Origin of the sequence: Acinetobacter sp. YH12120 (genome assembly GCF_013418795.1) — a bacterium.
Lineage (GTDB): Bacteria > Pseudomonadota > Gammaproteobacteria > Pseudomonadales > Moraxellaceae > Acinetobacter > Acinetobacter towneri.
On the sequence record NZ_VPBI01000004.1, the window covers coordinates 173,015 to 230,685 of the forward strand.

Below are 57,671 nucleotides of genomic sequence, written 5' to 3' on the forward strand. Positions count from 1 at the left end.
GAGTCTTTAATGGATTTGGCAATCGCTGAAATGACTTCATCTCCCTTTTGATGCCCATAATGATCGTTATATTTTTTAAAAAAATCGACATCGATAAAGAGTAAAGACAATGGCACTTCATCATGCCGTGCCTGTTCGAAATAGCTGTCCAGCATTTCATCAAAAGTACGTCTGTTGGATACTTTAGTCAGCGCGTCATGCTGACTTAAATGCAACAATTCTTCAGCATGAATACGGTTAATTTTTTCACTAAGTCGGGCTTGGTGCATGACCAAAAAAATCATCCGCTCACGGGTACACAGCATTTTACTGATTAAAAAACCCACTACCGTACTGCCAACCAACACCCGCCCCATCACCATCACATCAATTGGAATATACAAGGTTAATAGTATAATCATGGCAACCACAGCCGCCATTAACCCAGTCAGCAGCATGTGAAACGGCTTCACCCCCGTCAGTACAAAACCCATAATATAAATCATGCTGATGATCATCATGGCTTGGTGTCTAAACACTTCGGTATGCACCGTCATGGTCAGCCAGGTCATCGACACAATGGCCCAAAAAATCATAGCCATGGCGGCATAGGCATAATACGGGCGCAAAATTTTATAATGGGCAAAAAAGAACAGGGTCAGTAAGCAAAACGCGCCATTGACCAAGCCTAGTAAAGAGTGGATAAAATCGTGTTTAAAAAAATTACGATCAATAATCCAATAATCCCCAGTAATCATCAGCACGGTGATAATAAAGTAGATGAGTACGCCCGACCAAAAATATTGGTTAATGTTGTGCCGAGCTTGTTCAAGATGCTGTTGCCAAAACTCAACTTCCAGTTGTTTCGGAAAAACCTGCCCCGCACGTTTACGTTGACGTTTAATCAACTCTTCATTTTTTTCTTTGTCGTACTGTAGCTTGGCTAACTTATATTTGTATTCCATGGATGCTTTAAATTCCATTTAATCACGATTGTTGCACAGCAAAACTGTAACAACCTGAATATAATTTTTTTAGTGGTTTAAAAATAACACAATGTCGAAACAATTAATTCAGGCATTTCTATTTTTTATGGCTTTCGACGTTACCATTTTAACATTTATAGATTATCATCTGTTTTATTTTTCAGACTGGCAGCGCCTTGAATACGATTACTCTTATCCAGCCAGATGACTGGCATGCTCATTTACGTGATGGTTTAGCACTACAACGTACTGTTCCCGATCTTGCCAAGCAATTTTCACGCGCAATTTGTATGCCTAACCTTGTTCCACCAGTAAAAACGGTAGAAGAAGCGGAAGCGTATCGTGAACGCATCATGGCACACGTCCCTGAAGGTGTAAATTTTGATCCGCGTATGGTGTTGTATTTTACCGATCAAACCTCTCCCGAAGAAGTCAAGAAAATTAAAGCCTCTGCGCATGTGAATGCCATTAAACTTTACCCTGCTGGCGCGACCACCAATTCAGACAATGGGGTGAGCGACATTCGTAAAGTATATGCGGTGATTGAGCAACTTGAAGAACAACAAGTGCCATTATTACTGCACGGCGAAGTCACGCACAATCATGTCGATATTTTTGACCGTGAAAAACGTTTCTTAGATGAAGTGCTTTCACCATTATTACAACAATTTCCAAACTTAAAATTGGTGCTTGAACACATTACGACCTCTGAAGCAGCGCAATTTGTTTTAGAACAAGGCCGTAATGTCGCAGCAACCATTACCCCACAACATTTATTATTTAACCGTAATGATATGTTAGTAGGTGGCGTAAAACCGCATTTCTATTGTTTGCCTATTTTAAAGCGTCAAACCCATCAACAAACCTTATTAGAAGTCGCAACTAGCGGAAATCCTAAATTTTTCTTAGGGACAGATAGCGCACCGCACTCAAAAAATGCCAAAGAAAATGCATGTGGCTGTGCAGGCTGCTATAGTGCGCCTACGGCAATTGAGCTTTATGCACAAGCTTTTGATCAAGTTGGACGTATTGACCGCTTAGAAGGCTTTGCAAGCTTCTTTGGTGCAGATTTTTATGGTTTGCCGCGTAATACCAACACCATTACTTTGGTGAAAGAAGAGCAAATCATTCCAACCAGTTTAGACTACTTGGATGGTGAACAAATTATTCCGTTATATGCGGGTAAAACCATTCAATGGAGAAAAGTGTGACAGATACAACTTTGCCCGTGATGGGGCAACGTTTTCGTGGTTTTTTGCCTGTGGTGGTCGATGTGGAAACCGCAGGCTTTAATGCCCAAACCGATGCTTTGTTGGAAATTGCTGCCATTCCAATTATTTATGATGCGGATGGCAAATTTGTACCAGGTGAAGCGTATCATGCGCATATCAACCCGTTTGAAGGGGCAAATTTAGACCGTCGTTCGTTGGACTTTATTGGGATTGATCCTTTCAACCCTATGCGTATGGCTATGGCTGAAGATGAAAAAACCGCATTAAAACGGATTTTCAAATCAGTCAATGAAGTGCGTCGCCAACAGAATTGTACCCATGCCATTTTGGTCGGTCACAATGCGCATTTCGATTTAGGCTTTGTACAAGCAGCCATTGCCCGCACAGGCACGAAAAACCAAAACCCATTCCACAGCTTTTCAGTGTTTGATACAGTGACTTTAAGTGCGGTGATGTTTGGTCAAACGGTGCTGGCAAAATCATGCATTCAGGCAGGTATTGAGTTTGATGGCAAAGAAGCTCATTCAGCTTTATACGATACGCAAAAAACTGCAGAGCTGTTTTGTTTTATTCTAAATAAACTTGCGCCGCACATGGTAGAGAACTTACTCAACCCAGATCAATAATACGATTTGTACTCGAACATTGAGATGTTTACAGGATGACAGACTGCGTTTGTCGTCCTGTTTTCTTTTTAGTGTTGTGGTTTTGATTCGTGCTTTTCAACCACAAGACTGAGCATCAAAATGATTTTTACTGCGAATCAGCTTTTATGCATGCAGTCTTTTGAGCTGGCTTTGGTTATAATGGCAATATTCCAATTTGTGTTATTGATTCTGCCATGTTGAAAAAAATTGTCTTGGTTTTGGTCATTCTCGCGCCTTCTGCGTTGTATCTTTATATTGTGAATCGTGAGCCTGCTCAACCTAAACCAAGCACTCAACCCGCAGCCACACAAACAACAACCACTGAAAAGCAATATCAAACCCCTGATCATTAAAATGATGCACCGTATTCAAATTTACATGCACTGATTTATTTTTAAAGATGTATTATTTTTTAAGCAAATAACAAATAGTGCGGCAGTTTTTTTAGATTCAGGTTTGACACTGTCGCTAAAAATTCATAATATACGCATCACCTCGCAACGTCCCTATCGTCTAGAGGCCTAGGACATCGCCCTTTCACGGCGGTAACCGGGGTTCGAATCCCCGTAGGGACGCCATTTATCGTGCTATACGATCATTTCTAATCCAAATTTATTATTTCAAGATTGCAGATTTGTAGTTTTTCTCTACAATACTTCGCTTCATTTCATTTTTTCTCCTATCACTTATGCCGTCATCGAATCATCAAAATGATGCTGTGCATCAAGGCAATACTATGCCTTTAAAACGTGCGATGAGCACTCGACATTTGGTTATGATTTCACTGGGCGGTGCTATTGGCACAGGTCTATTTTTAGGCTCAGGTGAAGTCATTGCACAAACAGGCCCCGTTGGCGCCATCATCGCTTATATTTTTGGTGGTTTAATTGCCTATATGGTGATGCTGTGTTTGGGCGAGCTTGCCGTACACATGCCTGTTTCAGGTTCATTTGGGGCATACGCCAAACAATATATTGGACCTGGCACGGGCTATACCATCACTTGGTTATATTGGCTCACGTGGTCGGTCACTTTAGGCACAGAATTTACCGCCGCTGCGTTGCTAATGCAGGAATGGTTCCCGCATATTTCCATGTGGATTTGGACACTGATTTTTGGTGGCGTTGTATTTGGTTTGAATATGATTTCCACGCGCTTGTTTGCAGAATCTGAGTTTTGGCTATCTTTGGTCAAAGTCGTGACTGTCATTGCCTTTATCGTTTTGGGTTTAATGGCAATTTTAGGTGCTGTGTCTTATCAAGGTTATACCTCTGCACCTTTATTTAGCAATTTAACCGCACAAGGTTGGTTTCCTGAAGGGCTATTCCCTATTTTTGCCACCATGTTAATTGTTAATTTCGCCTTTTCAGGTACAGAGTTGATTGGTGTTGCCGCAGGTGAAACCAAAGACCCTGCCAAAAACGTGCCTAAAGCAATCAATACCGCAATTTTCCGTCTGTTGATTTTCTTTGTAGGTACCATTGTGGTGATTAGTGCCTTGCTACCACATCAGGCTGCAGGTTTGGCTGCAGAAGGTGTAAGCAGCAGTCCTTTTGTAACGGTGTTTAATCAGATTGGTATTCCTTATGCGGAAGATATTATTCGTTTTGTGATTATCACAGCGTTACTCTCTGCAGCGAACTCAGGTTTATTTGCAGCTTCACGAATGATGTGGTCGCTCTCACACCAAAAGCAATTACCACAGATTTTTTCTAAGGTGAATGCGCGTGGTATTCCTTATATTGCAGTCATGGTCACCATGCTCGGTGCAATGCCAGGTTTATTGTCTGAACAATTTGCGCCTGAAACCATCTTTAAAAACCTCTTGGGTGTGGCTGCATTTACCATGGTCGTGGTCTGGATGAGCATTTGTTTAAGCCAGTTTAACTTCCGTCGCCAATGGTATAAACAAGGTAAAACCGTGCAGGACTTAGGTTTTGCTGCACCGCTATTTCCAATAGTGCCTATTTTAGGTTTTGTGTTCTGTTTTATTACTTGCTTAAGTATGGTGTTTGACCCTGAAATGCTGGCAGGTTTTATTGGCTGTATGATTTTTATTGTGTTGTGCTATCTCAGTTATTACATGATTTATCACAAAAAATCATAATGCTTTTTTAGCGATGATGTAAAACAATAGGGGCGATCTTCGGATTGCCTTGTTTTTTGAGTTGTGTTGATTAGCAATGAATACTGCAAAATACAAAGAAAATCATGCTGCTCTAATAAATGTGTCCATTTAAAAATAACTTGAAAAGCATGATTTTTACCGCTTCAAACGTATCACGACAGCAGAATAGTTTTAATTTTATTCAGTTGAACATTTTTTTCAGAATTATTGCAGAAAAGCGTTTGACACCCCCCCTTATACGCCCTATTATACGCCCACCTCTGAAACGTCCCTATCGTCTAGAGGCCTAGGACATCGCCCTTTCACGGCGGTAACCGGGGTTCGAATCCCCGTAGGGACGCCAATTTCAGAAGTAGATATTTTTTTAAGTCCCTATCGTCTAGAGGCCTAGGACATCGCCCTTTCACGGCGGTAACCGGGGTTCGAATCCCCGTAGGGACGCCATATTCTCAACAACTGCATTGGTTGTTACATGGTTTAAAAATATAAACTTCTATTTGTCCCTATCGTCTAGAGGCCTAGGACATCGCCCTTTCACGGCGGTAACCGGGGTTCGAATCCCCGTAGGGACGCCATATTCGAGATGTTTACATCTCAACAAAAAGCCCAATCAATATGACTTGGGCTTTTTGCTATCTAACGCATTAGTTTTATATTTCAATCTGTGCGGACTGATTCAAAAACCATAGTTTAAGCTTTGAATCCGTCCACTGAGGTTTGAAAAATACGAATCAAGCTGATTTACGTGAGTTGACCTGTCCTTTAATCACCGCAGTTAAATTGCCTTTTAAATATTTGAAAAAGACTTTTAAAGGCGAGAGTTTTGGGTTTGGACGCTTGCCTTGTGCAATTGCTTTGAACTGCGCGGCATACCAAATAATTTCCATAATTGCCATTTTATCAATCATCGGGATACCAGTTTTAATTTTATCGACCCCGTAACGTACATCTTGACCCGCCAACAAACGGTTGGCTAAATCGGTTTCTACCGCAAATGGTCGGGCGATCCCAATAAAGTCACATGCACCACTGTCCAAAGCAGCATTCATGGCAACTACCGTTCTAAAACCACCTGTCACCATTAAGTGGCATTTCACCTGACTGCGAATCAATTCCGCAAAAGATAAAAAATAGGCTTCACGGGCAATGGTACTTGGTTTACGTTTATCAGCTTTAGAGCCTGCCATCGCGGGTGCTTCATAAGTACCACCTGAAATTTCAATCATATCTATACCTGCTTCATCCATGGCTGTAAACACGCTAATCACTTCTTCTTCAGTGATGCCGCCACGTTGAAAATCTGCAGAGTTTAGTTTGACTGATACAATAAAATTGTCTGAGGTCGCTGCACGTACCGCTTGATAAATTTGCATCAAAAAGCGCATACGGTTTTCAATATTGCCGCCCCATTGGTCTTGGCGTTTATTGGTCAGTGGCGATAAAAACTGGCTGATCAAATAGCCATGCGCACCATGCAGTTGAATCCCTTCAAAGCCCGCTTGCTCACAAATCTGTGCAGCTTTGGCAAAACGCTGAATAATATCGAGGATTTCATCTTCATGTAGTTCACGTGGTGTACCAAAACTCAAAGCTAAACTTGGACTAAAAGGCACAGCCGAAGGTGCAACCGTTTCTTTATTCAAACCTTTCGGACATTGCCGCCCAGGATGTGACAACTGTACCAATTGCACCATGCCATAACGTTTACCAACTTCTGCCCACTGTTTGAGCTTTTCTATATCTCGGTCTGATTCAATTCCCACAACACCCGGTTCATTTTTGGCACGTAAATCGACCATTACGTTGCCAGTGATGGCACAGCCCAAACCACCTTTTGCCCATGCTTCATATAGACCTAAATGCAGGCTATTCGGCTGCCCTGCCGTGTTGGCAAGCGCCTCACTCATCGCGCCTTTAATGATGCGATTTTTAAACATGGTATTACGAATCTGAATTGTTTCGGCAAGATGGCTCATACACTGTTCCGTATTGTGTTTTATTGGTCTTTTTTACTCTAAAGATTTTTCGGAACAGGTCAATGCCATTTTGACAAATCTTATTGTCAAAATGGTAAAACAAGTCAGCCAGCCGAAATAGCTGTTTAAAAATATTGAAGGTTTAATACTCACTGGCAGCAATCAATTGACGGGTATATTCTGTTTGCGGATGGCTAAATAACTGTACAGTATCTTGAAATTCCATGACTTTCGCTTGATGCAGCACCAACACTTTTTGACACAGTGCTTTCACCACTTGCAAATCGTGGCTAATAAACAAATAGCTCATCTGTTCTTGCTGCTGCAAACGGCGTAACAGCTGCACGACAGCACGTTGCGTGGTACGGTCTAAGGCAGAAGTCGGCTCATCCATAATTAACAGTTTAGGACGCAGCACCAACGCGCGTGCTAATGCAATCCGTTGACGTTGCCCACCCGACAATTCATGCGGATAGCGTTGTTTAAAACTCACAGGCAATTCCACTTTGCTTAGAGCTTCATCAATGCGCTGGATGATTTCAGGCTTGGACAATTGTTGCAATGCCAAACCCTCACCAATGGTTTGCTCCACATTTAAACGTGGATTTAAGCTGCTAAACGGGTCTTGAAATACAATTTGAAACTGCTGACGTAAGGGACGCAATTGGCGTTCATTCAGTTGATTCAGATCTTGCCCAAGTAGTTCAATTTTTCCCTCACTTTCAATCAATCGTGCAATTGCAAGTGCCAATGAACTTTTACCCGAACCACTTTCACCGACAATACCAATAGATTGACCTTGCGGAAGTTGCAAGCTTAACGGCTCAACCGCAACCACATAATCTTTAACCCGATTCAGCAAGCCTTGTTTAATCGGGAATTTCACAGCAACCTGCTCCAACTCCAAAATGGTCGGCAACTCATCAACCTGCAAAGCTTCACCAAAATCATGATTCAACAAGTTTTGGGTATAGGCTTGCTGCGGTCTATTAAAAATATCTGCCACACTGCCCTGTTCTTCGACCCGCCCCTGATTCATTACAATTACCCGATCTGCATAGTGTTTGACTAAATTCAAATCGTGGCTGATCAAAATCATGGCCATATTACGACGCACTTGCAGGCTTTTTAATAAATCCAAAATCTGCGCCTGCAAAGTCACATCTAAAGCCGTAGTTGGTTCATCAGCAATTAAAATATCGGGATCGAGTGCCAACGCCATTGCGATCATCACTCGCTGACGTTGCCCCCCAGATAATTCATGTGGATAACGCTTTAGTTTTTCTTCAGGCTGTGGAATGCCGACATCTGCAAGTAATTGCAGCACCCGAGCACGCGTTTTTTCTTTGCTCCAACCTTGGAGTAATAAACTTTCACCAATAATTTTTTCCACTCGATGCAACGGATTTAAAGCCGTCATTGGTTCCTGAAAAATCATGGCAATTTTTTGACCACGAACTTGTCGCAATTGTTGCGGTTTAAGGCGAAGTAAATCTTGTTCTGCAAAGACTGCCTGACCTTGCACCTGTAAATGTTCGGGCAATAAACCCAGCAATGCCAAACTACTAATAGATTTTCCAGAACCACTTTCACCAACCAAAGCAATGGTTTCGCCTGCATGCAGCTCAAAGTTTAAATCGTGCAATAAAACCTGTTGCTGCTGAATACGCAGATGACTGACTGTTAGCAATACTGCAGGCTGTGATGCAGTTGAAGAATTAACGTCTTGGATCGAATGCATCACGGGTCGCCTCCCCAATATAAATTAACAAGGACAGCACAATTGCTAAGGTAAAAAAGCCTGACAATGCCAACCACGGTGCATTTAAATTATTTTTACCTTGTAACAACAACTCCCCTAAAGATGCTGCATCGGGCGATAAGCCGTAACCTAAAAAATCCAGTGCGGTTAAAGCTGTAATATTGGCGGTTAGCATAAATGGCAACTGCGACAAACTCGAACTCATGGCATTGGGTAAAATATGCCGAAACATAATGGTACGATCGGTTACGCCTAAACTTCGCGCTGCACGGACATAGTCAAAATTTCGGGCGCGTAAAAATTCTGCTCGAACCAAGCCGACCAGTGTCGTCCAGCCAAATAACAGCATAATCACAAATAGCCAATACACACTTGGGGTAAACATGCTGACCAAAATCATCACCATGAACAGCATCGGTAAACCACCCCACACCTCTAAAACGCGCTGACCAATTAAATCGACCCAGCCGCCATAGTAGCCCTGAATTGCCCCGACCAAAATGCCCAAAGCTGCCGATGCAAAAGTCAATGCAAAGCCAAATAACAACGATACACGCAAGCCATATAAAATTCGCGCCAACACATCGCGCCCTTGGTCATCTGTACCTAGCCAATTTTGTGCAGTTGGTGCAGAAGGTACAGGAACGGCCAAATCTAAATTCGGGGTCTGGTAAGAAAACTCAATGAGCGGCCAAACTGCCCATCCTCGGTCTGCAATCAGTTGTTGCACCACTGGGTCTTTATAATCTGCTTCGGTTTCAAATACACCGCCAAAGGTCGTTTCAGGATAAGCCTTGAACACTGGCAGATATAAAGATTGCTCATATTTGACCAATAACGGTTTATCATTGGCAATCAGTTCTGCCGCCAAAGACAACACAAAAATAATGATAAAGACAATGAAACAACCCAAACCCAATTTATTCTGTTTAAAACGCTGCACACGCGCCTGCATGATCGGTGACATTATTTTGCCCCTCGCGATTCAAAACTAATACGTGGGTCAATCACCTGATATAACACATCGCTGATTAAGCGTAGAATTAAGCCCAATAAGGTAAAAATAAACAAAGTGCCAAAAATTACAGGATAATCACGCTGTACAATCGCCTCAAAACCAAGCAGGCCTAATCCATCTAAATTAAAAATAATTTCGATGAATAAGTTCCCGACAAAGAAAATACCCACCAACGCTTCGGGCAAACCTGCAATTACAATTAGCATGGCATTACGAAACACATGCCCATATAACACACGCGATTCGGTTAGACCTTTAGAACGTGCCGCCAACACATACTGCTTGTTTAATTCTTCCATAAACGAGTATTTGGTGAGATAAGTCAGCCCTGCAAAACCACCAATCACCATCGCCAATAAAGGCAAAGTTATGTGCCAAAAATAATCGGTAATTTTTCCCCACAGACTTAATTGTGCAAAGTTCTCAGACACCAAACCCTGTAAGGGGAACCACTGAAAATATGAACCACCCGCAAAAAATACAATCAGCAAAATAGCAAAGGCAAACGCAGGAATGGCATAACCGACTGCCAACAAAATAGAAGTGGCTTTATCAAACAACAAGCCATGCTGACGGGCTTTTTTAATGCCTAAAGGAATAGAAATTAAATAAATCAGCAAGGTGCTCCATAAACCTAAAGATAGCGATACAGGTAATTTTTCCCATAACAATTGGGTCACAGGTTTATCTTTAAAAAAGCTGGTGCCAAAATCGAACTGCACATAGCTGGTGAGCATTTGCCAAAAGCGTTCATGTGCAGGTTTATCGAATCCATATTGCGCTTCGATTTTTGCAACCATTTCATCACTTAAACCTTTAGCACCTTGATAATTGCTGCTATTGGAGGTTGCAGCAGTTTCACCGCCTGTCGCCCCCATGCCCTGAAAGGCTTCGGCTTGCTGAATCGCCTGTTCGACTGGACCGCCCGGTGCAATTTGAATCACCACAAAGTTAATCAATAAAATGAAAAACAAGGTTGGAATAATCAGGAGCAATCTTTTGAGTATGTATGTGCCCATGTACTTACCTTTTGGCAATGTTCTGGTTTATCGCAAACACTGTCATGCTTGAGTTTTAAAATCGTTATTGTTGACGTAAATAATGTGCAACTTTCTTGGCTTGGGCAGCATCACTCCACCAATAATCAATTCCTGCCGATAGTTTAGGTTTGATGGCGGGCTGACGATACATATTCCAATAGGCATACCAGTTTTCACCTTTGCCATAGGTTGGAATTTGATAATACCCCGCACGCAATAAACGATCCAAAACTTTGGTACGCACAATCAATTGTTCACGATTAGGCGCACGAATCAACTGTTGTACCACTTCATCAATTACTGGGTTTTTAATGCCTGCGTAATTATAGTTTCCTGGTTGATCTGCGGCAGCACTACTCCAAAGCTGTGCTTGCTCATTGCCTGGACTTAAAGATTGCGGCATGACACTGGTGGTCATATCAAAATCGGCACGGCGCATGCGTTCAATATATTGCGGCACATCGACATGCCGAATATTTACCGTAACGCCCAGACGTTTCATATTGCGCACAAAAGGCACTAATGTGCGTTGCAAACCATCCTGATGAATTAAAAATTCAATTTGAATGGCTTTGCCTTTGGCATCGACCAATTTACCTTGCTGAAAACGATAACCCGCTTTCAAAAGCAATTCACGGGCTTTAAGCAAGCCGTTACGGTTAAAGCCACTGGCATCAGTCACAGGATACTGCCAATTTTGCAATACGCCTTGGCGTTGAATAGGATGCAGCTTGGCCAAATAGGGTTTTAAAACAGACAATTCTGCGGCTGAAGGTGTGCCTTTGGCTTCTAATTCACTGTTAGAAAAATAACTTTGCAAACGGCGATATTGCCCATAAAACAAGGCTTTGTTTTGCCATTCAAAATCATAAGCGTAGGTTAAAGCCTGCCTAAAACGAATATCCTGAAACGCATGTCTGCGGGTATTAAAAACAAAACTTTGGGTCGGAATTGGGTTTTGGTGCTGAAATTTATGCTTGACCACCATGCCCGCATTCACAGCAGGAAAACGATATTCAGTGACCCATTTTCGTGCGGTATATTCTTCATGCAACGTGTATTGCCCCGACTTAAACCCTTCGAAGGCAATATCCAGATTGCGATAATAAACATACTTCAGGCGGTCAAAATTATAGCGCCCTTTATTTACGGGTAAATCTTTGCCCCAATAATTTGGATTACGCTTATAAGTAATGCTGCGCCCTGCATCAATCCGCTCAATAAGATACGGCCCTGAACCTAAAATCGGTTCTAGTGTGATGCGGGTAAAGTCACGCTTTTGCCAGTCTTTTTTAGAATAGATTGGCATTTGCGACAAAATCAGCGGCATTTCTGCATTGTTAGTGGATTTAAAACTGACTTTAACCTGATGCTTAGACAAGACCGTGGTTTTATCTAAATCGGATAAATACATTTGCAAACCTGGATTAGACTTGGTCTGAAAAGCATCAAAACTGAATTTCACATCATCTGCTGTAACTGGGCTGCCATCACTAAATTTAGCTTTAGGATTTAAATGAAAAATGACAAATGCAGTTTGCTTGGGGTCATAGCTGACTTTTTCTGCCAATAAGGGATACATCACCCCCGGCTCATCTAAAGAACTGCTCATGAGTGAATCGAATATAAAACTCACCCCATCGGTTGAGCTGCCCTTGCCATTCATGTCATTTAAATTATCAAAAGTGCCATTACTGGCACAAATTAAATCGCCACCTTTGGGCGCTTGCGGGTTGGCATAAGGCATAGCCGAGCGCCCCACATACTGAGGCTGGCTATGTACGGCAATATAGGGCGTGGTTTGTAACGCAGCCCATCCAAACTGCGGCAAGACCACACAACCTAAAATACAGCCCAGATATTGATGTGTCTTTTTTATGGCAAATGACATGCACACAGCTCCTTGTGCAGTATTCCTGAGGATGCCGTCAAAACATGACATCCTCAGGATTAAACTTTACAGATTCGGGACTTTAATCACATCGCCAATACGCAATTGAGTATTTGGCTGCATATCATTTAAATCTGCCAATGCTTTGGTGTCGATGCCATAACGACTGGATAAGCCAATCAGCGTATCCCCACGTTTCACTTTATATTCAGTTACGGTTTTGGGAACTTGAATATTTTGTCCAATGCGTAAACCTGAACGTGGCGTTAAGTTATTTAAACTCGCCAATTCTGCAACCGACACACCCACACGGCTGGCAATCGAATTTAAAGACTCACCACTTTTAACGGTATAAGTTTCGGTGGCTTTACTACTGCTGCTTTTCGCAGCACTTACGACCTCTGTTTTTACTTCATTTTTTGCAGCGCTGGCATCGACTTTTAAGCGTTGTCCAATGCGGACATTGGCAGTACGTGAAAGATCATTCAGCTCTGCCAAATAATTCAATTGCAATTTATATTGGCGCGCAATACTGCTTAAAGTTTCCCCTGCTTTGACCACGTGAATATCATTGGTGGTTTCAGCCACCGCTTCAACTTGGGCTTTTTTCTCAGGAACATCCCCCGTGAGTTTAAGAATTTGTCCTGCTCTTAAACCACTGTTACGGCTTAGATTGTTTAAGTCTGCAATATAGTCTTGGCTGAGATTATATTTTGTCGAAATCGCCGATAAGGTATCGCCACGTTGTACCGTATAACGCTCAGGCACATTGACACCTGCAGGCACTTTGAGGGTTTGACCAATGCGCACACCGCTTTGCGTGCTTATATTATTTAAACTGGCGAGCTCTGCCAAAGAAATTTTGGCTTGGTTGGCAATGCTCGATAAAGTATCACCACGCTGTACTTGGTAGTTTTCAGTCGGATAGTTTGGCTCTGCTGCTTTTGTTTCTGACTTACTGGCTTCAGCTTTGCTCGCTTCCGTTTTTTGTGCAGTCACTTCATTTACAGGCACATTAATGCGTTGCCCAACCAATAAGCTACTGTTCGCGTTTAAACCTGGAGTTAAATCAGCCAATTCCTGATTTGACAAGGCATAACGGTCTGCAATCAGTTTTAAGTATTCGCCACGCTTCACTACGTAAGTTTTGGTTGCGATTTTTGCAGCCTGTTCTGCGGCTTTTTTGTCGGCTTCTGCTTTGGCTTTAGATGCAGCCGTTTCTTTTAAACTTAGACGCTGCCCTACAAATAAGCCACTGGTGGTGCTTAAGTTATTAAAATCTGCCAATTGTTTTACAGTTAAACCAAACTGACTGGCGACACCTGTTAAGGTATCATTGGCTTGCACCACGTATTGCTCAGGCATGGTTTTTGGCTTAGCAGGCTCTGCCTGTACTTGTGGCTTGGCGTCGTATAAATAAATACTGGTGCCCACATACAAAGTTGCATCTGGAGCAATTTGGTTCCACTTGGCAATATCACGCCAGTTCAAGCCATTTTTCATGGCAATACTGGCCAAGGTGTCCCCCGCTAACACGGTGTACGTGGTACGTTTGCCTTTTGGTGGTACGACCACCACTTCAGACTCCGTACGCACATAATTCTTACCTTGGTTACGCTTTGCTTCTTCTGAATCTAGGCGCGTATTTTCTGCCACACTTTTCGGGTAAGCAAAACCTTTGGTTAATTCTTTACCTTGCTGCTCTGCAACAGACAGACTGGTCTGAATAGCGGTCAGCTTAATTTTTCCATCGTATGGATCAACAATTTCAGTGCCTTGAGGCGCAATTTGTTTTAACTCAGCCACAAGTTGTTCTTGTTCTGCTTTAGAAGCCACAGGCTGCAACACTTCTTCTACAGTTTTATTGCTACCTTCTGCCTGCACTGCTGCAAGAATTTGCTCACGCTCAGTATTGGAAATTGGTGGTTCAATCCGCACAGGCTGAATATTGGCAGCAGGTGTAACAGCAACAGGAATACGCGGCGCACTTGGAATATCGCTACCCGCAGCAAATGCTGCCAAAGCGTCCGAACCTTGTGGCGTACGTGACAAACGTGTAGGCGTAGTCGTTGCTGGTTTTGAAACACTGGCTGTAGTCGATGCTGTGCTTGGTGTAGTGGTAGTTGTGACTGCCGTAGAGGCAGCAGGCTTGCCTGTAGTCGTTCTGGTTGTTGTACTGGTCGTTAACGCAGGTGGCTCAGATTTAGATGGTGTAATGGTCACACCAGAAGATGAAAACGATGGTGTGTTGCTGCTATTGCTTGCCCATAAACCGCCACCACCTTGTAGTTTTTTCAATCGTGCATCGACTGTTGGGCTTAAATCTGCAGGAATCAAAATACGCATTGGACTTTGGGTGTCAATCCGATCCCCACGATGTCCAGGGTTAAGCGAATACAGTTCGGCACGGCTGAGACCGGTAATATTGGCCACATCATTTAAATTCACCGCGCCCACATTAATTTCACGGAAGTGTGGACGGTTGGCAATTGGGGGTAAAGACACGCCATAAGCATGCGGGCTTTTAATAATTTGTGCTACCGCCAAGAAACGCGGCACATAGTTCATGGTTTCTTGCGGCAGTTTTAAAGACCAATAATCGGTTGGTAAACCTGCAGCTTTATTGCGGTTAATGGCTTGTTGAATACGACCCGGGCCTGCGTTATAAGCCGCCAATGCCAATTCCCAAGAACCAAACTGATTATACAAACTGCCCAAAAACTCATAGGCAGCACGAGTCGACTCCACGACATCTCGGCGACCATCGTACATCGAAGTTTGTTTTAAGCCGTAAATACGCCCTGTACTTGGAATGAACTGCCATAAACCTGCGGCAGCTGCGCTACTGGTTGCTGCAGGGTCATAGGAACTTTCAATCACAGGTAACAACGCCAATTCAGTTGGCATACCACGACGTTCAGCTTCTTTAACCGTGTGATACAAATAACGTGACGCACGCGCACTTAAACGATCCAAATACGGTTGACGTGAAATAAACCAGCCTCGCTGCGCTTCAATACGTGGGTTCCAATGGTTTAAATCCATTTTGAAACCAACGGTCATACGCTTCCAGACATCACCGTGTTTTAAAATTAATAAACGGTCACCTTCTACCGCGCGCATATCGGTTGCAGAGAGTAAATCTTCCAGAGCATCTAAAGTACTGGCATCTAAATAACCCGAACCGACCTGACTTGAAGTGAGTGGCTTGCTCGCACCCTGCGTCGAGCTACAGCCCGTCATCAAGCCAAGGGCAGCCAATGCTGAACCTAAAACTGTAATTTTTAAAAATGAAGGTAAAGTCGGCTGCCACATGCGCGTGGTTGGTTTATACATAAAAAAATCCAAACAACTCGTATATAAATTATTTTTTAGACTTGCCATTGTAGTAGAGCTAGACAACGACACAAGGCATTAATTTAGCGCGTTTCGTCTATAAATGTTACAAGAAATTAAAAAATAGACAGGATTTACACGTCTAAACCGAATTTGCGATATACAATAGCTTTTCATTTTGATTTATTTTGCACAACCTGCGGATCTGATTTATGTCTCAAACAATCACTTTATATGTTGATGGTGCTTGTCGTGGTAATCCTGGCTTGGGTGGCTGGGGTGCGTATATTGTTACTGAACAAGAAGAACATAAATTATATGGTGGCGAAGCTCAAACCACCAATAACCGTATGGAATTGACTGCAGCGATTGAAGGCATTTTATTTTGCCCAATGGATGCCAAGCTGATTATTTGGACTGACTCCAATTACGTCAAACAAGGCATTACCGAGTGGATTCACGGCTGGAAAAAGAAAAACTGGAAAGATGTCAAAAACCCTGACCTTTGGCAAAAATTAGATGCCACCTGTCAAGGGCGTGAAATTGAATGGCACTGGATTAAAGGTCATGCAGGACATGTAGGCAATGAAATGGCAGATCAGCTTGCCAATTTAGGTGCAGATCAAATTCAGAAAACCTTAACTACAAATACGGCTCAACACATTCGCCCTGCGCTCGAGCTTACCCCAAATGATAAAAAAAAAGCGGAATCTGATTGGTTGCTCGACGATCCTTTCGGTTTTGACTTGATCGAAGAAGATGTAGAAATTGAAACAAGTACGCTGCATCGTCCTGTAGAAATCGACGTACACAACAATCATCAGGTCAAGGTCGATCTTGAAATAATGCAGACGCCAACCACACGCCTAGCCACAGAAACAGAAACAGAAACAGAAACAGAAACAGAAACAACAATTGAAACTGCAATCAATGCCGTTGAAGCCGATACAGCAGCAGTAAATGATCTTTCCAATCATCCACACATTGTGATTACCCCTGCCACGCTAAGCTTACATGGTCCACGCCAATTGATTCTAGATACTGAAACCACAGGTTTTTACTATCAAGATGGTGACCGAATTATTGAAGTCGGTGCGCTGGAAATGATTAACCGTAAACTCACGGGCAGTTCCATCCACATTTATATTCAGCCTGAAAAACTGGTCGGTGAATCAGAAAACATTCACGGTATTTCAGATGAGTTCTTAAAAGACAAACCCAAGTTTGCCGAAATTGCCGATGTGCTGTATCAATATCTTAAAGGTGCAGAAATTATTGCGCATAACGCCACCTTCGATATGAACTTCTTAGATATGGAGTTCAGTCGTGCGGGGTTGGGCAATTTGTCCGAAGTATGCGAAGTGACCGACTCACTGCTCATGGCAAAAAGTAAGCATCCTGGGCAAAAAAACTCACTCGATGCGCTCGTCAGACGCTATGAAATTCCTGCGCGTGACCGTACGTTCCACGGCGCATTACTAGATGCTGAAATTCTAGCCGATGTTTACTTGGCAATGACTGGCGGACAAGTCGCCTTTGATATGGATGCTCTGTCTGCAAGCGAAGAACAGCAACGTCAAAGTGATCGTTTAAGCATTGATATTGATCTTGCTGTGATTCTGCCATCAGAAGAAGAATTGGCTGCACATGAGAATTGGGTCAAACAATTTGAAGAAAAACACGGTAAACCTTGCTTTTTTGCCAAATAAAATCTACGAGTTTTGTAATTTTATGTATTTAAAGATTTGCCAGTTCAGTTATAGTTAAAGCAAATAGGACTTTGTGTATTTTGCAAAGAACCAACAAACAGATAAAACACTAGGAAAGGTGCAGATCCATGTCTTACCAAACCTCTATACATTTTGATCCAACTGCCTTACTGATAATAAAAAATGAGGTTGATAATTCTATCAAACTGGTTGAATCCGCAGTAAGCACCTTAGCAGAAGATCAAACTTTGCCTTTTGGGATTGATGATGCACTGAATCAGTTTGAACAGTGTGCTCAGGTTTTAGCCTTAATTGATATGGAAAGCTTGGCAAAAATTGCACAATACTCAGCAGAGCTGATGCGTAAAATTATGGGGAATCCAAGCAATATCAACACGCTGGAAGTCATTGCACTTAGCGAAGGCACCACCATGCTCAAGCGTTATATTGAGTTTATTTGCCTACGTGAAGTTAAAATTCCACAATTCCTACTCGACACTTTAAACCGTTTAGAATTGGCATTGGGTAAACCATTGACTCAGGAAGGTCAGCATATTGAAACTTTATTGGACTGCATCACTCCAAGTTTCCAATTGCCGCAAGTGCCTTCTTTAGAAAAGTCGGCTTATGTGCATCGCTTATATAAACTGTCATTACATAAGCTGCTCAAGCAAGAAGAATCTGCCATGGATCTTCAAGCGATTAAACTGGTAGGAACGTATTTGGCAGGTTTGGCAGAACAACATCCGAGTCAGCAATATTGGGGCTTAGTACACGTTGCCTTTAACCATATTGATAACTTGTTGTTGAATGAGCCACGTTTGCGTACTTTTATTAGTATTGAGCACAATATGCGTCAATACTTTGCTACGCCAGAAAGCTTTACCGCCAGCTTGTCTGATCTTGCGAATGTGTTGAGCCTGTGTATTAGTCAAGAAGATGAAATTTCTCAACATATTCGCAGTCAAATGAATATTGGTGAAGACTTACTCACCGACATGCAGCTCCAAGTATTCAGCCGTCATTTATATGGTCCAGATTTTGACACCATGCATACCATTAGCGATTTGGTCACCACAGAAATGACACAAATTCGCAATGATATTGAATACAACTATCAAAACATGAGTCCTGAAAAAACGCTGGAATTACAAGGCAAATTAACAGAGTTAGCAAACTTGTTTAAAGTCTTGAACTTAAATGAAGCGCATTTGGACTTACAACGCCAAGCTGAATCATTAAGCCGTCCTGAATTACTCAAAGATGAAAACTTTGCCCAGCAATTAATGAACGTGATTTTATCGGCCATGAACTCAATCGGTGTGCTTGAACGTCACCACACCTCTAGCCGTTTGCAGTTACGTGTAAATAACATGAACATTTCGCTAGATCGTTTAGATGAAGCACACGAAGCCTTGCTGACTGAAACCAAGTTACTGATTGACTTAATCACGCAAACACTGACACAGCACCTACAAACTCAAAGTGTTGCAGATTTAGAGCATACTTCAGCGCAAATTCGTGAAGTTGCAGGGGCAATGTTGTTCTTGAATGCTGAAAGTGGTCAAAAAGCACTGAAAGTATCTGCAGATTTTGTGCATGCACAAGTCGAAGCAGGACAAAACTTAACTGCTGAACAAGTCAACAATATCTTAGATACGCTTGCCAGTGCAGACATGCTGATTGACAATTTAAAGAACAAACAACCTGTTCTACAAAGCATGTTTAAGGTAGCATTGGACAGTAGTGAAAAATTGAAAACTGTAGCCTAATGACTGAACTCTCACTTGCATATATTTTTCAGCAACAACAACTTTTGGTCGATGAAAACTTCCAATTACCACGTGTGGAAAAGTTGGCAAGTGATTTAAGTTTTAGCTCGGGTGATCAAGTGATTGCCCGAGATCTACTTGAAGATGAATCCATTCCTGAAGGCTTTCAACTGGTTCCAATCCGACAACTTTTACAAGTCTGGAACACCCAACAGTTTGAACAAGCTAGCCGTGCCATTCAGTTACTCGAATGGCGTCGCAATCATAAATTCTGCAGCCATTGCGGTCATAAAACCGAAGTCCATGCGACTCAATATGCCATGGTCTGCCCTGCTTGTGGCTATCACCAATATCCGCGCGTAAATCCATGTGTCATTACCGTGATTACTCGTGGTGAAGATGAAGTCTTATTGGCGCGTAATGCACGCAATAAACTGCCCATTTACGGTTTAATCGCAGGCTTTGTTGAAGTGGGTGAAACACTCGAAGAAGCAGTACGTCGTGAAACTTTTGAAGAAGTTGGCGTACAACTTAAAAATATTCAGTATCTTGCCAGCCAGCCGTGGCCTTTTCCAAGTAACTTAATGATCGCCTTTAAAGCTGAATATGCAGGCGGTGAAATTCAGTTACAGGAAGAAGAAATTCGTGATGCACAGTTCTTTAAGTTTGATCAACTGCCTGATATTCCATTTAAAGGCAGTATCGCCCATGCCATGATTATGCATGTGACCCAAGGCACGCCTGTGGCAGATGACACCAAAGCTTGGCTATAAGTCTAATTCGCAATCTTGCATTTAAAAAACCGTTGCACCCCATAAGCTGCAACGGTTTTTTTAATTACCATTTTCCACAGAAGATCAATCAACATCACGCATCTTTAAGTGCCTGATCTAAAGCACGCATAATTTGGCGTTTGGTCGCAAAGAAACGACTAAACAAACTCGACACCGATGCCATAACACTGACATGCCCTGTTTTTGGAATGACAATAATTTCACTATGATTGCCATATTTCTTTAATACGTGGTCGAAGTCTGTGGCATTACTTGCCCCCACAATTTGATCTTTTTCTGCCACCAATAAATAGTGTTTGACTGAATTCGGCTCCACAAAATAATACGGCATCACATCCTGATACGGCACCTCTTGATCAAAGGCATCGGCACATAGCGGATCATCCTTATAATCAAAATGATAAGGCCCTGCCAAACCAATAATCGCACGAATGTGATCTTTACAGCTTAAAGCATAGGGCTGGGGATGGTACAACAAGGACATCACATTAAATGCCCCAGCCGAATGTCCCATCAATACCACCTGTGCCGTAGAAATACCCAGTTTGTGTTGCTGCTGAGTCAAGTAATTCAGTGCAAGAGTTAAATCATCAATATAGGTGGGAAAAATATGCTGTGGCGCGAGTTGATAGTTCATCACCGCAACATCAAAGCCTTCTTTTGCAAAAGCTTCGCCCACAAAACGATAATCCTGCTTATCGCCACGTGACCATGCCCCACCATGCACAAACACCATGAGTGGACACTGCGGGCGTGGTGTTGTAGTGCGGTACAAATCCAGACGATGTCGCGCACGTAAACCATAAGCAATATTGCTTTGAACGGTATAACCCTGACGTGGCGTTAAACGGTTCAGCGCATAGCTGCCCAAATCATACAGGCGAAATTCTTCATAAATACGTTTCGCCTGTTCTAAAGTTTTATTCAGTTGTTTAAACCAGTGTTCCACATTATTGAACATGTGTCGGTTCAACCTGATCTGGGTCAATCGCGACTGGCGTTTGTGTTTCTGGAGCAACCATTGGGCTGACAAAGTTCGCATTGTTGCTCGGTTGTAGCTCAACATTATCAATCAGGGTAATAATTTTAGTGACATTGCCCACTTGTTGTAGCACTTGGTTTAAATCCTGCAATTCTGCATTGTTTAAACGTCCCATCACATACAACACACCATCTTCGGTATGAACACGCACTTTGCTGTCTGACACCACAGGTGCTTTCATAATCAAACCACGGGTATTTGCAGTAACCGTGGTGTCCTGCATAATGGTGCTATAGCTGATTTGATTACCCACTGTAATATAATTGTGGATGGTTTTTACATCACTCATGGCACGCACATTGTCTTCTGCCAACTGTTTTAAATGCGCGTCAGGCACTTGCCCTGTCAACAACACATTGCCATGAAAACTTTCTATATTGACACGTGATTGTTTAAAACGTGAATCCAGTTTATATAAATTAATTTTTGCAGTACGTTCAATAGAGTTATCTATAAACACTTGCCCAAGTGAGCGTGCACCACTTTCTGTACCCACTGGCGCAGTGCCTGTGCCACTTGAAATAAAACTTGCACAACCCGATAAACTTGCTACACACAGCAAGGTCACTGCAATACGCTTGAACACTCAGCAAGACTCCTATTATTTTCTTTCAATTCTGGCTTGTGCTGTGCATTTCATCCTTAGATTTGCACGATCAACAATACACCGACTGATGCTTTTGCTTTAAATTTCACTCAAAGATTAATCAAGTCTGCATCAAAAGTAAAAGCATTTTCAATCCATTGCAAATCATACGGGAATTTGGAAAAGTCTTGCTGTACTGTTTTTGCAAATTGCTGAGAAAAATCAAAGCAAATCACATCAAAACGACAATAATATTCTGAATAGTGTGGATATTCTGTTAAAAACTGCATGGCGGTTTTCATAATTTTACGCTGCTTAGATGCAGACACCACTTCGTAGGCTTTGCCATAGCCAGTTTGCGAACGCGCTTTAACTTCTACAAAAATCAGTTGTTCTGCTTGAATAAAAATACCATCTATTTCACCAAAAACACTGTGATAATTCTGCTCCAGCATACGCCAACCGTGTTGATGTAAATATTGCCAAGCCGTCTGCTCTGCCCATGTGCCAATGCTTTGCTGCAGTGTTTTTTGATTCATGCTATATCCGATTTTTTTTATTTTGTTATGGTGCGCAATCGTAGTATTCGCTGAAGTGCGATGACGCGAGTTTCACACGCCAGACTGCAATTCAGGTAGAATAAGCGCTTGGTCTGTAACTTGTATCAGACGCAAGCCAATACTGCTGTTGTTTCGTGTTCCATCATTTTTATTTTAGTTTGCTATTTCCCACGGAGAAAACTCAATGAGTGCCCAGTTATTTGTTGTTGCTACCCCAATTGGTCACTTAGATGATATGAGCTACCGTTCAATTGATGTGCTCAAATCGGTCAGCCTAATTGCCGCTGAAGATACCCGCACCTCTGCACAATTAATGAAACATTTTAATATTTCAACTCCGCTTACAGCCTGCCATGAACACAACGAAAGCAACAAGATTGATATTTTAGTCCAAAAATTACTCAATGGCGAAGATATTGCGCTCATTAGCGATGCAGGTACACCACTGATTAGCGACCCAGGTTTTAAACTGGTTCGTGCAGCACAAGCCAATGGTATTCGTGTGATTCCTGTGCCGGGTGCATGTGCAGCCATTGCAGCGCTCAGTGCGGTTGGCTTACCAAGTGATCGCTTTAGTTTTCAGGGATTTCTCGCTTCTAAACAGTCACAGCGATTACAACAACTTGAAAAGCTAAAAGATGAAACCCAAACCCTGATTTTTTATGAAGCACCACATCGAATTTTAGATTCAGTCAAAGATATGGCTGCCGTGTTTGGTGCAGATCGCCCTGTTGGCTTTGCCCGTGAAATCACCAAAACCTTTGAAACCATTAAAAAAATGACTTTAGGTGAATTGGCTGAATTTATCGCAGCAGATCATCATCAACAAAAAGGTGAAATTGTATTGGTGGTGGGGGGAGCGAGCGAAGAAAAAGACATGGAACAAGAAAAATTAGATCAATTATTGCAGCGTTTGTTGCAAGATTTATCGGTAAAAGCAGCATCACAATTGGCGGCTGATCTAACAGGGATTAAAAAGAAAATTGCCTATCAACGTGCGTTGGAATTAAGCCAAGCAGCTGAATAAGCCGATTGAGCAATAACAGTGATGACGATCATCGCGCATAAAAAAAAGCATCACCCTTTATACAAGGTGATGCTTTTTTATGTTGAAGGTATAAGCATTAGAGCAGCCTGCATAGTAAGCATCCCGCCCTAACTCACTCAACAGTTCAACGAATAAATTCAATCAACAAGTTCAGCAAGCACGTTCAACAGATTAGTCGCGCGCAGACTCATCTGGTGGCACTTCGGTAATTTTTCCGCCACGCGCCAAGAATGCAGCCACTTCATCTTCCAATGCCTGACGCTGTTTTAGTTTGGCAGTTACAGTGAGAGTTTCTGCTTCTGCAAGATCACCATCTACAGCACCTTCTTCTGATTCTGCTGCACCTTTTTCAGCCGCTTTCGCTTCATCTTCGTCTACAGTTGAATCTTCTACATCATCGTAATCGTTCATGTCCGTCATCTTAATCTCCCCACAAATGACTTCAATTTAGTCCAAGTGAAAACTGGTTATGAATTACGATGAAATTTAGCAATCTCTTGGCCTTTCGCATAGAGTCTAGATTAAAAAAAACGTATCTTTTTTAACCAAATTCGTAATCAGGTATGTATGACCGTACAAAAAACGACTGTTTTGCTTTAAACCGCGTAGCGTGTGTCTTTAAGCAGGCTTAATCCACTGGCTTGTGACATAAAGGCATCTTTTAACGCAGGCAGCTGCTCCACCTGTTTTAAACCAAAGTTACGTGCCCACACCACAGGGAATAAAGTGGTGGTTTCCATCCAGCCAATCGCAGACATACTATGCATCATGGCATCATTTTGTCCTTTACGACGATGCTCGTAACGCTTTAAAGTTTGCTCATGCGCCCAAACACCACGTTTGAAATCATGCAACAACACATCGCACAGTACGGCTGCATCCAGACAACCAATATTCACGCCCTGCCCTGCAAGCGGATGAATTACATGCGCGGCATCACCAATAAGTGCCAAACCATCTTGCACATAACGCTGCGCTGCACGTGCTTTCAGTGGGAAAATAGCACGTGGGGTTGCCTCTAAGACTTCCCCAAGCATGTGATGACTTTCACGAGTCAAAAGTTGGGTAAAGTCGTCATCATTCAGTTTGGCATATTCTTCGGCATAGTCATCAGGCAAAGTCCAAACAATCGACTGCCAATGCCCTTCCTGCTCGGCGTGTAAACTTGCCATCGGTAAATAGGCCAAAGGACCAGTTTCTAAGAAAATTTGACGTGCAACATGCTGATGCGGCTGCGCAGTACGAATTGCACAGGTTAGACCTGCCTGACGATAATCCAACACATCAAAATCAATAAAGGCTTGTTCGCGCACAAAGGAGTTAGCACCATCTGCGCCAATGACTAGCTTAGTCTGTAATTGTGTACCATCGGCCAAATAAATGTGCCAAACGCCAACACCACGCTCTAAACGGGTCACTTTGACTTGCGTTCGATAATCTTGCACTTGTTGCAACATTTGCTGCTGAATCGCTAGATTTAAAATGCTTGGCTCGACCATTGAACCCAGAGCCTGCTCAATAGCGGGTGTACGTTCGTTACTTGCCCCAAAGTTAATTTCGCCATAGCCATTTTTATTCCAAACCTGCATGCCGCTATACGGCATATGTCGCGCCAGTTTAGACCAGACATTGACTGTTTTTAACAGGTGGATGGTGGCCTGACTTAAAGCCAATACACGCGGATTGGCAACTGCAAGGGTTTTCTCTGCATCTAAAATAGGTGCGGCATCTAAAACTGTAGCCTGCACACCCCCTTGTGCCAATAAAAGTGCAGTTAAGCCTCCCACCAAGCCGCCACCAATAATGACGACATCTAACACTTGCGTTTGTTGATTTGCTGTGATCATGCTTTTAACCCCATGGCATAATTGGCGACCAAAGGTTTAATGCCTGGAATGGTATCAAACGCGACTAAGCCTGTATTACGCATAAATTTCAGGATTGGGTTTTGATTGCTAAATCCACGTACCACGCTGTCACAGAATTTAATGACTCGCTGTTGATCTTTCAAACGCGATTGTTCATAGTCACGCAGCATTGCAGCATCGCCTAAATCTGCTGACTGTGCCGCCTGTTCGGTGAGATAACGCAATAATACGTAAGCATCTCGCATACACAAGTTAAAGCCCTGCCCTGCGACTGGGTGAATGGTATGCGCTGCATTACCCATCAGTACAACGCGACCAACCGCCTGTTTTTCTGCCAGAACTTGTGACAATGGAAAACTAAAACGACGTCCTGTTTTTTCAAACTTCCCTGCACGATCACCATAGGCTTGTTGCAAGGCATTTAAAAAGTGTTGATCATTTTCATCGCCAATCCATTCATGTTCTGTACCTTTTGGCACAGGCCACACCACAGAACGGCGATATTCACCTGGCAGGGGCAGCAACGCCAAAGGCCCTAAGTGACTAAAACGCTCAAAACCCACATGCGCATGCGGCTTGGAGGTTTGCACTGTGGTCACAATCGCTACTTGGTCATAATCATGTTCCGATGCACCAATGCCCAAGGCTTTACGGCAGAAAGAATCACGACCATCGGCAGCAATCAGTAGTTTGGCAGCAAGCTGTAATTGTTCCTGACCACGTACCGCTTCAATATAGGCAAAATCTGCATCTTGTTTAAGACTGGTGACCTGCACACCATCAATCAATTCAATCAAAGGTTGTTTACGTACTTCGGTCAACAACACTCGACCTAACCATGCATTTTCAATCACCTGACCAAAGCTTTCGACTTTTTCTTGTTCGGCCAATAAACGTGCCTTGCCAAAACTATCTTGTTCGGTAATTTGAACTTCTAAAATAGGCGTAGCATGTTCTTGCAAGGCATCCCATAAACCTAGCTCTTGGTAAATTTGTACGCTGCGACGCGACAAGGCACTGTTACGTGCATCAAAACTGGAATGATACGGCGCAAGGCTGGCATCGTCATAATTGGGGTATTGAATCGCTTCTAGCAACTTCACTGCAATGTTTGACTTAGCCAACATCAAGGCTAAGCTTAGCCCGACCATACCACCGCCTACAATGATCACTTCTTGTTGCATGCCTTGATCCTTTTTATGAGGTATTCGACTTCAAAAGATTCAATCGAAATACGTATAATCTGTAATGGATTTTATCTTACCGCAAAGTCATTTATTTTTATAATGAATTAGTGTTGAAGCTATGGAAGATGATTAGACTTCTTGCAAATGTCCAATTCAAACTATAATTATTAGTCCCTCATCTTCTTGCTCCGAGCCATGTATGACACAAGAGAAGATAAATTCAATACTTAGTATTATTGATGGCTGATGATTGATTTTAGAATAAGCTCAACGATAAAAATGATCTCACATAATGGTTATTATACAAACTATCTTTGTAATGCATATTGCATTACAATATTTCCATACATTCAATAACTGAGAGAAGTGATGGCTACTGTTAATTTCAGGGTCGATGAAGCCCTTAAAGAAAAATCTTATTCAATCCTTAAAGAACAAGGTATCTCACCTACCGATTTCTTTACCAATATTCTTGAATATGTGGCAACGACTGGAAAGCTTCCAGTACAGAAAGCGTTGCTTTCAGAAGAAGATGCTGAACTATTGGCACTTGTCCGTAAACGCATGAATGATCCTAAAGAGATGTTCGAGGAAGTCACATTAGATGACTTATAATCTTTTACGTCACAAGGACTTCACTGCAGAATGGGAAAAGCTTCCGAGTGCTATCCGCGACCAATTCAAGAAAAAATTAGCCAAAGTCATTGAGCAGCCACATATTCCAAAGAACATGCTTAAAGGTGATCTTGCTGGCTGCTATAAAATCAAATTATTAAAAGCGGGTGTCCGACTTATTTATCAGGTCAAAGATGATCAGGTCGTTATTTTGCTCATTACCGTTGGAAAGCGTGCTGATAACATTGTTTATGATGAAGCAAAAAAGCGGATCAAAGACTAAAAATTATTTACATACTCAAAATTTACACGCGCTTTCTAATAAAAAAGCTGATCACTTGACCAGCTTTGATTAGACCCAATTAAGCAGATTTAGCTTTTGCCATCAATGCTTCAATCTCTTCTACGGTTTTCACCACTTTTGAAGTCAGATTCAATGGCCCGTTCGCAGTCGCAACAATATCATCTTCAATACGGATACCTATACCACGCCATTTAGCATCTACCGTTTCATCATCGGGTGCAATGTATAGACCCGGTTCAACGGTCACCACCATACCTTCTTCATAAACGCGCCAGTCTTCACCGTGTTTATAGCTGCCGACATCATGCACATCCATGCCCAACCAATGCCCTGTACCGTGCATATAAAACTGGCGATAACTTTCCGAAGCAATAATTTCTTCTAAATTGCCCTGCATAATGCCTAGATCAAGCAAACCTTGCACCAAAATACGCACCGCAACATGGTGTGGTTCTTTATAGGAGTTACCAATTTGTACAGCTTCAATTGCTGCAATTTGCGCATCCAATACAATGTTATACAGTGCTTTTTGTTCTGGACTGAATTGACCATTCACGGGAAAAGTACGGGTAATATCTGAGGCATAGCACTGATATTCACAGGCTGCATCAATCAGGACTAAATCGCCATCTTTAAGCACTTTGTCATTTTCGACATAATGCAAAATGCAGGCATTTTCACCACCACCGACAATACTGTTATAGGCAGGTACGCAGCCATTTTTACCAAAAATATAATTCAGTTCAGCTTCTAGCTCATATTCCATCATGCCTGCTTTTACTGTTTGCATGGCACGAGTATGTGCTTCTGCACTAATATTTGAAGCAATTTGCATCAGTTCCAATTCAGACTCAGTTTTATGCAAACGCATTTCATCCAGCAAACGATCTAACTGAACAATTTTGGCAGGTGCAGTATTGCCTTGACGATGTTGTGCATCAGCTTGTTGGTTCCATGCCGCAACACGTACATCAAATTCAGTCTGATGCCCCAAGCGATAGTACAACGTGTCTTTATTGACAATTTTGGCGATGATTTCTGCATCTAATTGCGCAATTGCAAAAGACTCATCTGCCTCAAACAGCTCAATTGCACCTTCTAAACCTGCGCGATAACCATTCCAGATTTCCATTTCACGGTTACGTTCACGGCAGAACAACGTGTAGGTATAACCTTCATCAATTGATTCATAGGTTTCAATCACCGCAACTGCTTCAGGTTCAGCAAAACCTGTTAAATAGAAAAAACTGCTGTCGGCACGATATTTATAATCTGCATCACGATTACGCATTGCCACAGGACTGGTTGCAATAATTGCGACACTATTGGGCCCCATCAGTTCTGCAAGTTGATCACGACGTTCTTTAAATTCGACTTGAGTCAGTTTTTTCATAAATACGGTCTACATATATAAAATGATGAAAATATGATTGTTGTAATGACTTAAAGCACCTTACACCGACATACTTAGGCACACAACGCCCGATTAACTCGGACGGTGTGGCGTAAACATTTCAACAACAGCACTTGCGTTTTGTGTGGTTTGTGCAGTTTGTTGACGCGACTTAGCATGTAAGTTTTGCAATATAGAGCTTTCTTCTACTGGTACTTTTTTACGCCCAACAGATAAACTCACAGGAATCAAACGTACAAATTCATACAATTCCTGATAGCTTTCTTCGCCTTCTTCGTCATTGTCTGAATCTTCAAATTCAACCGCAGCAACATCTTGTAAATGCTCAATCAGTTCGATTTCATCTGAACGAATATGCCCAGAAGCCAAACCAAAACCAAGCACAACGCCTGCACACCAATCTGCCAAAGCTTGCACACGTTCTTGTAAAAGATGTTCATCATCTGGCAATAACGGCAGATAATCTAACTCATCTTCAGACAAAGCATGTGCGACATCTTCCGATTCATCGGTTAAAAGTGACAGTGCGGCTGGCTCTAATTCTGGCACATTGAGGGTTTCTAAAATCTGCTGCCACTCGGTTTCAGTTGGTGCATTTGTCACACAAACTATACCTGTCAGCAAGCCATGTAACTCACTTGGGCTTGAAATTTCTTCAATGTTAGAAAAATTGCGGAACCATTCCGACCAACCTGAAATATCGTCTTGCATTCGTTTATCCAATCTCTATACTTCGTATATATTACCTTTGTTTGCAATACTGTGCGACCACGATATGTTAGAAGAATTACAGCGTCTACAAGCGCATATTGGTGTTTTAAAAACACGAATTGATCATTATGAAAGTGAAAATACCGCCCTCAGCACAGCCAAGCAAACTGCTGAGGAACAGCATCATGCTCAAATTGTTCAAAGAAACGGCATCATTACTGCCAAGCAAGATGAAATTGAGAATCTGACTGAGCAATTAAGCAGCACGCAAGCGCAATTACAGCAGTTAAATCAAGATGCGACAGCATTGGCAGATCGTTACAGTCGTTTGGAAAAAAGCTGTACTGATTTGAAAAACCGCTTTCAGGAAATTTTGGCTGAACGCAATGAATTACGCATTCTGAAAGAAAAAATGCTGAATGATCAGCGTATGAATCAGCATGAAATTCAGACACTCAAACAAGAACGTGAAAGATTGTTACAAAAAAATGAGCATGCCAAAGCCAAAGTTGAAGCTATTATTCAGCGTCTTGCAATTTTAGGTACAGCTCAAGATCATCATGCGCAAGAAATTCAACAACTTGCCCACCCTGCCGAAGTGAGCGAGGAAGGTTAATATGTCAGTTCAAATTCCAATTGATTTACGTGTTTTAGGACATAGTTTCCGTTTAGCCACAACTGAAGAAAAAAGAGAAGATTTAGAGCGTGCGGCACAATTATTGAATGAACGCTATGATGAGTTTCGTCGTAAAGCGCCCAATATGGAACCGAGCAAACTGATTATTGTGGTGGCTTTAGAGTTGATGCAAGAGGTTCTTTCTATGAATAAATCTTTGCAGCATTATGAGCATTGTGAGCGTTTACTCAGCACCATTTTGCAAGAAGTTGAAGCCCTTACTTAAGTGGTGTTTTTTTGACTTAAGTTTGCATAAAGGCTATGCAAACAAGCTCTATCTTTATAGTTAATTCGTGAACATGAGTTGCCAAGCAACTGAGATGGGTTATACTAATTCTAACTCTGAGGTGTTCGCCAGCGAGTCTATATCCCTGCCGATACTTTAATCTTAGGATTGTGTTCTGCATATTTAGAGCGTATGCCCATCTCGTATGGGAAACCCAGCAAGTATGCGTCGCGTCCGCCTTGAACTTTTTCGGGTTCAGGGTAACGACATGCAGCGGCATCTTCGGAGCTATTTATTTTTAAATATCTAAAAATAAAATGTCTAAAAAATATAAAATCGTTTAGAAAAATGTATCAGCAGAAACCTTAAACCGCTCAGACAGCGCTTTAATATGACGAATATTCAACTGGCGTTTGCCGCTTAAAATCTCCGAAATCACAGATTGAGTTGCAACCTCTGCCAAGTCAGATTGACCTAATCCATGTTGCGCCATCAAAAAAGCTAAAGCAGCACGACCATCTCCATGAGGAATAGGCAGGTGTTCATTTTCATAAACAGAAACCAAGTCACCGAGTTGATGAATCAGCCCCATTAAAGGATGCGTTTCATCATCACCAACAATATCTAAAAGCTCATCTAAAGCCTCGACAAGTGCATGAAAATCTTTTTCATTTTCTGGTTTACTCAGCAAAGGAGCAACGTAGTGCCAGTGATCTACAGCCTGTTTAATCATTGCGTTCATACTAATCCTCCTTCCAATGACCTTTGTCATATTCTTTATGGGATAACACATGACGAATATACACACGCTTTGCCTGATACATCACAACAGCAATAAGTCGAATCTTATTCCCACCAATATCGAATACATGAAACTTTCCAACTTTATCAACTGCTGGAAATAACTGCTTCATTTCGGCAAAGTCTTTCGGATCATTTGCCTTAATAATTCGACACCAACCATCGAGTGCTGTTTCAGCCTGTGGCCACTTGTGCATTGCCTCTATAATTCTAGCGTGGGTGATCACATGCATAATATTTTATCGCATTTTGCTATAAATCAAGTATAAACTGATTATCGCATATTGCAATATTTTATAGCGAATTAAACAAACTCAGTTTCACCAACTTGATGATAGTGACGATTAAAATAAACCAACGCCTGATCTTGTTGATTTTTTTGAATAGCAACAATTGGGCAAATAAAAATAGTATGCGTCCCCACTTCTTGAATTTGTGAAATTTCACAATCAAAACTGACCAATGCATTTTTTAATATAGGAGCACCTGTTTCCAAAGCTGCCCATTCAGCCTGCTTAAAACGCTCATCGGAACTCAATTTTGATGAGGCAAATGCATTGGAAAGATGTTCTTGTTCTGCATTTAGCACATTCACACACAGCACTTTATTCTCTAAAAAACTGAGATGTGAACGCGATGATTTATTCATACACACCAATAATGTTGGCGGTGTATCTGTCACGCTACATACCGCAGATGCAGTAAAACCATGACGTCCTGCATCTCCCATTGTCGTCACTACATTGACTGCACTTGATAAGAAAGACATTGCATTTTTGAAGTCTGTTGCTTTAACCATCACCGTATTCCAACACTCAACTTTTTTAGAAAGTTCAAAGGATGCTTTTTGCCTGAAAAAGCATCCCTGATTCACTTAACTTAAATTCACTTGGCTTGAATTCACTTCGCCTGATCGAACGCTTAACTAGATAATTCTTGGCGAATAATCTTCGTACCAGCAGCCAAAGCCTGTAACTTGCCTCGTGCAACCTGACGACTCAATGGTGCCATTCCACAGTTAGTCGATGGGTACAACTTGTCAGCATCGACAAATTGCAATGCTTTGCGCAATGTATCTGCAACTTCATCGGCTGTTTCAATCGTATTCGTTGCGACATCAATCGCACCCACCATCACCTTTTTACCACGGATAAGTTCAAGCAAATCCATCGGAACACGTGAGTTGTGACATTCCAGTGAGATAATATCCAAATTAGACTGCTGTAGTTTTGGGAAAACTGCTTCGTATTGACGCCATTCTGAGCCGAGTGTTTTTTTCCAATCGGTATTGGCTTTAATGCCATAGCCATAGCAAATATGCACGGCTGTTTCACATTTCAAACCTTCTAACGCGCGCTCTAATGTTGCCACGCCCCAGTCATTCACCTCATCAAAAAACACATTAAACGCAGGTTCATCAAACTGGATGATATCCACGCCTGCTGCTTCAAGTTCACGCGCTTCCTGATTCAGGATTTTGGCAAATTCCCACGCCAGTTTTTCACGGCTCTTGTAGTGCGCATCGTATAAAGTATCAATCATGGTCATAGGACCAGGCAGCGCCCATTTGATGGGTTGATCTGTCAGTGAACGCAGGAATTTGGCATCTTCAACAAAGACTGGTTTTTGCCTAGAAACTGCACCCACCACAGAAGGGACACTGGCATCATAACGATCACGAATTTTGACTGTTTCACGTTTTTCAAAATCGACACCTTCAAGGTGTTCAATAAAGGTGGTGACAAAATGCTGACGGGTTTGCTCCCCATCACTCACAATATCAATCTCTGCTTGCTGTTGTTCATGCAGTGATAGACGTAGCGCATCTTGTTTTGCGTCCAGTAATTCTTGCCCTGTTAATTTCCAAGCTGACCAAAGCTTTTCAGGTTCTGCGAGCCACGAAGGTTTAGGTAAACTGCCAGCCGTTGAGGTCGGTAATAAAATAGCCATTTTGAATCTTCTATCTGTATTTTAAGTTAAGCAACACGTTCTTGATTGGCAGCATGTAGCGGCACGAACTTGGCAGCCCATTGTTCAAGAATATCTTGATAAGGCTTGATAAAGTTTTCTTCAGTCCATTTGCCCTGCTTGACTGCCAACTGACCTCGCTCAACACGGTCATATACAACTTGGGTTAATGAATAATCCTGATAATTCAAACTTGGCTGATAGACCTCGCCTGCAGGTGAGTTGGTGTTATAAATTTCAGGACGATAAATTTTCTGGAAACTTTCCATAGTACTGATGGCACTGATCAACTCAAAATCTGTGTAATCATGCAGTAAATCGCCAGAAAAATAGAACGCAAGCGGTGCATTGCTATTTTCAGGTTTGAAGTAACGCACGGTTAAACCCATTTTTTCAAAATAGTCATCGGTTCTTGAATATTCATCATTTTTATATTCTGTACCTAAGACAGGATGCACATTGGTCGTACGATAATAAGTTTTTGTGGTTGATACGCTCAGGCAAATCACAGGTTGTTTTTGAAACTCAGCTTGGAACACTGCTGAACTGACCAAATGCTGATAAAGCTTGCCATGTAAATCACCAAAACTTTCAGGCTTTTCATTTACTTTGCAGCCTAATGCTGGCAAGACCACACTAAAATCATAATCACGAACATACGATGAAAAACTGTTGCCAATCATGCCTTCAATACGTTCATTTGTTTGATGATCTGTGATCGTACTTTTTAGCATTTCAATGAATGGAAAAGTTTTGCCATTTCCTTCAATATCAATTTCTGCAGAAATAATGTCGATTTCAAGCGAATAACGATCACCTTTTGGGTTATCGCAAGATGCCAGCGAGTTAAAACGATTATTGATCATCGCTAAAGTTCTGCGTAAATTTTCCTGACGGCTTTCACCACGCGCCAAATTTGCAAAATTGGTGGTTAAACGCGTGTTGTTAGCAGGTTCATAGTTTTCGTCAAAACGAATACGTTTAATTGAACAGGTGAATGGCTTTGTCATGATGATCTACTACCCAAATTTAAAAAGTTAAAATTTCTGAATGAGGGTATTTATACTGGAACGACAAAGTGAATAAAAATGATTTAACCTCAGTCCAAAGTGAATTTTATTCACCTTAATTTAAAATATGCAGCAAAACATCTAAAAATGATGGTTTTTCTGTTATCCCTTAAATTTAAAAATTAAAATAAATATTTCAATAACAACAAGTTAAAACCAAAAAATATTTTTATTCCGATAAATATTGAAGAGTATATTTTAGAGGACAGCACATAGTTCATTCAGTAGATTTCAGCCCTGAATGAATGAAACTCAGCTTGAAGTTAGAAAATCTCAGCTTCTGATTGGCTTGGTTTAGCATCTTCATGATCAAAATGTATTCAGTTGGTCACATCAAAAAACAACGAGAAAAAAATCGGCAGGCAAAAAAATAGGTCAATTCGTCAGTTGACCAATTGACCTTACGATAAGCTCACTCGGAGCTTCTTAGATGATGCAGTTTTATTGAACTTGTGCAGGAAAATCATCTTCTGCCAATGCAGCGGTAATTTGATCTACTGTTGCAGTGCTTTCCACAGTCACAATTTTAGTCGCTAAATCGACTTCAACTTTTGCAGCAGGATCAACATCTTGAATGGTTGCCGTGACACCACGTGCACAACCGCCACAAGTCATATTTTCAATCAATAGTTTCATTGCGAACTCCACACTTCTGCCTTTGTTGAACTGTAGTTTAAAGCTTACTATGCTGGCAAGGTCAAGCCTATTTTGGGCTAAAATTTACTTGACCTTACCATCGTGTCAATCTATATGCTAAACACATCCTCCAAATTATAGAGACGACCATGGACGCAAAACACCCAAATGCCTCTCCCTATCAGGAAACTTTGTCTATAGAAGGCATGACCTGTGCCTCATGTGTCGGGCGTGTCGAAAAAGCCTTAAAAAAAGTCGATGGTGTAGAAAAAGCTGAAGTGAATCTTGCAACAGAAAAAGCACTGATTCACGCATCGCAACCTTTAGACCGTGCACTGCTCATTAAGGCAGTGCAACGTGCAGGTTTTGATGTAGCTGCCATTCAACCAATAGAACTGTCTATTGATGGCATGACCTGTGCCTCGTGTGTAGCACGTGTCGAAAAAGCCTTAAAGAAAGTGTCTGGTGTAGAACAAGCCAATGTCAATTTGGCGACTGAACGCGCATGGATTCAACCGAATGCCACAGTTTCTAGCCAAGACCTGATTCGAGCGATTCAAAAAGCAGGTTATGACGCCAAACTGCTGCAACACGACTCTAACGAACAACACGATAAAAAGAATCTGGAACAGCAACAACTGAAACGTGATTTAGTAATTTCACTGATTTTAGCCTTGCCTGTATTTATTCTGGAAATGGGCTCACACATGATTCCCGCCTTTCACATGTGGGTGATGCACAATATTGGGCAACAACAAAGTTGGTTGATTCAATTTGCTTTAACCACATTGGTGCTGCTGTTACCAGGACGTCGTTTTTATCAAAAAGGGATTCCAGCGCTGTTACGTTTTGCGCCTGATATGAACTCTTTGGTGGCTGTGGGAACTTTGGCTGCATACAGTTTTTCATTGGTAGCGACATTTATGCCACAGCTTTTACCAGAAGGCACAGTGCATGTTTATTATGAAGCTGCGGCAGTGATTGTCAGTTTAATTTTGCTAGGGCGCTATTTCGAAGCCAAAGCCAAAGGTCGCACTTCACAAGCCATTCAGCATTTAATTGGTATGCAAGCCAAAACTGCGCGTATTCATCGAGATGGTCAAATCATTGAAGTACCTGTGGCAGAAGTCAGTTCCAATACCATTGTCGAAATCCGCCCGGGTGAACGTATTCCTGTAGATGGTGAAGTAGTCGAAGGTCATAGTTATATAGATGAATCGATGATTACAGGTGAACCTGTTCCTGTGGCAAAACAAGTGGGCAATCAAGTTGTAGGCGGTACCATCAACCAAAATGGCACACTAAATATTCGTGCTACTGCCATTGGTGAAGCTTCGGTGTTGGCGCAAATTATTCGTATGGTCGAGCAGGCGCAAGGCTCTAAATTACCTATTCAAGCCTTGGTGGATAAAGTGACCATGTGGTTTGTACCTGCCGTGATGTTATTGGCTGCACTTACTTTTATTGTGTGGTTTATTTTTGGTCCAGAACCTACCCTAACCTTTGGTTTAGTCAATGCAGTCGCTGTTCTAATTATTGCCTGCCCATGTGCGATGGGTTTAGCCACACCGACTTCAATTATGGTGGGAACAGGTCGTGGCGCAGAAATGGGCGTGCTGTTTCGTAAAGGCGAAGCTTTGCAGCTTTTGCAAGATGTTAAAGTGGTCGCGGTGGATAAAACAGGAACGCTCACCGAAGGCAAACCAACATTAACCGATTTTCATGTGCAATCGGGTTTTGATGCAGATCAGGTCTTTGCACTTTTGGCATCGGTAGAAGCGAAATCTGAGCATCCCATTGCACTGGCGATTGTGCAAGCTGCAACAGAAAAGCAAGTCAGTTTACTGCCTGTGACCGAGTTTGACAGCATCACAGGTTCAGGTATTGAAGCACTGGTGAATGGTCAACGTATTCAGATTGGTGCAGACCGTTATATGCAACAAATTGGGCTAGATGTTAGCGCTTTTAATGCAGAAGCTGCACGTTTAGGACAAGAAGGCAAAACACCCATTTATATGGCGATTGATCAACAACTGGCAGCCATTGTTGCCGTTGCAGACCCAATTAAAGACACGACTTTTGCTGCTATTGCGGCGTTGCATCAACTGGGTTTAAAAGTGGCGATGATTACGGGAGATAACCGACATACGGCTCAGGCAATTGCTGCACGTTTACAGATTGATCATGTGGTGGCCGAGGTTTTACCTGAAGGCAAGGTCGATGTTGTACGTGAATTACAACAGCAATTTGGACGTGTGGCTTTTGTGGGTGATGGTATTAATGATGCCCCTGCTTTGGCACAAGCCGATGTTGGAATTGCGATTGGTACAGGTACAGATGTTGCGATTGAAGCAGCCGAAGTTGTATTGATGTCGGGCAATTTACAAGGTGTGCCCAATGCAATTGCTTTGAGTAAAGCCACTATCCGCAATATTCGTCAAAATCTGTTTTGGGCATTTATTTATAATATTGCCTTGATTCCAATTGCTGCAGGCGTGCTATACCCGTTTGCAGGTATTTTGCTCTCGCCTATTTTTGCTGCGGGCGCGATGGCATTATCTTCAGTGTTTGTATTGGGTAATGCGCTCCGTTTAAAATATTTCCAAGCAGCACAGATTTAAATGCAACATACAAAAGGGTTTAGAAGATTGCTCTACGCCCTTTTTATGAGAGAAGTCACATGAATATTGGTCAAGCCTCTAAGCTATCGGGTATTTCCAGCAAAATGATTCGTTATTATGAGCAAATTGGTTTACTGGATACCGCCAAACGCTCTGCTTCGGGTTATCGGATTTATTCTGAGCAAGATTTAAAAACTTTGTCTTTTATTAAGCATGCACGGGATTTGGGGTTTTCTTCTGAGCAAATGAAAGAATTGCTAGGTTTATGGAAAAATGCTGACCGACAAAGTGCAGAAGTGAAGCAACTCACGCTTAAACATATTGAAACCTTAAAACAGAAGATTACGCAATTACAGGAAATGGCGAACTGGTTGCAAAGCTCTGCAGATCATTGCTCTGGCGATGAACAGGCAGATTGTGTGATTTTGAAAGATATTGAATTGGGGAAGTGATTTGGAATTAAGCTTCCCCCATTCAAACAAGACCTGACAGTTATCCACTTGTTAGAAACCATTGTTGTATCTGTCAGCTTAAATTTAACTTAGGAAATCTACATCCCTATCTTTTTAATACATAGCATAAAAAAACTCACACTTTGGGGAAGTGTGGGGGGAAACTTGGAATATCTGTTACTTTATGGGAGCGTATTATATATAAACACAATTTGAATTAGTGAGCATTCTATATAATTTACGAGATAAATTTAACACTTTTTAAGAATCTCTCCGATAAACTGCACAACAATCAAGTTTTAGCACTATTCATTACGCATATTTTAGCGCGGTAATTCATATCCTTTTTCATTAATTAAACGAACCGCAGCATCACAGACTTCTGCATCATAAATTGTACCGTGTCCACGTATGACTTCTGCAAGTGCGACATCTACCCCTAATGCGAGGAGAAATAAATGACTTTAAATCAAATACGTCTGGCGATACTAAGTCACGAGATAATTTAGGCATACTTTACCCTGCACCCAACCGATGAATGGTTTTTAGACTGACTTCGCTCACTACAGGTACCACAATATTCTGAAAAGACATCACGATATTTCCTATTTACTTGCAAGCCTGATTGAATCAATCTCTTTTATCATCTTACAAGCTATTGATCATTTTTTAAGGCATTTAAAGGTTGAAATTTAAGGAAATTTTATAAAAAACTCCAAGCTCAAACTCAAAAACCACATTACGACTTCATCTATTTTGTGAAATACCTCTCATTTTTAAACGATAAATTTTTTAGAATGATTTATGCTATATCACACATCAATAAACGAAAATTGAATAACAAGAGAGTTTGATCTATGCCACATTCTTACCACCTCGAAAAACACTATATTGAACGGTCTGGATGGTTACGTGCTGCAGTATTGGGTGCGAACGATGGGATCATTTCTGTGACCAGTTTGGTCGTGGGGATGGCAGCCAGTGGTGCATCTTCTCAAACATTGTTAATTACCTGTATTGCAGGCTTAATTTCGGGCGCTGCTTCTATGGCAGCAGGTGAATATATTTCGGTGAAATCTCAACAAGACATTGAACAAAATGACCTTGCGATGGAAGCACGCGAATTAAAACTCAATCCAGAGCATGAACTAAAAGAACTCACCAATATTTATATGATTCGTGGTTTAGATGCCGAATTGGCAGAACAAGTTGCCATACAACTGACTGCTCACAATGCTCTAGATGCCCATGCCCGTGACGAAATTGGTATTTTAGAACACACCTCAGCGCAGCCATTTATGGCAGCTTTTTCATCGGCATTGGCATTTACTGTAGGTTCATTATTCCCGTTGGTGTCTATTTTACTCTTACCTGAACATCTGTTAGACAAAGGCGTGATGTTGGTCGGTGTAATCAGTCTAGGGGTTATGGGTGCGCTTGCCAGCTATGTCGGTGGCGCAAGTATGTGGAAAGGTGCATTGCGTGTCATGATCTGGGGTATTGTCGCCATGGTATTCAGTGCGTGGATTGGTTCAATGTTCCATGTCGCTGTGGCTTAAAATCTAGAAAACTCAGTATAAAAATCTGCCCTATCTTTGGATAAAAATATGTTCAGAGATAGGGCAAGCTTCAGAAATAACATGAATGAACAGCTTATCCATGCAAAGTTTATATCTCTAAAACTTCTATCTTCAAAGTTAATCAAATAAAACTACAACAGATTCAGCCCACAATTTTAAGTCAGTTTTAAGTTTCAAATTTTAAACTAAAGCATCTTAAAGTCTTTTGAATCATTGACAATGTCTAAGCAGCCCGAATCACCACTTGCTCCATCTATCTTTGCCCGACTACGCTTTTGGCAAAAACCGATTTCTTTATTCTATTTCAATCTACTGCTTGCCCTATGGTTAGGCTTGGTATTGAACTATGGATTTTATGAGAAAATTCAACAATTCACACCTTATCAGGGCATTAAAGCCATAGGCTTATTGATTGCAACTGTGATCGTCATCGTATCGGCGTATCATCTGTTGCTGCAATGGCTAAACTGGCGTTGGAATGCCAAAATATTAGCCAGTATTTTGATTGTAGTCGGTGGATTCAGCGCTTATTTTGTTAATAGCTTGGGCGCAGTGATTACCGCAGACCAAATTCAAAATATGCTGCAAACCGATGTACGTGAAGTACGTGATCTTTTGTCTGTACGCTTAGTGGTTTGGAGTGTGCTGTTTGTACTATTGCCATTGGTCTTGGTGTGGTCTGTTAAAATTCAGCCGACTCATTTTGCCCGTCAATTACTGCAAAAGACTTTAGGCAGTGTAGTTTCGATTGTGCTGATTTTGGGTTTATTGTTCTGTTTTTATGTGGATTATGCTGCAATCTTCCGCGAGCATCGTGATTTAAAAGGCATGCTTTCTCCACAAAATGCGATTGCCTCTAGTCTATCGTATTATAAAAAGAAAGCACCCAAACAGAATTTGCCGCTGCTGCGCTATGGTGAAGATGCACATTTAATTCAACGTGCGCAAACAGGCACAGCACCCAAAATTATGCTGTTGGTGGTTGGTGAAACTGCACGTGCCGAAAGCTTCTCGCTGAATGGCTACGCAAAAAATACCAACCCTGAACTCTCTAAGCTGCCTGTGATTAATTTCACTCAAGTCAGCTCTTGTGGTACAGCCACGGCTGTTTCTGTGCCGTGCATGTTCTCGGGGATGCCACGCCAAAATTATGATGAACAACTGGCAAGTCACCGTGAAGGATTACTGGATATTGCTCAGCGTGCAGGTTATCAAGTCACTTGGATTGATAACAATTCAGGCTGTAAAGGTGCCTGTGATCGGGTGCAGCAATATCAAATTCCTGCAGCGCTAAAACAAAAATGGTGTGATGCTAGCGGTGAATGTTTAGATGAAATTTTAGTGGACAGTTTACAGGCTTATCTTGCTCAGCTTGACTCGAAAGACAGACGTTCACATTTAATTATCTTGCACCAAATGGGCAGTCATGGACCTGCTTATTTCAAACGCTCAACCGTAGCTTATCAACCCTTCCAACCGACGTGTAACAGCAATGCGATTCAGGGTTGCAGTGCCGATGCCTTACGCAATACCTATGACAACTCGATTGTCTATACCGACCATGTTTTAAGTCAGTTGATTCAAACTTTAGAGCAACAAAAACACTATCAAACTGGTTTTTGGTATTTATCTGATCATGGTGAATCGACAGGCGAGCATGGTTTATATTTACACGGCGCACCGTATTCTATGGCACCGACTCAACAAACTCATGTACCGATGCTGATGTGGTTTTCAGAAGCTTGGCAACAACAAAATTCCGCGCAAGTGAATTGCTTAAAAGCACAACGCCAAGCAGCATTGAGTCAGGACAATCTTTTCCCAAGTTTATTGAGCTTACTAGATGTAAAAAGCCAAGTGATTGATCCGAAAAATGATATGCTGAATCAATGTTCTGCCCCATCTACCACTCAACCGCAGCACGAGTCATCACATGCCTAAAATATTAATCATTGAAGATGATTTTATGATTGCCGAATCGACCCAAACCTTGCTCAAGTTACAGCAATTTGATGTTACTTGGGGGAACAACGGGATTGATGGCTTAAAGCAATTAGAGCAGCAAGATATCCAGTTGGTGTTGCTGGACTTAGGCTTACCCATGATGGACGGCATGCAGGTATTAAAAAACATTCGCCAGTTACATCCACAATTGCCCGTGCTGATTATTTCTGCGCGTGATCAATTGCAACAACGGGTGGATGGTTTAAATCAGGGTGCAGATGATTATTTAATTAAACCCTATGAATTTGATGAATTACTGGCGCGAATTTATGCCCTGCTCAGACGTAGCGGCGCACAAAATCCTGTAAACGATACCGCACATATTTTAAGTTATGGCGATTTAGTCTTAGATACCGAACAACATTTGGCAAAATTCAAAGGTGAATATATCGAATTGTCGAATCGTGAATGGGCAATTTTAATGGCTTTGGTCAGCCACCCTAATAAAATTTTCTCTAAAAGTAATTTAGAAGATAAATTATATGATTTTGACAGTGAAGTCAGCAGCAACACCATTGAAGTCTATATTCACCATTTACGCGCCAAACTTGGCAAGGACTTTATTCGTACCATTCGTGGTTTGGGCTACCGTTTAGGGCAAATTTAATGCAATCCTACTCTTTGCAAAAACGTCTGATTGTTTATGTTTCTATCTTTAGTGTCATGTTGGGCTGCGTTTTGGTATTTGCAGCGTATCGAATTGCCCTAGAAGAAATGAATGAAATTTTAGATGCACAAATGCAAAGTTTGGCAGAACGCATTGCAGCGAACCATCCTGAACCTACACAGAGCCAAATCGATTTAAATCAGAGATATAGCGAAGAAGACTTATTTGTCGATATTTGGTCATATGACGATGCTACAACACAATTACACCCTCAAGATGTGTTGCTACAACCCGTAGAAAAACCAGGGTTAATAACTGCTAGTTGAAATCTACCTATTTCTATATTATTATATACAAATGAGTAGATATGTTAGTATTGGCGTTGCAGCTAAAACACTGGGTGTTTCCATCCAAACCCTAAGAAGATGGGATGAGGAAGGCACTTTAGTCGCAGATAGAACCCCAAAAAATCACAGACGTTACGATCTAAGCAAGATCACACCTGAACTTATCCATGATCTATCAATTCAGAACAGCCGAAAAACTATTGCTTATGCAAGAGTATCTAGTCACGATCAAAAGGCTGATCTTGAGCGACAAAAACAAGTTTTGGAAATGTACTGTGCCAAGCAGGGATGGACATTTGAGATTATTAGTGATTTAGGCTCAGGGATGAATTATCACAAAAAAGGGCTTAAGGCTCTTTTGGATGGAATTATTAATAATGAAATTGGTCGATTGGTTTTAACCCACAAAGATCGATTATTACGTTTTGGTGCTGAATTGGTTTTTGCTTTATGTGAAGCTCGGAATGTTGAAATTGTAATTATTAATCAGGGTGAAAATTTGAGTTTTGAGGAGGAACTGGCTCAAGATGTCCTGGAAATTATCACTGTATTTTCAGCACGATTATATGGAAGCCGAAGTAAAAAGAACCAAAAGCTAATACAGGCGGTCAAAGAAGCACTATGAGTCGATTTATACGAGGGCATATCATTGAATTGATGCCCAATAATAAACAAGCAAGCCATTTTGCTCAGGCAAGTGGTGTTGCTCGTTTGTCGTATAATTGGGCTTTAAGAGAGTGGCAGCGACAATACAAGGCTGATAAGGAATATCGAGATCAGTGTGAGTATTATGATGTTGCGGTGAATGAAATGCTTCTTAATAGACCTAAAGAGAGTAAATTAAGAAAGCACCTAAACACTTTTAAATTTGAAAAATATCCTTTCATGAAGAAAGTGACTAAGTGCGCACCACAGTTGGCGATTAAGCAGTTGGGTAGTGCTTTTGATAGATTTTTTAACGGCAAATCAGGATACCCCAAGCCAAGAAAAAAAGGCAAGGATGACCGTTTTTCATTATCAAATGATCAATTTAGCGTAAAGGGTCGGTCTATTAAAATCCCTAATTTGGGTTGGGTGAAAATGACTGAGAATCTGCGCTATAAGGGTAAAATTCTCTCGGCCAAAATATTTAAACAAGGTGGTAAGTGGTTTGTATCAATCGCTGTCGAACTCACCCAGATCGAAAAGCTTAAACCGAAAACAGGTTTAAGTATCGGTGTTGATTTGGGTGTCTCTAATCTTGCCACCCTTTCAAATGGTGAGGTTATTCCTTCTAACGCACCACTTAAAAGACAGCTTGCAAAACTAAGGCGACTCAACAAGTCTTTTAGTCGTAAGAAAAAAGGTAGTCAGAATCGAGAAAAAGCAAAAGCCAAGCTATCTCGCCTGCACTATAAAATTGCCTGTCTACGCAAGAATAATCTTCATCAAGTCACAACGGATTTGGTAACACGTTTTGATGTGATTGCGATTGAAGATTTGAATGTTAAAGGCATGTTGAGGAATCGTAAACTCGCAAGAGCTATATCCGATATGGGTTTTTATGAGTTTAAAAGGCAGTTGATTTATAAAGCCAAACAGCATGGAAAATCGGTACTTTCGGTTGGTCGATTCTTCCCAAGTAGTAAAATGTGTTCGTGCTGTGGTGAATTAAATCAATCTCTCACACTTTCTGCGCGAGAGTGGAAGTGCTTAGTTTGCCAAACCATCCAAAATCGTGATGTTAATGCATCAATTAATATCCTGCGATATGCGGATAAAGATTTAATCACTGCATAAGTGGTGATTAAGGCGGTGAGTTACACCGTGACAGCCTATGGAATTGAGGTAATCCCTAAAGCAAATGTTTTAGGTTCTTGATGGTGAAGTAGGAATTAAACATCAAACCCACATTGAGTAGGTTTGAGTAGGTTTTAAATAACGGTTTTATAATCATCAAACCGAAGTTGGACTGTGGCATACCTATATTTTGCCGCAAGAAACCCTACAGATTCAAATTAGCCAGCAAAACTCTGTGCGCCAATATTTAGCTTTAGAATTAGCGGCAAATATGTTTATTCCCTATGCAATATTTTTACCCTTTGCCCTTTTGGCTTTGGGTTGGCTGATTCGTCATAATTTTCAACCACTAAATAACTTTAAAAGCGAATTGGCACGTCGTAAAGCGCAGGATCTCAGCCCGATTCACATGTTGGATTATCCTGTCGAGCTTGCACCCACGATTCAGGAAATGAATCAGTTATTTACGCGAATTTCTGCCGCACAGCAGGAACAGCGCCAGTTCGTTGCCGATGCTGCACATGAATTACGTACCCCACTCACTGCACTCAATTTACAAGTACAAATTTTATTGCAGCAATTTCCACATAGTGATGCCCTCAATAATTTAAGCCAAGGGGTTTTGCGTTTACAGCATTTAGTCAATCAGTTATTAAGCTTAGCCAAGCAAGATGCCTCAGATAGTCTAATTGAAAACGATCAAACCCTATCTTTAAATCAAATGACCATTGCCTGTGTGGAACAGCTCATTCAATTGGCATTGCAAAAAGATATTGATTTAGGTGTCGAACAACGCCAAGAGTTGAATATTCATGGACAAAGTTCTGCTTTACTTCCATTATTTATAATTTAATTGATAATGCGATTAAATATACCCCCAAACAAGGCGTGATTAATGTGACTATTTTTCAGCAAGAACAACATGCAATTTTGCAAATTGAAGACAGTGGTGCAGGCATTGACCCCGCACTATTCAATCAAATTCGACAGCGTTTTTACCGTATTCATAACCATGCGGAAATTGGTAGTGGTTTAGGTTTATCTATTGTAGATAAAGCCACCCAACGCTTAGGTGCAAGTTTAGAGTTTTCTAAAAGTGCCAGTTTAGGTGGTTTATGTGTGCAGGTTAAATTTCCGATGCGTTAAGATCGGGTTTTAAGTTAGATTTTGAGTGTGCAATTTATGCGCCAAGAATGCATAGGCAACCACATTCAAACACCAAGTAATCCAGCCTGTCCAAAGATTATGACTAAAAAAATGTGCCCCGCGCATCATTTGCGCCCAGCCCATCCCCATGCCTAAAATACATGCTGCAATTAAGAAAAAATAAGCACGTTTAGGTTGAGCAACCCGATAAACAAAATATCCTACCAATAAAGCAAAACCACTTGAGGCATGCCCCCCTGGAAAACAATGCCCTGCCGTTGCACTTAAATCCCGCCGAACACCATGCGCTGTGGCAATGCTCATATCCCACGGGCAAGCATGTGCCGACTGTGATTTAAGTATTGCAATCACACTGGTCGAAATCACCACCATCCAAAAGAAATAGCCAAACTCCCAACGACGAGCACGTAATTTTTGAAATTTGAAAGACAGCAACCAAGCCAGTAAATAACTCAGATATACCGCAATGAGGATATATTTGACATACCGATGATTTAATACAGCCAATGCCCAGTCTTGTCGAAGTGGAAATTCTGCATGAGCATCCACAAAGGGTTGAATGAGGTATAAATCTAGCCTGCCTGCAACGCTAAAGAAATTGAGCAATATCAGCAAACTCAGAAGGAGTAAAATTGCTTGAAGAAGTAAAAATTTTGAATGCTGATGCCGCATGAGGAATACTCAACTCACTATCTATTTTAAAGTCTGTTTTATGCTTGTTTTTTAAGGAATTAAGCAGAAATCAGGCATGCACCCCAAGTCAATGCGATAATTGCCAAAGCAACAAATTGCGCTGCACTGCCCATATCTTTGGCATTTTTAGACAAGGGATGTTGCTCAATTGAAACACGATCGACCACAGCTTCAATGGCTGAATTAATCAGTTCGACAATGATGGCAAGTAAACACACCACTATCATGATCACTTGTTCGACACGACTAACAGGCATGAAAAAACTGAGTGGAATCAGCAGTGAATTAATCAGAATGATTTGCCGAAATGCCGCTTCATTTTGAAAGGCGGCTTTAAACCCTGCCAAAGAATAGCTTGTGGCATTCAAAATCCTTTGTAAACCAGAAGTGCCTTTGTAAGGAGAGCGTGGAAGCATAGTGAATCTGATTTGAAATAAATCCGATGTTAAGTCACTTAGCTTAAAATTGGCTTAAATATAACCTTTTGAGACTATTAAATTAAATCTGTGTAATATGTAACATTATGAATGCCTATTGAATAATAAGACTCCATCTAAAGTAAGCTGTAAATACCATCAATTTCTTATTGTTGAATCTAAGGTTGTATCAATTGCTCGGCTTCAACTTGCTTAATATCAAAATCAGGACTTTCTTTGGCTTGAATAATTTGCACAGGAATAAAGCGCACTTGAACCACACTTGGTTTTCCACGTGGGTCTTGTGCTAATTTTTGATTCAATGCAGAAATCTGTTGAGGTTTTGGCGCTATATCTCCACGCAAGACTACGCGAATTAAAGTCATCTCTTTACGCCGATCAAACTGCACCGTATCAATCAAATTATTATGTTGATTAAATTGACTTTCAATCAAGCTTTCTACCTGATGTTCATACATCTGTTTATTTAACATCATCATAAAGTTAAAGCTTAAATAGATACCCAGCGCAAAAAGTACTAAAAGACTCACGATATTTCTTTTAATAAATTCAATTACTGTGCTATTTACTTCTTCATCTGAACCGCGTCTAAAACCTGCTGCCCATAACACCAGTGAAGAACTAATTTGAATAGCAACAATATTGGTCAGTGCCAACAGCAGAGCATTTGCTGCATGTTTCCATTCCAGATGCGCAATTAATATGCCACTTGCAACCAGCGGCGGTACCAAAGCAGTCGCAACTGCAACGCCAACAACAGCCACAGACAGACGTGGTGAAACGGCTGCAAATGCCCCTGCTGCACCACCCGCAAGTGCAATCATTAAATCCATAATGGTAGGCTGAGTTCTAGACAGAATTTCATGGGTGATAGGTAAGTTAATATTGATAAGACCTAAAATGATGCCAATACTGACAATCATCGACACACCTAAAACTAAGGTTTTAAATGCTGTTTTAAAAAACAACCATCGATTATCAATAAATGCTAAAGCCATACCTGAAATAGGGCCTAGCATCATCGCAACCAGCATTGCACCAATCACCACTGCGGCTGAATTTGACAATAAACCATAGCCCGCAATAATCGCTGCCAAAGCATTCATTATAAAAAAGGTTTTGCTTGGTAAGGCATCCGCTTGAATGTTCAACCGTACTTGTTTATGATCAATTTTTTTAGAATTTTCGCGCTCCGCCTGTTTGTATTTCAGCTTTTCTTTCAAAAGTTCATATTTTTCTTGTTCAGGACTGTCTTCAACCACTATCGTTGGATCTTGATCTTTTTCCAAAGCATACCTCCGTGTCAGCTAAAGAAGAATCTTTCCAAATCCTCATACGGCCGTAGACTTTGTGCAATTACGCCCATCATGTTTAGCTTCATACAATTTATTATCTGCAAGTTTCAGTACATCAGAAACATCTTCTGCATCTCGAGGCCAAAAAGCGATGCCAACAGAGATGGTGATTTGACCCATCTGATTAATCGTAGTTTCCTGCATGGTTTTTCTAAGCCGCTCTGCAGCTTTATACACCACATTTGCATCTGCAGTCGTCATTAAAACTAGAAATTCTTCACCGCCACTACGACAGCAAACATCCTGTTCCCTAAAATTAGTTAGCATTATTTGCGCGAGCGTTTTAAGTACCACATCACCTTGATCATGCCCATACTGATCATTAATTTGCTTAAAAAAATCTATATCAATGGCTAATACTGCAAATTCGGTACGAGTCTCTAGCAGTTCATTTAAAAATAATTGCATACCACGACGGTTATATAAACCTGTTAATGGGTCCGTATTGACACGATGTTTTAACTCCGCAATCCGATCACTAAAGGTTTCCGAACTCATTAATAATGAGGTTCTAAACTTTAAAACCTCGAAATACCACGGATCAACTTCTTTAATTTTATTTTCAATGTCCGCATGATTGAGCATACTTGCCATACGTGCCAAGCGGTTCAAAGGTGAAGAAATAAAGCTTGAGATATACCAAATCAATAAAAAAATAAAAAAGTAAAAAATGAAGATTCCAATCGATACTTTAAAAATCAGCGTATTAGCTTGTGCAAGTAAATCATCTGTGGGCTGCTGAGAAACTACAATCCAATTTACACTTGGAATATGTGCAAAACCCGCCAAATTATCTATACCTAAACTATTCTTTAAACGAATTGATCCCTTTGTATTCTTATTAATATAATCCAAACCTGTATTATTGATAATTTTTTCACCAATTCGCTTTTTATCTGGATGAAAAATAATACGATTATGTTGATCAATCACATACATATAACTTTTTTTATAATCATACTGAGTATTGAGCATGGTATTAATCAAGTTCTGCTCCTGTAAATAAATCGTACCACTGATTAAGCCTAAATATTGATGTGTTTTATTATAAATAGGTTGTGACATCATGACGATTAAATTATTACTTATAGACCAATAGGGAGATGAAATATAAGTTTTCTTTTTTTCAATAGATCCATCAATACCAATGGTACTATAAGCCTGATTAAAATTAAGTTTTAATGTATTAGGTGCATAAGCTAAAATATGTTTATTCTGCTCTACCAATAAAACACTATTAAAATTATTCGATTGATTTTTTAAGCGTTTTACTTCTTCTTTTCTAACTTGTGTATTATAAAATTTTTTTTCTAATAAACGTGCACTATAATCCAACTCTTGCAGCATATCTGAAAAATGTTGATTGGCACTGGTGGCAATTTTTTCTGCATATTTTTCATTGATCGAAAGTGAATTTTGAATTAATTGTTGTTTAATTACATAATTTAAAATAAAAATACTTACGACAAATAAGCCTGATACACTTAAAATTGTGGAAATTAAAATAAGTTTACGCAGATCCAATCCAAGTCGTAGTAAAAAATGTTTCAACAGTTCCTACCCCAAAAATTCAAAAACTGTGACAATTGCCAACTTTAACACATAATTTTACAACTCAATCACATAATTTTAAAGCAATATAGTTGAATTTTTGATGTTCAATTCAACAAATTGGATAATTCGCTTGTTGCTGACCACAAACTAAATCAGAAATATATCCTCTAAATACAATTTCTACCACACACTTCCTAAGAATGCACCGACTAATAACAAATAAAGACAACTTGAATTTTTTCGTTCTTATTTTTTGCTGAAAACCTTGTCTATTCGATAAATTTTTAGGGTCAGTTACTCATAAAATTACAAAAAATAAATATCTTTTCATGCTTAAAATTTATATAACCACTTAATAAATAGGTTTTTTCTTATATTTAAATAATATTCTAATTTAAGCGGTTGCTCATTTTTAACAGTCTTTTTTGTTGTGGACTCATTAGCATCAGGGCAGATTCCCATGATCATAACTCAACCTCAAACTCTACTCAGTACACCTATAGAATGAGCTGCTCAACAAACCCTTTATGTGCCAATACCTTGGTCTTATCCTGCACAAACATAGTAGCAAAAATTTCAATATTAAAACCTAAAATGGTCGCTGCGTCGATTTTAGTCATAGAAATCAACTTAGCTTTCAGACTTCGCATTGTCATGATGCTACTCATCCGCATTTTATTTTCCACCCTGATCAAAACATTAGCGTGCAAGGCAAATGCTTAGATGGGGCAGGAAAACAGAAACATAATGCTGCTGAAGTTATTGCTTATAACTTTAATGGACAAAGTAACCAAAATGGTATCTCGATGGTCAGCGTATTCGTAGTGCTGATACAGGCGAATGTTGAGACATTTATATTGAAAAATGAAAATGTACAGCTGCAATCTAAATCGTGGTCAGAAATTCAATTTTATTGCATTACAAATAAAAATCACTCATCCGATTAACCTAGTCTTTTCATTTAAAGATGGGGGAATTAGTGAATGATGATTTAAAAACAACTTTAAAAAAATTTAAACACCATTAATTAAGGATGCTGGCTAAACAAATCAAAAATCACTTTTCTTAACCACTGATGACTAGTTTGGTGATGACAAGACGTATGCCAATATTGTCGTACAGGATAGGTTGGAAAATTCAAAGGCGCACTCACTACTTGTAAATTCCCGCGTGCCAATAACACCTCACTTAAATAATAAGGCACTGTCGCAATCATATCGGTTTCTTGCACAATTAAACCGACCCCTAAATAACTTGGGATACTCATTAGAATATTACGTCTTAAACCACGATTGCTTAATTCATTTTCAATATGGTAGTGACCTATACTGGTATCTACATCGACATGCGATTCACGAATATAAGCTTCAACATCTAAACTTTTTTCACAAATACGTGGATGATCTTTACGACTAATCACCACATAATATTGTAAAAATAATTGCTGCTGATAAAAACCCTGCTCTAACTCAGGTAAAAAACCAATCGCAAAATCAATTTCACCATTTGCCATTTGATAACTGGTTTCACGGGTAATAGGACGAATTTTAATCCGCACTGAAGGTGCATATTTTTTTAAAAACTTGGTCAGTTTTGGCAATAAAACCAAATGCGAAACATCGGTCATTGCCAAGGTAAATAATTGATCGGAATGTGTCGGATCAAAATCGACTTTAAAATTATTGACCGTTTCAATTTTATTAATAATTTCACTAATCGGTGAAAAAATCTGTTTCGCCAACTCTGTAGGCAACATTTCATTGCCAACCCTTAAAAATAATGGGTCATTAAAATGCTGACGAATTTTATTTAAACAGTTACTAACCGCAGGCTGACTCATGCCCAATGCATCTGCTGCTGCAGACACATTTTTTAATTTATATACATAGTAAAAAATCTGTAGCAGTTTGCTATCTAACTTAAACATATCCATCTTTCCTTAGAATCAGTTTCACTGCTCAGTTTTCATCCTTATTTAACGCCAAGCTTTTAATTTAGAGCTATGCCCAATGCCCACATTAAAACAATTGGTCGGATCCAATTTTTGATAATGCTGCTTTAAGGCAGGCTTCGCCACATATAAATGCCCAACATTATGCTCTGCAGGATACTCTGCCCCACGTGCATCAAGCAATGACCACATTTGATGTTCCATCGCCAACGGGTCTACGCCTTTTTTAATAATATAGTCCTGATGAAAGACATGACATAAAAAATGACCATAATACAACTTATGTATAATCGCCTGCTCCAACTCTTCGGGCAAGGTTTCAACCCATTGCTGATCATTACGTCTTAACGCAATATCTAAAGCAACAATGTCTTCCACTTCATTTCGATGTGTATCACGATAACGAATTGCAGCACCTGCCACTGCAAAGCGATGCAGAAAAGCCTTGCGGCCTTCGTCTTCATTACATAGAAAAAAACTGCCGGAATTGCGCGTGATAAAATAATCCATTAAAAACTGCTGTACTGCCGCAACATCTTGCTGCTCAATGCGCAAAATTAAATGATGTTCATACAAATCACGAAATTGGTTCATGCGTTCTGGTAAATGATTTGGCAGTAGTTTCGTGAACATTTGCAAAACTTTATCCGACAATCCACGCATGCCCCAACGGGTTAGAAAACCATCAACTTTGTCTTTCATGGCAAAAGCTGCAGGTACTTTACTGGTGCCAAACTTCTCGATAAACAAGAAGCTGTCTTTGCCATATTCTGCACCAATGTCATAGGCATCTCGATGAATATACTCGCCAGCAATCGGTACACGCGGCAAATCACGTAATAAAAAACGGCGAATCGCGGTTAAATCATCCTGCTGATTGCTGCCGATATAAAACACCTGACTCGGAATTTTCTCAAACGTATCCAAACGCACCGCAAACACACAGACTTTACCTGCCGAACCCGAAGCTTCAAACAAACGGCTCGGGTCGGCATTAAACCGTGCAGGCGTATCGGCATCGACTTGGGCAACATCATGCACGTAACGCTGATCTGAAGCACAACAATGTTCCGAATATTCAATATCTTCAGGGCGATATTGTTGTTGCTCAAGTTTGGTTAAAATTTCTTCTGGCGAGTTCCCTAAATTCACCCCCAAATGATTGATGAGTTGCAACTCGCCCAGTGCATCGACTTGTGCATATAAGGCCAACTCAGTATAGGCAGGACCACGTCTGACCAATGCACCACCTGAATTATTACATACCCCGCCCAACACTGAAGCGCCAATACAAGATGAACCAATGACTGAGTGTGGCTCTCGCTGATGCGGCGCCAATTGCTGTTCCAAAGCATCCAATGTTGCACCAGGCAAGCAAATCACTTGCTTGGCATCGTTGATGAGCTGAATACCTTTTAAACGTTGGGTGTTGATCAAAATTACAGGACGATCATAGTCATCACCAAAAGGGGTAGAACCACCCGTGAGTCCAGTATTGGCGGCTTGCATAATAATAATGCAATCTGCTGCCACAGCCACTTGTAACACTTGCCACTGCTGCAATAAAGAACCTGGCGTGACCACCGCAAAAACCTGTCCTTCGCCAAAACGTCGCCCTTGACGATATAAACGAGTATCTGATTCATGGGTCAATACATGCGCTTTTCCCACAATATCGACCAAGTTTTTGAGGGTTGCTGCAGCATCAAATTGTGTTGCAGAAGAAATTGTCTGTGGCATAGTGTACAAGTCCTGAAACAAGGTGAAAAATACAATTAAGCGATTCAGCCAAATGCATCGGTTGATGGATTGATCGCTCCTGTTGGCAATTTAGCCTTTCAGTTCACGCTCAAGTTGTACCAAGCAATCTGAGTTAATCGCTTGAATGTTTTTAGCACCCGTTAAGGTCATTGCGACTCGCATTTCTTTATCAATCAATTCGAGTAAATTACTCACACCCGCCCCACCTGCTGCACCTAGTGCATAAATAAAGGCACGTCCGAGCATACAAGTATCCGCACCCATCGCCAACATGCGCACCACATCTAGGCCATTACGAATACCTGAATCCACTAGAATTTTTAGATCTCCTTTTACTGCATCGGCTATTGGCGGTAAAGCACGTGCAGTCGAGAGCACACCATCTAACTGACGACCACCGTGATTGGACACCACAATTCCATCAGCCCCAAAACGAACAGCATCCTTAGCATCTTCTGGGTCTAAAATGCCTTTAATGACCATTGGGCCATCCCAGAATTCACGAATCCACTCCAAGTCTTTCCATGAAATAGATGGGTCAAAGTTATTGCCTAACCAGCCAATATAATCTTCAAGTCCTGTTGGTTTGCCTAAGTATTTAGAGATATTGCCCAAGTCATGCGGACGACCTAGTAAGCCAACATCCCATGCCCAGTTTGGATGCATCACTGCCTGCATATAGCGGCGCATAGCAGCATTTGGACCACTCATGCCCGAATGTGCATCCCGATAACGTGCGCCAGGCACAGGCATATCTACCGTAAAGACTAAGGTTGAACAGCCTGCTGCTTTGGCACGTTCCAAGGCATTGCGCATAAAACCACGGTCACGTAATACATATAATTGAAACCACATTGGGCGTGAAATGGCAGGCACCACTTCTTCAATTGGGCACACCGACACGGTAGATAAAGTAAACGGAATACCTTTTTTGTCAGCTGCAACTGCAGCCTGCACTTCACCACGGCGCGCATACATGCCCGTTAAACCCACAGGTGCCAAAGCCACAGGCATTGACAAGGTTTCATTAAATAAGGTGGTTTCTAAACTCAAAGCCGACATGTCATTCAAAACACGTTGGCGCAAGGCAATCTGTGAAAGGTCTTCCACATTTCTTTTCAGCGTTTGTTCCGCGTACGCACCTCCATCAATATAGTGAAATAAAAATGGCGGTAAACGGCGTTTGGCTGCTTCGCGGTAATCATTCGCAGAAGAAATAATCATGGCGCTATCCTGTTTAATCGACTCGCACGCTGACGACGCGCATCTTCCTCGTCTATCATGCGTACTTGTTGAACTACAAATTCAATATGTCCACACACTGCCGAACGGGCAGCTTCTGGATCCTGGCGTTCAATTGCATCCATCACTTGAAAGTGTTGATCGTGCAACTGATCGAAACGGTGGGCTTCGGTATAGACTTTGCGTCTGCCCAAAACTACGTTGTATTGCAACAAATCAAATAAGCCGCGCATCATTTGAATGAGCACCAAATTGTGCGATGCTTCGGCAATTGCCAAATGAAACTTGGCATCGGCAATTGCTGCCTGATCGTCATCACCTAAAATTTGAAAATGGGCGATTTGCTCATAACAGGCACGGATGTTTTTCAAATCCTCAGCAGTTGCCCGCTGTGCGGCATACCATGCCGTACCACCTTCAAGCACCATTCGTGCTTCCTGCACATCAAAACGATAAGCAGGATCTTCATCAATCAGGTTACTTAAAGGCTGCACAATTTGATATTGCGACCAATTGGTAGGCAGTTGTTGCAAAAAAGTACCCGCTCCAACTTTGCTGACCAGCATGCCCTGACTGGTCAATTGCTGAATAGCCTCACGCAAAGAGGAACGGGAAACCCCGAGTTGTTCACATAACTTTCTTTCGGCAGGCAATCGGTCTCCGACTTGCATCTGATTTTTTTCAACCAGTGTGCGCAGGTCTTGAACAACTTTGTCGGAAACTTTCATGCGGCTATCCTCTTGTGCATGTGGTTATGGAATCATCCATGGGAACACATAAGCTTGTAGAGTGATAATAATACCGATCATTACGGTGAACGTGATACTGTGTTTCACGGTAAAGCGGAATAAATCCGATTCTTTACCGACTAAACCAACAGCCGCACAGGCAATTGCAATAGATTGCGGTGAAATCATTTTGCCTGTTACCCCACCACTGGTATTGGCAGCAACCAACAGAACTTCTGGTACACCAATTTGCTGTGCGGTTGTGGCTTGCAAGGCAGCAAACAAGGCGTTGGCTGAAGTATCTGAACCTGTCAAGAACACCCCAATCCAGCCTAAAAATGGCGAGAAGAATGTGAAAGCATTGCCTGTGTGTGACAAAGCCAGTGCCAAAGTCGCAGACATACCTGAATAATTGGCAATAAATGCAAACGCCAACACCATCCCAATCGAATAAATTGGTGTTTTTAGCTCGTTGATGGTTTCAGCAAAAGTTTTAACAGCTTCACGCGGTTTCATTTTTAAATAAATGATGGTGATGATGGCCGCAATCATAATCGCAGTCCCAGTTGCACTCAGCCAATCGAACTTAAAGATCGCATCATAGTCTTTAACATCAGCGACCACAGGCGGCATCTTTTGCACCAGTTGGTGTAAAAATGGCACTTTGATGGAAATTACCCAGTCGTGCATTGCGCCATCTTTGGCAAATAAATCTTTAAACGGCTTGATGCTCCAAATAGTGACCATCACCGTTAACACTGCAAAAGGTGACCATGCTTTAACAATCTGCCCGATGCTGTATTTTTGCTGTTGTTCTGCAACTAAGTTGGCATCCACTTTGGTGTCTGCATCGCTAAAACGGAAAATGTGTTTTGGCTGCCAGAATTTAAATAAGACCGTTAAACTAATCAAAGAGGCAATTGCGGCTGTAATGTCAGGTAACTCAGGTCCAACAAAGTTAGAGGTCAAGTATTGTGCAATCGCAAAAGCACCACCACCCACCAACACTGCAGGCCAAGTTTCTTTCACACCGCGCCAGCCATCCATAATTGCCATAATCCAGAACAGTACAATAGGCACCATAAATGGCAACTGACGTCCAACCATCTGGCTAATTTCCATAGTTTCTACACCCGAAACCTGACCCGCCACAATAATTGGAATCCCCATTGCGCCAAACGCAACAGGTGCGGTGTTCACAATCAAACATAAACCCGCAGCGTATAAAGGTTTAAAGCCTAAACCTACCAACAAAGCTGCAGTAATTGCCACTGGCGCCCCAAAGCCCGCTGCACCTTCTAAAAATGTGCCAAATGCGAAGCCCACCAGTAGCATCTGGAGACGCTGATCTTCTGTAATTGACAGAATAGATGAGCGAATAATGTTAAATTGCCCTGTTTTTACAGAGATTTTATATAAAAATAATGCGCCTATAATAATCCATGCGATTGGCCATAAACCGTAGAAAAAGCCATAGATCAATGAAGCAAAAGCCATTGGTGCAGGCATGCCATAGGCAAATAACGACACCAATAACGCCAAAATAACCGTAATTGTTCCCGCAACACTTCCTTTTAAGCGAAATACAGCCAATGCCAGAAAGAAAAAGATAATCGGGATTAATGCAATAAGACTCGAAATCCAAATATTTGCCATTGGATCGTAGATCTGTTGCCAATGTTGAAGCATTGTCATCTCCTTGAAATGCTCACTCAAACGTAAACATAGGTCTAAGCATATAGATAAAATTCTAATTTTGGTCTGACCAATATTAAGATAAAAATCAAAATACTCTTAATATTTGCAACAAATAATAGTTTTATACAAATAAATGTCAACATTGGTCTGGTTATTTATTTAAATGGTCATACCAATTTAAATAAAGATGATCTTTGTTCGCAGCATAAAAAATACGGTGAAGAAAAATTTAAACTTTGTTTTTTCTGTAGTTTTTAAAAGGAAGGAAAAACCAAATTTATTCGGCACAGCCTTATACAACTTTCGTCTAATACAGTAAAATACGTGTGCTTTCTTCTAAGATGAATTGAACGCTTGATCAAAGGAATCATGGATAAATTCAGCTCAAGTGGCCGCTATTCGGCTTAAAAACATGTGGATTAAAAGAATTTTTTAGACAAAAAAATAACGCCATTATTGACTGCAACAATGGCGTCATCGTGTATTTATAACAGCAACTCACACCTTACTGTGGCTTAACCTGTCACCACGTTCAGGCGCTTTAAACGCGAAATATGCAAATCAATTTGCCCTGCAATTTCAGGTAAAATTTGCTTTAAAAACTGGCTATAGTTCATTGCATCTTCTGCTCTTAATACGCCTGCTTGTACCAATTGTTCCTGCTGTAGCAACATACTTTGTACACGGTTTAAATCAGGCTTTTGCCCTTGGCT

51 protein-coding genes, 4 tRNA genes, 1 other RNA gene and 2 pseudogenes (2 of these 58 running past the window's edge) are annotated in these 57,671 nt (G+C 41.2%); 26 read left to right on the forward strand and 32 right to left on the reverse strand.

Going from position 1 to position 57,671, the window contains the following annotated elements; all coding sequences use genetic code 11:
• Window positions 1-944: the 5' portion of a GGDEF domain-containing protein gene (locus tag FTU58_RS04525; RefSeq protein ID WP_180062133.1), read on the reverse strand. Its footprint begins 316 nt before the window's first position; the window shows 944 of its 1,260 coding nt (coding positions 1-944); it begins with the start codon at window positions 942-944; its stop codon lies beyond the left edge, outside the window.
• Window positions 945-1,141: 197 nt separating this feature from the next.
• On the opposite strand from FTU58_RS04525, the gene pyrC reads away from it, so the two are divergent.
• The 8 genes from pyrC (at window position 1,142) to FTU58_RS04565 (ending at window position 5,547) form a co-directional block, all read left to right on the forward strand.
• Entirely contained in the window at window positions 1,142-2,176 is a 1,035-nt protein-coding gene (gene pyrC, locus FTU58_RS04530; RefSeq protein ID WP_004972678.1) for a dihydroorotase, read from the forward strand.
• Window positions 2,161-2,823, forward strand: coding sequence for a ribonuclease T (gene rnt, locus FTU58_RS04535; RefSeq protein WP_131261730.1), 663 nt, complete (start codon window positions 2,161-2,163; stop codon window positions 2,821-2,823). The genes pyrC and rnt overlap by 16 nt, the downstream gene beginning before the upstream one ends.
• A 215-nt stretch (window positions 2,824-3,038) precedes the next feature.
• Complete coding sequence (locus tag FTU58_RS04540) at window positions 3,039-3,197, forward strand: hypothetical protein (RefSeq protein ID WP_004972674.1); 159 nt, start codon at window positions 3,039-3,041, stop codon at window positions 3,195-3,197.
• Between the two features lie 149 nt (window positions 3,198-3,346).
• A tRNA-Glu gene (locus tag FTU58_RS04545) sits at window positions 3,347-3,422 on the forward strand.
• A 110-nt stretch (window positions 3,423-3,532) separates the two neighbouring features.
• Window positions 3,533-4,951, forward strand: coding sequence for an amino acid permease (locus FTU58_RS04550; RefSeq protein WP_026438458.1), 1,419 nt, complete (start codon window positions 3,533-3,535; stop codon window positions 4,949-4,951).
• 288 nt (window positions 4,952-5,239) lie between these two features.
• Window positions 5,240-5,315: transfer RNA gene (locus FTU58_RS04555), tRNA-Glu, on the forward strand.
• 25 nt (window positions 5,316-5,340) lie between these two features.
• Window positions 5,341-5,416 (forward strand) — tRNA-Glu (locus FTU58_RS04560).
• 55 nt (window positions 5,417-5,471) lie between these two features.
• Window positions 5,472-5,547 (forward strand) — tRNA-Glu (locus tag FTU58_RS04565).
• Between the two features lie 156 nt (window positions 5,548-5,703).
• Here the strand turns inward: FTU58_RS04565 and FTU58_RS04570 are convergent.
• The 6 genes from FTU58_RS04570 to FTU58_RS04595 all read right to left on the reverse strand — a co-directional run bounded on the left by FTU58_RS04570 (window position 5,704) and on the right by FTU58_RS04595 (window position 15,995).
• On the reverse strand, window positions 5,704-6,948 hold the full coding sequence (locus FTU58_RS04570) for an NADH:flavin oxidoreductase/NADH oxidase family protein (RefSeq protein WP_180051641.1): 1,245 nt from the start codon (window positions 6,946-6,948) through the stop codon (window positions 5,704-5,706).
• Window positions 6,949-7,090: 142 nt separating this feature from the next.
• Complete coding sequence (locus FTU58_RS04575; protein WP_179996132.1) at window positions 7,091-8,689, reverse strand: ABC transporter ATP-binding protein; 1,599 nt, start codon at window positions 8,687-8,689, stop codon at window positions 7,091-7,093.
• On the reverse strand, window positions 8,667-9,677 hold the full coding sequence (locus FTU58_RS04580) for an ABC transporter permease (RefSeq protein ID WP_179988923.1): 1,011 nt from the start codon (window positions 9,675-9,677) through the stop codon (window positions 8,667-8,669). Before FTU58_RS04580 ends, FTU58_RS04575 begins: the two co-directional genes overlap by 23 nt.
• The gene (locus FTU58_RS04585; protein WP_096902176.1) at window positions 9,677-10,747 is read right to left on the reverse strand and encodes a microcin C ABC transporter permease YejB; all 1,071 of its coding nucleotides are present in this window, start codon (window positions 10,745-10,747) and stop codon (window positions 9,677-9,679) included. Before FTU58_RS04585 ends, FTU58_RS04580 begins: the two co-directional genes overlap by 1 nt.
• Window positions 10,748-10,811: 64 nt before the next feature.
• On the reverse strand, window positions 10,812-12,659 hold the full coding sequence (locus FTU58_RS04590) for an extracellular solute-binding protein (RefSeq protein WP_180062134.1): 1,848 nt from the start codon (window positions 12,657-12,659) through the stop codon (window positions 10,812-10,814).
• 66 nt (window positions 12,660-12,725) lie between these two features.
• On the reverse strand, window positions 12,726-15,995 hold the full coding sequence (locus tag FTU58_RS04595; RefSeq protein ID WP_180062135.1) for a LysM peptidoglycan-binding domain-containing protein: 3,270 nt from the start codon (window positions 15,993-15,995) through the stop codon (window positions 12,726-12,728).
• Window positions 15,996-16,207: 212 nt separating this feature from the next.
• Between FTU58_RS04595 and dnaQ the strand changes: the two genes are divergently transcribed.
• The 3 genes from dnaQ to nudC all read left to right on the forward strand — a co-directional run bounded on the left by dnaQ (window position 16,208) and on the right by nudC (window position 20,249).
• Window positions 16,208-17,704, forward strand: a complete 1,497-nt coding sequence (dnaQ, locus tag FTU58_RS04600; RefSeq protein WP_180062136.1) for a DNA polymerase III subunit epsilon — start codon at window positions 16,208-16,210, stop codon at window positions 17,702-17,704.
• Between the two features lie 128 nt (window positions 17,705-17,832).
• Complete coding sequence (locus tag FTU58_RS04605; protein WP_096902171.1) at window positions 17,833-19,476, forward strand: chemotaxis protein; 1,644 nt, start codon at window positions 17,833-17,835, stop codon at window positions 19,474-19,476.
• Window positions 19,476-20,249, forward strand: a complete 774-nt coding sequence (gene nudC, locus FTU58_RS04610; RefSeq protein WP_096902169.1) for an NAD(+) diphosphatase — start codon at window positions 19,476-19,478, stop codon at window positions 20,247-20,249. Before FTU58_RS04605 ends, nudC begins: the two co-directional genes overlap by 1 nt.
• Window positions 20,250-20,343: 94 nt before the next feature.
• On the opposite strand, the gene FTU58_RS04615 is transcribed toward nudC, so the two are convergent.
• The 3 genes from FTU58_RS04615 to FTU58_RS04625 all read right to left on the reverse strand — a co-directional run bounded on the left by FTU58_RS04615 (window position 20,344) and on the right by FTU58_RS04625 (window position 22,437).
• Window positions 20,344-21,231 (reverse strand): alpha/beta hydrolase, encoded by an 888-nt coding sequence (locus FTU58_RS04615; RefSeq protein WP_180062137.1) that lies wholly within the window; start codon window positions 21,229-21,231, stop codon window positions 20,344-20,346.
• Window positions 21,221-21,898 (reverse strand): BON domain-containing protein, encoded by a 678-nt coding sequence (locus FTU58_RS04620; RefSeq protein ID WP_180062138.1) that lies wholly within the window; start codon window positions 21,896-21,898, stop codon window positions 21,221-21,223. The genes FTU58_RS04615 and FTU58_RS04620 overlap by 11 nt, the downstream gene beginning before the upstream one ends.
• A gap of 110 nt (window positions 21,899-22,008) precedes the next feature.
• A complete protein-coding gene (locus tag FTU58_RS04625) occupies window positions 22,009-22,437 on the reverse strand; it encodes a YraN family protein (RefSeq protein ID WP_004972647.1) in 429 nt (142 codons plus the stop codon).
• Between the two features lie 205 nt (window positions 22,438-22,642).
• Here FTU58_RS04625 and rsmI point away from each other — a divergent pair, with 205 nt between their 5' ends.
• Window positions 22,643-23,485 carry a 16S rRNA (cytidine(1402)-2'-O)-methyltransferase gene (gene rsmI / locus FTU58_RS04630; protein ID WP_179991266.1) on the forward strand — a complete coding sequence of 281 codons (843 nt, stop codon included), beginning with the start codon at window positions 22,643-22,645 and terminating at the stop codon, window positions 23,483-23,485.
• 192 nt (window positions 23,486-23,677) lie between these two features.
• Here rsmI and FTU58_RS04635 read toward each other — a convergent pair whose 3' ends face one another.
• The 3 genes from FTU58_RS04635 to ubiH all read right to left on the reverse strand — a co-directional run bounded on the left by FTU58_RS04635 (window position 23,678) and on the right by ubiH (window position 26,558).
• Window positions 23,678-23,926 (reverse strand): hypothetical protein, encoded by a 249-nt coding sequence (locus FTU58_RS04635; protein WP_004972644.1) that lies wholly within the window; start codon window positions 23,924-23,926, stop codon window positions 23,678-23,680.
• A 176-nt stretch (window positions 23,927-24,102) separates the two neighbouring features.
• A complete protein-coding gene (locus FTU58_RS04640; RefSeq protein ID WP_154320491.1) occupies window positions 24,103-25,353 on the reverse strand; it encodes an FAD-dependent monooxygenase in 1,251 nt (416 codons plus the stop codon).
• On the reverse strand, window positions 25,350-26,558 hold the full coding sequence (gene ubiH, locus FTU58_RS04645; RefSeq protein WP_179991267.1) for a 2-octaprenyl-6-methoxyphenyl hydroxylase: 1,209 nt from the start codon (window positions 26,556-26,558) through the stop codon (window positions 25,350-25,352). Before ubiH ends, FTU58_RS04640 begins: the two co-directional genes overlap by 4 nt.
• A 372-nt stretch (window positions 26,559-26,930) precedes the next feature.
• Between ubiH and FTU58_RS04650 the strand changes: the two genes are divergently transcribed.
• Together FTU58_RS04650 and FTU58_RS04655 are read left to right on the forward strand one after the other, a co-directional pair.
• Window positions 26,931-27,176, forward strand: coding sequence for a type II toxin-antitoxin system RelB/DinJ family antitoxin (locus FTU58_RS04650; RefSeq protein WP_004970507.1), 246 nt, complete (start codon window positions 26,931-26,933; stop codon window positions 27,174-27,176).
• On the forward strand, window positions 27,166-27,459 hold the full coding sequence (locus FTU58_RS04655; protein WP_004970510.1) for a type II toxin-antitoxin system RelE/ParE family toxin: 294 nt from the start codon (window positions 27,166-27,168) through the stop codon (window positions 27,457-27,459). The genes FTU58_RS04650 and FTU58_RS04655 overlap by 11 nt, the downstream gene beginning before the upstream one ends.
• A gap of 79 nt (window positions 27,460-27,538) precedes the next feature.
• Here FTU58_RS04655 and pepP read toward each other — a convergent pair whose 3' ends face one another.
• Both pepP and FTU58_RS04665 read right to left on the reverse strand, forming a co-directional pair.
• Window positions 27,539-28,873, reverse strand: coding sequence for a Xaa-Pro aminopeptidase (gene pepP, locus FTU58_RS04660; RefSeq protein WP_154320488.1), 1,335 nt, complete (start codon window positions 28,871-28,873; stop codon window positions 27,539-27,541).
• Window positions 28,874-28,966: 93 nt separating this feature from the next.
• Complete coding sequence (locus FTU58_RS04665) at window positions 28,967-29,605, reverse strand: UPF0149 family protein (RefSeq protein WP_180062139.1); 639 nt, start codon at window positions 29,603-29,605, stop codon at window positions 28,967-28,969.
• Between the two features lie 64 nt (window positions 29,606-29,669).
• Between FTU58_RS04665 and FTU58_RS04670 the strand changes: the two genes are divergently transcribed.
• The 3 genes from FTU58_RS04670 (at window position 29,670) to ssrS (ending at window position 30,800) form a co-directional block, all read left to right on the forward strand.
• Window positions 29,670-30,221 carry a hypothetical protein gene (locus FTU58_RS04670; protein ID WP_180062140.1) on the forward strand — a complete coding sequence of 184 codons (552 nt, stop codon included), beginning with the start codon at window positions 29,670-29,672 and terminating at the stop codon, window positions 30,219-30,221.
• Window position 30,222: 1 nt separating this feature from the next.
• Window positions 30,223-30,507 carry a cell division protein ZapA gene (locus tag FTU58_RS04675; protein ID WP_004970518.1) on the forward strand — a complete coding sequence of 95 codons (285 nt, stop codon included), beginning with the start codon at window positions 30,223-30,225 and terminating at the stop codon, window positions 30,505-30,507.
• 110 nt (window positions 30,508-30,617) lie between these two features.
• Window positions 30,618-30,800: non-coding RNA, 6S RNA (ssrS, locus tag FTU58_RS04680), on the forward strand.
• 47 nt (window positions 30,801-30,847) lie between these two features.
• Here the strand turns inward: ssrS and FTU58_RS04685 are convergent.
• From FTU58_RS04685 to FTU58_RS04710, 6 genes are all read right to left on the reverse strand, one after another.
• Window positions 30,848-31,249, reverse strand: a complete 402-nt coding sequence (locus tag FTU58_RS04685) for a type II toxin-antitoxin system HigA family antitoxin (RefSeq protein ID WP_004970519.1) — start codon at window positions 31,247-31,249, stop codon at window positions 30,848-30,850.
• A 1-nt stretch (window position 31,250) separates the two neighbouring features.
• Entirely contained in the window at window positions 31,251-31,541 is a 291-nt protein-coding gene (locus FTU58_RS04690) for a type II toxin-antitoxin system HigB family toxin (RefSeq protein ID WP_180062141.1), read from the reverse strand.
• Window positions 31,542-31,612: 71 nt separating this feature from the next.
• Window positions 31,613-32,107: a flavin reductase gene (locus FTU58_RS04695; RefSeq protein ID WP_004970523.1), complete on the reverse strand. Its 495-nt coding sequence runs from the start codon at window positions 32,105-32,107 to the stop codon at window positions 31,613-31,615.
• Window positions 32,108-32,229: 122 nt separating this feature from the next.
• Window positions 32,230-33,258 carry a methionine synthase gene (locus FTU58_RS04700; protein ID WP_004970525.1) on the reverse strand — a complete coding sequence of 343 codons (1,029 nt, stop codon included), beginning with the start codon at window positions 33,256-33,258 and terminating at the stop codon, window positions 32,230-32,232.
• A 26-nt stretch (window positions 33,259-33,284) separates the two neighbouring features.
• On the reverse strand, window positions 33,285-34,286 hold the full coding sequence (locus FTU58_RS04705) for a putative oxygenase MesX (protein WP_154320486.1): 1,002 nt from the start codon (window positions 34,284-34,286) through the stop codon (window positions 33,285-33,287).
• 501 nt (window positions 34,287-34,787) lie between these two features.
• The gene (locus FTU58_RS04710; protein ID WP_004970528.1) at window positions 34,788-34,982 is read right to left on the reverse strand and encodes a heavy-metal-associated domain-containing protein; all 195 of its coding nucleotides are present in this window, start codon (window positions 34,980-34,982) and stop codon (window positions 34,788-34,790) included.
• A 149-nt stretch (window positions 34,983-35,131) separates the two neighbouring features.
• Between FTU58_RS04710 and FTU58_RS04715 the strand changes: the two genes are divergently transcribed.
• The 9 genes and pseudogenes from FTU58_RS04715 to FTU58_RS04755 form a co-directional block, all read left to right on the forward strand.
• Window positions 35,132-37,603 (forward strand): heavy metal translocating P-type ATPase, encoded by a 2,472-nt coding sequence (locus FTU58_RS04715; protein ID WP_096902718.1) that lies wholly within the window; start codon window positions 35,132-35,134, stop codon window positions 37,601-37,603.
• Between the two features lie 59 nt (window positions 37,604-37,662).
• The gene (gene cueR, locus FTU58_RS04720) at window positions 37,663-38,055 is read left to right on the forward strand and encodes a Cu(I)-responsive transcriptional regulator (protein ID WP_004970532.1); all 393 of its coding nucleotides are present in this window, start codon (window positions 37,663-37,665) and stop codon (window positions 38,053-38,055) included.
• Window positions 38,056-38,912: 857 nt separating this feature from the next.
• On the forward strand, window positions 38,913-39,614 hold the full coding sequence (locus tag FTU58_RS04725; RefSeq protein ID WP_096902719.1) for a VIT family protein: 702 nt from the start codon (window positions 38,913-38,915) through the stop codon (window positions 39,612-39,614).
• A 240-nt stretch (window positions 39,615-39,854) separates the two neighbouring features.
• Entirely contained in the window at window positions 39,855-41,576 is a 1,722-nt protein-coding gene (locus FTU58_RS04730; protein ID WP_180062142.1) for a phosphoethanolamine transferase, read from the forward strand.
• Window positions 41,569-42,246, forward strand: a complete 678-nt coding sequence (locus tag FTU58_RS04735) for a response regulator transcription factor (RefSeq protein WP_179988912.1) — start codon at window positions 41,569-41,571, stop codon at window positions 42,244-42,246. Before FTU58_RS04730 ends, FTU58_RS04735 begins: the two co-directional genes overlap by 8 nt.
• A pseudogene (locus FTU58_RS04740) lies at window positions 42,246-42,554 on the forward strand (two-component sensor histidine kinase); the annotation flags it as partial. The gene FTU58_RS04735 and the pseudogene FTU58_RS04740, both read left to right, overlap by 1 nt.
• Before the next feature lie 49 nt (window positions 42,555-42,603).
• Entirely contained in the window at window positions 42,604-43,218 is a 615-nt protein-coding gene (locus tag FTU58_RS04745) for an IS607 family transposase (protein WP_075167936.1), read from the forward strand.
• Window positions 43,215-44,372: an RNA-guided endonuclease TnpB family protein gene (locus tag FTU58_RS04750; RefSeq protein WP_154320786.1), complete on the forward strand. Its 1,158-nt coding sequence runs from the start codon at window positions 43,215-43,217 to the stop codon at window positions 44,370-44,372. The genes FTU58_RS04745 and FTU58_RS04750 overlap by 4 nt, the downstream gene beginning before the upstream one ends.
• A 145-nt stretch (window positions 44,373-44,517) precedes the next feature.
• A pseudogene (locus tag FTU58_RS04755) lies at window positions 44,518-45,518 on the forward strand (ATP-binding protein); the annotation flags it as partial.
• A 9-nt stretch (window positions 45,519-45,527) separates the two neighbouring features.
• Here the strand turns inward: FTU58_RS04755 and FTU58_RS04760 are convergent.
• From FTU58_RS04760 to FTU58_RS04805, 11 genes are all read right to left on the reverse strand, one after another.
• Window positions 45,528-46,211, reverse strand: coding sequence for a phosphatase PAP2 family protein (locus FTU58_RS04760; protein ID WP_180062143.1), 684 nt, complete (start codon window positions 46,209-46,211; stop codon window positions 45,528-45,530).
• A gap of 59 nt (window positions 46,212-46,270) precedes the next feature.
• Window positions 46,271-46,648, reverse strand: coding sequence for a diacylglycerol kinase (locus FTU58_RS04765; RefSeq protein WP_179988910.1), 378 nt, complete (start codon window positions 46,646-46,648; stop codon window positions 46,271-46,273).
• Between the two features lie 179 nt (window positions 46,649-46,827).
• Window positions 46,828-47,958, reverse strand: a complete 1,131-nt coding sequence (locus tag FTU58_RS04770; protein ID WP_004970544.1) for a TIGR00341 family protein — start codon at window positions 47,956-47,958, stop codon at window positions 46,828-46,830.
• A gap of 42 nt (window positions 47,959-48,000) precedes the next feature.
• The gene (locus tag FTU58_RS04775) at window positions 48,001-49,575 is read right to left on the reverse strand and encodes a sensor domain-containing diguanylate cyclase (RefSeq protein ID WP_180009250.1); all 1,575 of its coding nucleotides are present in this window, start codon (window positions 49,573-49,575) and stop codon (window positions 48,001-48,003) included.
• 500 nt (window positions 49,576-50,075) lie between these two features.
• Window positions 50,076-50,198 carry a hypothetical protein gene (locus FTU58_RS14050; protein WP_257222329.1) on the reverse strand — a complete coding sequence of 41 codons (123 nt, stop codon included), beginning with the start codon at window positions 50,196-50,198 and terminating at the stop codon, window positions 50,076-50,078.
• Window positions 50,199-50,605: 407 nt separating this feature from the next.
• Complete coding sequence (locus FTU58_RS04780; protein WP_004970549.1) at window positions 50,606-51,505, reverse strand: LysR family transcriptional regulator; 900 nt, start codon at window positions 51,503-51,505, stop codon at window positions 50,606-50,608.
• A 48-nt stretch (window positions 51,506-51,553) separates the two neighbouring features.
• Window positions 51,554-53,269, reverse strand: a complete 1,716-nt coding sequence (gene dld / locus FTU58_RS04785) for a D-lactate dehydrogenase (RefSeq protein ID WP_035311162.1) — start codon at window positions 53,267-53,269, stop codon at window positions 51,554-51,556.
• Between the two features lie 90 nt (window positions 53,270-53,359).
• A complete protein-coding gene (lldD, locus tag FTU58_RS04790) occupies window positions 53,360-54,514 on the reverse strand; it encodes an FMN-dependent L-lactate dehydrogenase LldD (protein ID WP_016659249.1) in 1,155 nt (384 codons plus the stop codon).
• Window positions 54,511-55,260, reverse strand: coding sequence for a transcriptional regulator LldR (lldR, locus tag FTU58_RS04795; protein WP_004970689.1), 750 nt, complete (start codon window positions 55,258-55,260; stop codon window positions 54,511-54,513). The genes lldD and lldR overlap by 4 nt, the downstream gene beginning before the upstream one ends.
• A 24-nt stretch (window positions 55,261-55,284) precedes the next feature.
• On the reverse strand, window positions 55,285-56,955 hold the full coding sequence (lldP, locus tag FTU58_RS04800; protein ID WP_179988566.1) for an L-lactate permease: 1,671 nt from the start codon (window positions 56,953-56,955) through the stop codon (window positions 55,285-55,287).
• 518 nt (window positions 56,956-57,473) lie between these two features.
• Window positions 57,474-57,671, reverse strand: partial view of a hypothetical protein gene (locus tag FTU58_RS04805; RefSeq protein ID WP_004970693.1) — the final stretch only. Its footprint extends 300 nt past the window's final position; 198 of the gene's 498 nt are visible here — the last part of the coding sequence; the start codon falls outside the window, past its right edge — the gene reads right to left on this strand; the stop codon is at window positions 57,474-57,476.

What these genes read in the sequence shown, in the direction of transcription:
- rnt (WP_131261730.1), top strand. Translation starts at nt 2,161, where the DNA reads ATGGAGAAAAGTGTGACAGATACAACTTTGCCCGTGATGGGGCAACGT.
- FTU58_RS04540 (WP_004972674.1), top strand. Translation starts at nt 3,039, where the DNA reads ATGTTGAAAAAAATTGTCTTGGTTTTGGTCATTCTCGCGCCTTCTGCG.
- FTU58_RS04550 (WP_026438458.1), top strand. Translation starts at nt 3,533, where the DNA reads ATGCCGTCATCGAATCATCAAAATGATGCTGTGCATCAAGGCAATACT.
- FTU58_RS04570 (WP_180051641.1), bottom strand. Translation starts at nt 6,948, where the DNA reads ATGAGCCATCTTGCCGAAACAATTCAGATTCGTAATACCATGTTTAAA.
- FTU58_RS04575 (WP_179996132.1), bottom strand. Translation starts at nt 8,689, where the DNA reads ATGCATTCGATCCAAGACGTTAATTCTTCAACTGCATCACAGCCTGCA.
- FTU58_RS04580 (WP_179988923.1), bottom strand. Translation starts at nt 9,677, where the DNA reads ATGTCACCGATCATGCAGGCGCGTGTGCAGCGTTTTAAACAGAATAAA.
- FTU58_RS04585 (WP_096902176.1), bottom strand. Translation starts at nt 10,747, where the DNA reads ATGGGCACATACATACTCAAAAGATTGCTCCTGATTATTCCAACCTTG.
- FTU58_RS04590 (WP_180062134.1), bottom strand. Translation starts at nt 12,659, where the DNA reads ATGTCATTTGCCATAAAAAAGACACATCAATATCTGGGCTGTATTTTA.
- FTU58_RS04595 (WP_180062135.1), bottom strand. Translation starts at nt 15,995, where the DNA reads ATGTATAAACCAACCACGCGCATGTGGCAGCCGACTTTACCTTCATTT.
- dnaQ (WP_180062136.1), top strand. Translation starts at nt 16,208, where the DNA reads ATGTCTCAAACAATCACTTTATATGTTGATGGTGCTTGTCGTGGTAAT.
- FTU58_RS04605 (WP_096902171.1), top strand. Translation starts at nt 17,833, where the DNA reads ATGTCTTACCAAACCTCTATACATTTTGATCCAACTGCCTTACTGATA.
- nudC (WP_096902169.1), top strand. Translation starts at nt 19,476, where the DNA reads ATGACTGAACTCTCACTTGCATATATTTTTCAGCAACAACAACTTTTG.
- FTU58_RS04615 (WP_180062137.1), bottom strand. Translation starts at nt 21,231, where the DNA reads ATGTTCAATAATGTGGAACACTGGTTTAAACAACTGAATAAAACTTTA.
- FTU58_RS04625 (WP_004972647.1), bottom strand. Translation starts at nt 22,437, where the DNA reads ATGAATCAAAAAACACTGCAGCAAAGCATTGGCACATGGGCAGAGCAG.
- rsmI (WP_179991266.1), top strand. Translation starts at nt 22,643, where the DNA reads ATGAGTGCCCAGTTATTTGTTGTTGCTACCCCAATTGGTCACTTAGAT.
- FTU58_RS04635 (WP_004972644.1), bottom strand. Translation starts at nt 23,926, where the DNA reads ATGACGGACATGAACGATTACGATGATGTAGAAGATTCAACTGTAGAC.
- FTU58_RS04640 (WP_154320491.1), bottom strand. Translation starts at nt 25,353, where the DNA reads ATGATCACAGCAAATCAACAAACGCAAGTGTTAGATGTCGTCATTATT.
- ubiH (WP_179991267.1), bottom strand. Translation starts at nt 26,558, where the DNA reads ATGCAACAAGAAGTGATCATTGTAGGCGGTGGTATGGTCGGGCTAAGC.
- FTU58_RS04650 (WP_004970507.1), top strand. Translation starts at nt 26,931, where the DNA reads ATGGCTACTGTTAATTTCAGGGTCGATGAAGCCCTTAAAGAAAAATCT.
- FTU58_RS04655 (WP_004970510.1), top strand. Translation starts at nt 27,166, where the DNA reads ATGACTTATAATCTTTTACGTCACAAGGACTTCACTGCAGAATGGGAA.
- pepP (WP_154320488.1), bottom strand. Translation starts at nt 28,873, where the DNA reads ATGAAAAAACTGACTCAAGTCGAATTTAAAGAACGTCGTGATCAACTT.
- FTU58_RS04665 (WP_180062139.1), bottom strand. Translation starts at nt 29,605, where the DNA reads ATGCAAGACGATATTTCAGGTTGGTCGGAATGGTTCCGCAATTTTTCT.
- FTU58_RS04670 (WP_180062140.1), top strand. Translation starts at nt 29,670, where the DNA reads ATGTTAGAAGAATTACAGCGTCTACAAGCGCATATTGGTGTTTTAAAA.
- FTU58_RS04675 (WP_004970518.1), top strand. Translation starts at nt 30,223, where the DNA reads ATGTCAGTTCAAATTCCAATTGATTTACGTGTTTTAGGACATAGTTTC.
- FTU58_RS04685 (WP_004970519.1), bottom strand. Translation starts at nt 31,249, where the DNA reads ATGAACGCAATGATTAAACAGGCTGTAGATCACTGGCACTACGTTGCT.
- FTU58_RS04690 (WP_180062141.1), bottom strand. Translation starts at nt 31,541, where the DNA reads ATGCATGTGATCACCCACGCTAGAATTATAGAGGCAATGCACAAGTGG.
- FTU58_RS04695 (WP_004970523.1), bottom strand. Translation starts at nt 32,107, where the DNA reads ATGGTTAAAGCAACAGACTTCAAAAATGCAATGTCTTTCTTATCAAGT.
- FTU58_RS04700 (WP_004970525.1), bottom strand. Translation starts at nt 33,258, where the DNA reads ATGGCTATTTTATTACCGACCTCAACGGCTGGCAGTTTACCTAAACCT.
- FTU58_RS04705 (WP_154320486.1), bottom strand. Translation starts at nt 34,286, where the DNA reads ATGACAAAGCCATTCACCTGTTCAATTAAACGTATTCGTTTTGACGAA.
- FTU58_RS04710 (WP_004970528.1), bottom strand. Translation starts at nt 34,982, where the DNA reads ATGAAACTATTGATTGAAAATATGACTTGTGGCGGTTGTGCACGTGGT.
- FTU58_RS04715 (WP_096902718.1), top strand. Translation starts at nt 35,132, where the DNA reads ATGGACGCAAAACACCCAAATGCCTCTCCCTATCAGGAAACTTTGTCT.
- cueR (WP_004970532.1), top strand. Translation starts at nt 37,663, where the DNA reads ATGAATATTGGTCAAGCCTCTAAGCTATCGGGTATTTCCAGCAAAATG.
- FTU58_RS04725 (WP_096902719.1), top strand. Translation starts at nt 38,913, where the DNA reads ATGCCACATTCTTACCACCTCGAAAAACACTATATTGAACGGTCTGGA.
- FTU58_RS04730 (WP_180062142.1), top strand. Translation starts at nt 39,855, where the DNA reads ATGTCTAAGCAGCCCGAATCACCACTTGCTCCATCTATCTTTGCCCGA.
- FTU58_RS04735 (WP_179988912.1), top strand. Translation starts at nt 41,569, where the DNA reads ATGCCTAAAATATTAATCATTGAAGATGATTTTATGATTGCCGAATCG.
- FTU58_RS04745 (WP_075167936.1), top strand. Translation starts at nt 42,604, where the DNA reads ATGAGTAGATATGTTAGTATTGGCGTTGCAGCTAAAACACTGGGTGTT.
- FTU58_RS04750 (WP_154320786.1), top strand. Translation starts at nt 43,215, where the DNA reads ATGAGTCGATTTATACGAGGGCATATCATTGAATTGATGCCCAATAAT.
- FTU58_RS04760 (WP_180062143.1), bottom strand. Translation starts at nt 46,211, where the DNA reads ATGCGGCATCAGCATTCAAAATTTTTACTTCTTCAAGCAATTTTACTC.
- FTU58_RS04765 (WP_179988910.1), bottom strand. Translation starts at nt 46,648, where the DNA reads ATGCTTCCACGCTCTCCTTACAAAGGCACTTCTGGTTTACAAAGGATT.
- FTU58_RS14050 (WP_257222329.1), bottom strand. Translation starts at nt 50,198, where the DNA reads ATGACTAAAATCGACGCAGCGACCATTTTAGGTTTTAATATTGAAATT.
- FTU58_RS04780 (WP_004970549.1), bottom strand. Translation starts at nt 51,505, where the DNA reads ATGTTTAAGTTAGATAGCAAACTGCTACAGATTTTTTACTATGTATAT.
- dld (WP_035311162.1), bottom strand. Translation starts at nt 53,269, where the DNA reads ATGCCACAGACAATTTCTTCTGCAACACAATTTGATGCTGCAGCAACC.
- lldD (WP_016659249.1), bottom strand. Translation starts at nt 54,514, where the DNA reads ATGATTATTTCTTCTGCGAATGATTACCGCGAAGCAGCCAAACGCCGT.
- lldR (WP_004970689.1), bottom strand. Translation starts at nt 55,260, where the DNA reads ATGAAAGTTTCCGACAAAGTTGTTCAAGACCTGCGCACACTGGTTGAA.
- lldP (WP_179988566.1), bottom strand. Translation starts at nt 56,955, where the DNA reads ATGACAATGCTTCAACATTGGCAACAGATCTACGATCCAATGGCAAAT.